51 protein-coding genes and 1 riboswitch (1 of these 52 cut by a window edge) are annotated in these 57671 nt (G+C 71.7%); of the genes, 29 read left to right on the forward strand and 22 right to left on the reverse strand.

Features of this window, described 5'->3' with window-relative positions; all coding sequences use genetic code 11:
• Positions 1 to 57: 57 nt before the first annotated feature.
• From AMIS_RS14350 to AMIS_RS14380, 7 genes are all read right to left on the reverse strand, one after another.
• Positions 58 to 564 carry a GAF domain-containing protein gene (locus AMIS_RS14350; protein WP_014443030.1) on the reverse strand — a complete coding sequence of 169 codons (507 nt, stop codon included), beginning with the start codon at positions 562 to 564 and terminating at the stop codon, positions 58 to 60.
• A complete protein-coding gene (locus tag AMIS_RS14355; RefSeq protein WP_014443031.1) occupies positions 561 to 875 on the reverse strand; it encodes a hypothetical protein in 315 nt (104 codons plus the stop codon). The genes AMIS_RS14350 and AMIS_RS14355 overlap by 4 nt, the downstream gene beginning before the upstream one ends.
• 64 nt (positions 876 to 939) lie before the next feature.
• Positions 940 to 1614, reverse strand: coding sequence for a PilZ domain-containing protein (locus AMIS_RS14360; RefSeq protein WP_014443032.1), 675 nt, complete (start codon positions 1612 to 1614; stop codon positions 940 to 942).
• Between the two features lie 148 nt (positions 1615 to 1762).
• Positions 1763 to 2290 carry a copper resistance CopC family protein gene (locus tag AMIS_RS14365; protein ID WP_014443033.1) on the reverse strand — a complete coding sequence of 176 codons (528 nt, stop codon included), beginning with the start codon at positions 2288 to 2290 and terminating at the stop codon, positions 1763 to 1765.
• 70 nt (positions 2291 to 2360) lie between these two features.
• Positions 2361 to 3503, reverse strand: a complete 1143-nt coding sequence (locus AMIS_RS14370; protein ID WP_041829780.1) for a Dyp-type peroxidase — start codon at positions 3501 to 3503, stop codon at positions 2361 to 2363.
• A gap of 17 nt (positions 3504 to 3520) precedes the next feature.
• Entirely contained in the window at positions 3521 to 4096 is a 576-nt protein-coding gene (locus AMIS_RS14375; RefSeq protein WP_014443035.1) for a copper chaperone PCu(A)C, read from the reverse strand.
• A 28-nt stretch (positions 4097 to 4124) separates the two neighbouring features.
• Positions 4125 to 6143 carry a cytochrome c oxidase assembly protein gene (locus AMIS_RS14380; RefSeq protein WP_014443036.1) on the reverse strand — a complete coding sequence of 673 codons (2019 nt, stop codon included), beginning with the start codon at positions 6141 to 6143 and terminating at the stop codon, positions 4125 to 4127.
• A 93-nt stretch (positions 6144 to 6236) separates the two neighbouring features.
• Positions 6237 to 6422: riboswitch (cobalamin riboswitch) on the forward strand.
• Positions 6423 to 6464: 42 nt separating this feature from the next.
• Here AMIS_RS14380 and AMIS_RS14385 point away from each other — a divergent pair.
• From AMIS_RS14385 to AMIS_RS14440, 12 genes are all read left to right on the forward strand, one after another.
• Positions 6465 to 7490 carry an ABC transporter substrate-binding protein gene (locus AMIS_RS14385; protein ID WP_014443037.1) on the forward strand — a complete coding sequence of 342 codons (1026 nt, stop codon included), beginning with the start codon at positions 6465 to 6467 and terminating at the stop codon, positions 7488 to 7490.
• Positions 7491 to 7525: 35 nt separating this feature from the next.
• Positions 7526 to 8479 (forward strand): FecCD family ABC transporter permease, encoded by a 954-nt coding sequence (locus tag AMIS_RS14390; RefSeq protein WP_014443038.1) that lies wholly within the window; start codon positions 7526 to 7528, stop codon positions 8477 to 8479.
• Entirely contained in the window at positions 8479 to 9486 is a 1008-nt protein-coding gene (locus AMIS_RS14395) for a FecCD family ABC transporter permease (RefSeq protein ID WP_041829782.1), read from the forward strand. The genes AMIS_RS14390 and AMIS_RS14395 overlap by 1 nt, the downstream gene beginning before the upstream one ends.
• Positions 9483 to 10289, forward strand: coding sequence for an ABC transporter ATP-binding protein (locus AMIS_RS14400; protein ID WP_014443040.1), 807 nt, complete (start codon positions 9483 to 9485; stop codon positions 10287 to 10289). Before AMIS_RS14395 ends, AMIS_RS14400 begins: the two co-directional genes overlap by 4 nt.
• Before the next feature lie 5 nt (positions 10290 to 10294).
• Complete coding sequence (locus tag AMIS_RS14405; RefSeq protein ID WP_014443041.1) at positions 10295 to 11350, forward strand: tartrate dehydrogenase; 1056 nt, start codon at positions 10295 to 10297, stop codon at positions 11348 to 11350.
• A 175-nt stretch (positions 11351 to 11525) separates the two neighbouring features.
• Positions 11526 to 13115, forward strand: coding sequence for a beta-1,3-glucanase family protein (locus tag AMIS_RS14410; protein ID WP_014443042.1), 1590 nt, complete (start codon positions 11526 to 11528; stop codon positions 13113 to 13115).
• Positions 13116 to 13250: 135 nt separating this feature from the next.
• Positions 13251 to 13994 (forward strand): ABC transporter ATP-binding protein, encoded by a 744-nt coding sequence (locus tag AMIS_RS14415; RefSeq protein ID WP_014443043.1) that lies wholly within the window; start codon positions 13251 to 13253, stop codon positions 13992 to 13994.
• A 1-nt stretch (position 13995) separates the two neighbouring features.
• A complete protein-coding gene (locus tag AMIS_RS14420) occupies positions 13996 to 15891 on the forward strand; it encodes an ABC transporter permease (RefSeq protein WP_014443044.1) in 1896 nt (631 codons plus the stop codon).
• 395 nt (positions 15892 to 16286) lie between these two features.
• Positions 16287 to 16913: an SUKH-4 family immunity protein gene (locus tag AMIS_RS14425; RefSeq protein ID WP_172666590.1), complete on the forward strand. Its 627-nt coding sequence runs from the start codon at positions 16287 to 16289 to the stop codon at positions 16911 to 16913.
• A gap of 60 nt (positions 16914 to 16973) precedes the next feature.
• Positions 16974 to 18248 (forward strand): serine hydrolase domain-containing protein, encoded by a 1275-nt coding sequence (locus AMIS_RS14430; protein WP_014443046.1) that lies wholly within the window; start codon positions 16974 to 16976, stop codon positions 18246 to 18248.
• Positions 18249 to 18450: 202 nt separating this feature from the next.
• Positions 18451 to 18675, forward strand: a complete 225-nt coding sequence (locus AMIS_RS14435) for a hypothetical protein (protein ID WP_014443047.1) — start codon at positions 18451 to 18453, stop codon at positions 18673 to 18675.
• Between the two features lie 2 nt (positions 18676 to 18677).
• Positions 18678 to 18971 (forward strand): hypothetical protein, encoded by a 294-nt coding sequence (locus tag AMIS_RS14440; protein ID WP_014443048.1) that lies wholly within the window; start codon positions 18678 to 18680, stop codon positions 18969 to 18971.
• Between the two features lie 165 nt (positions 18972 to 19136).
• On the opposite strand, the gene AMIS_RS14445 is transcribed toward AMIS_RS14440, so the two are convergent.
• Both AMIS_RS14445 and AMIS_RS14450 read right to left on the reverse strand, forming a co-directional pair.
• Positions 19137 to 20042, reverse strand: a complete 906-nt coding sequence (locus AMIS_RS14445; protein WP_014443049.1) for an NADP-dependent oxidoreductase — start codon at positions 20040 to 20042, stop codon at positions 19137 to 19139.
• A gap of 36 nt (positions 20043 to 20078) precedes the next feature.
• Positions 20079 to 21719, reverse strand: coding sequence for an alpha/beta fold hydrolase (locus tag AMIS_RS14450; RefSeq protein ID WP_157434865.1), 1641 nt, complete (start codon positions 21717 to 21719; stop codon positions 20079 to 20081).
• 110 nt (positions 21720 to 21829) lie between these two features.
• Between AMIS_RS14450 and AMIS_RS14455 the strand changes: the two genes are divergently transcribed.
• Both AMIS_RS14455 and AMIS_RS14460 read left to right on the forward strand, forming a co-directional pair.
• Entirely contained in the window at positions 21830 to 23077 is a 1248-nt protein-coding gene (locus AMIS_RS14455; RefSeq protein ID WP_014443051.1) for a sensor histidine kinase, read from the forward strand.
• A complete protein-coding gene (locus AMIS_RS14460) occupies positions 23074 to 23742 on the forward strand; it encodes a response regulator (protein WP_041829784.1) in 669 nt (222 codons plus the stop codon). Before AMIS_RS14455 ends, AMIS_RS14460 begins: the two co-directional genes overlap by 4 nt.
• Positions 23743 to 23794: 52 nt before the next feature.
• Here AMIS_RS14460 and AMIS_RS14465 read toward each other — a convergent pair whose 3' ends face one another.
• The gene (locus AMIS_RS14465; protein ID WP_014443053.1) at positions 23795 to 24580 is read right to left on the reverse strand and encodes a hypothetical protein; all 786 of its coding nucleotides are present in this window, start codon (positions 24578 to 24580) and stop codon (positions 23795 to 23797) included.
• Positions 24581 to 24807: 227 nt separating this feature from the next.
• Between AMIS_RS14465 and AMIS_RS14470 the strand changes: the two genes are divergently transcribed.
• The 3 genes from AMIS_RS14470 to AMIS_RS14480 are packed head-to-tail and all read left to right on the forward strand — an operon-like array spanning position 24808 to position 30930.
• Positions 24808 to 27825: a helix-turn-helix transcriptional regulator gene (locus AMIS_RS14470; protein WP_172666591.1), complete on the forward strand. Its 3018-nt coding sequence runs from the start codon at positions 24808 to 24810 to the stop codon at positions 27823 to 27825.
• A gap of 27 nt (positions 27826 to 27852) precedes the next feature.
• Complete coding sequence (locus AMIS_RS14475; protein WP_014443055.1) at positions 27853 to 30501, forward strand: helix-turn-helix transcriptional regulator; 2649 nt, start codon at positions 27853 to 27855, stop codon at positions 30499 to 30501.
• Between the two features lie 54 nt (positions 30502 to 30555).
• Positions 30556 to 30930: a hypothetical protein gene (locus tag AMIS_RS14480; RefSeq protein ID WP_014443056.1), complete on the forward strand. Its 375-nt coding sequence runs from the start codon at positions 30556 to 30558 to the stop codon at positions 30928 to 30930.
• A 34-nt stretch (positions 30931 to 30964) separates the two neighbouring features.
• On the opposite strand, the gene AMIS_RS14485 is transcribed toward AMIS_RS14480, so the two are convergent.
• The 3 genes from AMIS_RS14485 to AMIS_RS14495 are packed head-to-tail and all read right to left on the reverse strand — an operon-like array spanning position 30965 to position 32828.
• Positions 30965 to 31786 carry a nitroreductase family protein gene (locus AMIS_RS14485; RefSeq protein WP_014443057.1) on the reverse strand — a complete coding sequence of 274 codons (822 nt, stop codon included), beginning with the start codon at positions 31784 to 31786 and terminating at the stop codon, positions 30965 to 30967.
• The gene (locus AMIS_RS14490) at positions 31786 to 32112 is read right to left on the reverse strand and encodes a hypothetical protein (RefSeq protein ID WP_014443058.1); all 327 of its coding nucleotides are present in this window, start codon (positions 32110 to 32112) and stop codon (positions 31786 to 31788) included. Before AMIS_RS14490 ends, AMIS_RS14485 begins: the two co-directional genes overlap by 1 nt.
• Complete coding sequence (locus AMIS_RS14495; protein WP_014443059.1) at positions 32109 to 32828, reverse strand: class I SAM-dependent methyltransferase; 720 nt, start codon at positions 32826 to 32828, stop codon at positions 32109 to 32111. Before AMIS_RS14495 ends, AMIS_RS14490 begins: the two co-directional genes overlap by 4 nt.
• Before the next feature lie 184 nt (positions 32829 to 33012).
• Here AMIS_RS14495 and AMIS_RS14500 point away from each other — a divergent pair, with 184 nt between their 5' ends.
• From AMIS_RS14500 to AMIS_RS14515, 4 genes are read left to right on the forward strand one after another with little or no spacing between them, the layout of a single operon-like run.
• Complete coding sequence (locus tag AMIS_RS14500; RefSeq protein ID WP_014443060.1) at positions 33013 to 34296, forward strand: MFS transporter; 1284 nt, start codon at positions 33013 to 33015, stop codon at positions 34294 to 34296.
• A gap of 14 nt (positions 34297 to 34310) precedes the next feature.
• Positions 34311 to 36788: a glycoside hydrolase family 78 protein gene (locus AMIS_RS14505; RefSeq protein WP_197538018.1), complete on the forward strand. Its 2478-nt coding sequence runs from the start codon at positions 34311 to 34313 to the stop codon at positions 36786 to 36788.
• Positions 36785 to 38980, forward strand: a complete 2196-nt coding sequence (locus AMIS_RS14510; RefSeq protein ID WP_014443062.1) for a beta-glucosidase — start codon at positions 36785 to 36787, stop codon at positions 38978 to 38980. Before AMIS_RS14505 ends, AMIS_RS14510 begins: the two co-directional genes overlap by 4 nt.
• A complete protein-coding gene (locus AMIS_RS14515; RefSeq protein WP_014443063.1) occupies positions 38977 to 39924 on the forward strand; it encodes an NAD-dependent epimerase/dehydratase family protein in 948 nt (315 codons plus the stop codon). The genes AMIS_RS14510 and AMIS_RS14515 overlap by 4 nt, the downstream gene beginning before the upstream one ends.
• 12 nt (positions 39925 to 39936) lie before the next feature.
• Here the strand turns inward: AMIS_RS14515 and AMIS_RS14520 are convergent, their stop codons facing one another.
• Positions 39937 to 40935, reverse strand: a complete 999-nt coding sequence (locus tag AMIS_RS14520; RefSeq protein WP_014443064.1) for a LacI family DNA-binding transcriptional regulator — start codon at positions 40933 to 40935, stop codon at positions 39937 to 39939.
• Between the two features lie 45 nt (positions 40936 to 40980).
• Positions 40981 to 41955: a helix-turn-helix transcriptional regulator gene (locus tag AMIS_RS14525; protein ID WP_014443065.1), complete on the reverse strand. Its 975-nt coding sequence runs from the start codon at positions 41953 to 41955 to the stop codon at positions 40981 to 40983.
• Between the two features lie 90 nt (positions 41956 to 42045).
• Here AMIS_RS14525 and AMIS_RS14530 point away from each other — a divergent pair, with 90 nt between their 5' ends.
• Positions 42046 to 42507 carry a VOC family protein gene (locus AMIS_RS14530; protein ID WP_014443066.1) on the forward strand — a complete coding sequence of 154 codons (462 nt, stop codon included), beginning with the start codon at positions 42046 to 42048 and terminating at the stop codon, positions 42505 to 42507.
• A 41-nt stretch (positions 42508 to 42548) separates the two neighbouring features.
• On the opposite strand, the gene AMIS_RS14535 is transcribed toward AMIS_RS14530, so the two are convergent.
• From AMIS_RS14535 to AMIS_RS14545, 3 genes are all read right to left on the reverse strand, one after another.
• Entirely contained in the window at positions 42549 to 44162 is a 1614-nt protein-coding gene (locus AMIS_RS14535) for a methyl-accepting chemotaxis protein (protein WP_041829786.1), read from the reverse strand.
• 164 nt (positions 44163 to 44326) lie between these two features.
• Positions 44327 to 45172, reverse strand: a complete 846-nt coding sequence (locus AMIS_RS14540) for an SCO6745 family protein (protein WP_014443068.1) — start codon at positions 45170 to 45172, stop codon at positions 44327 to 44329.
• A 324-nt stretch (positions 45173 to 45496) separates the two neighbouring features.
• Positions 45497 to 46072, reverse strand: coding sequence for a hypothetical protein (locus AMIS_RS14545; RefSeq protein WP_014443069.1), 576 nt, complete (start codon positions 46070 to 46072; stop codon positions 45497 to 45499).
• A gap of 131 nt (positions 46073 to 46203) precedes the next feature.
• Between AMIS_RS14545 and AMIS_RS14555 the strand changes: the two genes are divergently transcribed.
• Positions 46204 to 47451, forward strand: a complete 1248-nt coding sequence (locus tag AMIS_RS14555; protein ID WP_014443070.1) for an IS701 family transposase — start codon at positions 46204 to 46206, stop codon at positions 47449 to 47451.
• A gap of 829 nt (positions 47452 to 48280) precedes the next feature.
• Here the strand turns inward: AMIS_RS14555 and AMIS_RS14560 are convergent.
• Complete coding sequence (locus AMIS_RS14560) at positions 48281 to 48793, reverse strand: hypothetical protein (protein WP_014443071.1); 513 nt, start codon at positions 48791 to 48793, stop codon at positions 48281 to 48283.
• Positions 48794 to 49939: 1146 nt separating this feature from the next.
• Between AMIS_RS14560 and AMIS_RS42665 the strand changes: the two genes are divergently transcribed.
• Positions 49940 to 50365 (forward strand): hypothetical protein, encoded by a 426-nt coding sequence (locus AMIS_RS42665; RefSeq protein WP_157434866.1) that lies wholly within the window; start codon positions 49940 to 49942, stop codon positions 50363 to 50365.
• A gap of 136 nt (positions 50366 to 50501) precedes the next feature.
• Here the strand turns inward: AMIS_RS42665 and AMIS_RS42670 are convergent, their stop codons facing one another.
• The gene (locus AMIS_RS42670) at positions 50502 to 50669 is read right to left on the reverse strand and encodes a hypothetical protein (protein WP_157434867.1); all 168 of its coding nucleotides are present in this window, start codon (positions 50667 to 50669) and stop codon (positions 50502 to 50504) included.
• A gap of 207 nt (positions 50670 to 50876) precedes the next feature.
• On the opposite strand from AMIS_RS42670, the gene AMIS_RS14565 reads away from it, so the two are divergent.
• Entirely contained in the window at positions 50877 to 52115 is a 1239-nt protein-coding gene (locus AMIS_RS14565) for an IS701 family transposase (protein ID WP_157434868.1), read from the forward strand.
• A 634-nt stretch (positions 52116 to 52749) separates the two neighbouring features.
• Here the strand turns inward: AMIS_RS14565 and AMIS_RS14570 are convergent.
• The gene (locus AMIS_RS14570) at positions 52750 to 53601 is read right to left on the reverse strand and encodes a DUF1707 domain-containing protein (RefSeq protein ID WP_014443074.1); all 852 of its coding nucleotides are present in this window, start codon (positions 53599 to 53601) and stop codon (positions 52750 to 52752) included.
• A gap of 40 nt (positions 53602 to 53641) precedes the next feature.
• Complete coding sequence (locus AMIS_RS14575) at positions 53642 to 54307, reverse strand: GntR family transcriptional regulator (protein WP_014443075.1); 666 nt, start codon at positions 54305 to 54307, stop codon at positions 53642 to 53644.
• 77 nt (positions 54308 to 54384) lie between these two features.
• On the opposite strand from AMIS_RS14575, the gene AMIS_RS14580 reads away from it, so the two are divergent.
• The 4 genes in view from AMIS_RS14580 to AMIS_RS14595 are tightly spaced (each overlapping or abutting the next) and all read left to right on the forward strand, a layout consistent with a single transcriptional unit that may run on beyond the window.
• A complete protein-coding gene (locus AMIS_RS14580; protein ID WP_014443076.1) occupies positions 54385 to 55470 on the forward strand; it encodes a mandelate racemase/muconate lactonizing enzyme family protein in 1086 nt (361 codons plus the stop codon).
• Positions 55467 to 56420 (forward strand): aldo/keto reductase, encoded by a 954-nt coding sequence (locus tag AMIS_RS14585; protein WP_014443077.1) that lies wholly within the window; start codon positions 55467 to 55469, stop codon positions 56418 to 56420. The genes AMIS_RS14580 and AMIS_RS14585 overlap by 4 nt, the downstream gene beginning before the upstream one ends.
• Positions 56417 to 57244, forward strand: a complete 828-nt coding sequence (locus AMIS_RS14590; protein WP_014443078.1) for an amidohydrolase family protein — start codon at positions 56417 to 56419, stop codon at positions 57242 to 57244. The genes AMIS_RS14585 and AMIS_RS14590 overlap by 4 nt, the downstream gene beginning before the upstream one ends.
• Positions 57241 to 57671 carry the 5' portion of a fumarylacetoacetate hydrolase family protein gene (locus AMIS_RS14595; RefSeq protein ID WP_014443079.1) on the forward strand. 397 nt of this gene lie beyond the right edge of the window, so 431 of the gene's 828 nt are visible here — the first part of the coding sequence; it begins with the start codon at positions 57241 to 57243; the stop codon falls past the right edge of the window. The genes AMIS_RS14590 and AMIS_RS14595 overlap by 4 nt, the downstream gene beginning before the upstream one ends.

Genomic DNA, 57671 nt, shown 5'->3' on the forward strand with positions numbered 1-57671 from the left:
GGTGGTGGGGAAACCCCTACCGGCGCTCACGCCCCTGACCGGGTGGCCGCCCGCTGCTCACGTCGATCGGTACGCGCGAAGCAGTTCGCTGACCTCCTCGGCGCCGCGGCGCAACTCGGCCAGGTCCGCGTCGGTGAACACGTGCGCGGCCGTCCCGAGGACGCAGTGCGTTCCCAGGACGGCGCCGTCGAGCACGACGGGAACCCCGGCATAGCTGCGGATGCCGTCGTTGGTCACCAGCGGGTTGGTCGACTGCAGGGCGTCATCGGTGGCATCCGGCACGACGTAGGACGTCCCGGAGTTGACGGCGTTGACGCAGAAGGACCACTCGATCGGGGTGCCGCCCATCTCGGCGAGCCAGCCCGTCAGCCCGTACGAGCCGGGGAAGACCTGTGCCGTGTCGAGCACCATGCTGACCAGGGCGATCGGCTGGCCGAGCCGTTCCGCGGTGCGCTCGGCGATCCGGTTCAGGCGGTCACGCAGCTCCGGGTCGTCGAGATCGATGTCCGCCAGGACGTCGTAGCGGTCCGAGCCCGCAGCGGTATCGTGCCGATCCGCGCTCACGTGGTCACCTCGGTCTCGGATCCCTTGGCCACGAGGCGTTCGTATACCGCGACCCGCACCGCGAGGCTTCGGGCGCACAGGCGCGCGATCGGGTGGGAGACCTGCATGGTCGCGATCAACCGGCTCACGGCGCGGAGACTGGTCTCGTCCCCGGTCAGACCGGCGTCGAACAACAGCGTGAGCCAGAGGTCTTCGGTATGTGGCCCGAAGTAGCCCTGCAGGGCGGCGCGAGCCGTCGCCAGCGACGGCTTCTCCAGCTCATAGGCCGCCGTCGGGGCGGAGGATCCGGGCCGCGCGTTTCGATCAGCCATCGGTTCCTCTCGTCGGTACGAGCCCCTCCTTCAGATCGGCCGCGCCGTCGCTCACCTGAGCCGTTCAATCCGGGTGCAGGGCTATGCGGTGCTGCTCGTCGTGCAGGAAGGTGCCGAGTTCGTCCATCGTGGCGATGTTCAGGTGCAGGAACCGGACCCGGATCTCGGCGGAGTGCTGGTCGGCGCCGGTGATCTGGCACCGCAGGTGGTGGATGCCGCTCGGGAGGGTCAGGTCGACCGTGGCCGAGGCGCCACCGGCTATCCCGGCTGCGGCGAGCGCCGCCCGCGCGTCGTCGTGCCCGGGCAGCTCCAGCAGGATGTTGGCGCCGCCGAGGGAGACGTCACGGGTCCAGCCGGAGACCGCCCGGTCGTTCACGGTGTGCAGGGTGGCGGGCACCCGGACCGGCACCCGCGTGCTCAGCCGCCGCTCGATGCCGGTGACCGACTGGTCCACCCGGATGTAGATGCCGGCCGGGGCGGAGGGCGGCGGGGCGATGACCGTGCCGGTGGCGAAGCTGCCCCGGCCGTCCTGGGTCCACTGCAGGTCGGCGGAGGTTCCCTCGGCGATGCCGACGCCCTCGTGCTCGACACGCAGCAGGTCGCCGGGCTGCCGGGTGACCCGGCAGACGATCGTGGGCCCGCTGCCGAACGAGATCATCACCTCCGGCGCCCGCCAGGGCAGTGGTTGCTCCTGGATCACATTCACTTCGATGCGCGGTACGCCCAGGGTGCGATTCATCGCAACCTCCCCTCGTGACGAGACGGCAGGTGTCGCTCTTCGACAGTCTGATCGGCAACTTGCGGCCAAACCTGCGGGAGTCGGTCACCAGGAACGCCGGGGCCGTTACGGACGACTCACGGTGTGAACCACGAACGCGGTGACGGTCTCATGACCCGGACCGCCGGCGACCGGTGCGGAGCCAGACGGCGGCGACGGCGACCACGAGGCCGGCGCCGCCGACACCGGCCAGCAGGCCGGTCCGCACACCACCGGATCCACCCTCGGTGGCCGGCGCGGCGGCCACCGAGGCGGCCACCGGCGCGGCCGGCAGGCCCGGGTCGGCGACGGTGAACGGGTACGACCCCTGCACGGTGTGCCCGTCGACCGACACCACCCGGTACGCCACGGTGTGCACGCCGTTGCCCAGCGCGCCGGTGAGGGTCAGCGTCCCGGACACGTCGTCGACGGTCACCTCGGACGCCGGCACCCGCTGCTTCGCCGGGTCGCTGACGACGATCGTGATGAAGTCCGGGTTGATCCGCTCGTTGAACCGCAGCGTGACGGCGGACGGTGCCGCGGCCAGGACGGCGTCCTTGGCCGGGTCCGCCGCGACGAGCTGGGCGTGCGCCCAGGCCGGAGCGCCCGGCGCCAGCACCCCCAGGACGACGGCCACGACGATGACCAGCCGCCTCACGCCGCCACCACAGTCACGGCCGTGACCAGCCGCCTCACGCCGGCACCGCCACGAGAGTCACGGCGAAGCCTCACGTCAGCACCTGCTCGCCGATCCAGCCGCCCTCGGCGCATCCTGGCGGCACCGCGAAGACCGCCGAGCCGATCGGCGTGATCCACTCGTTCAGCAGGTCCTTCTCGGCGAGACGGCGCTGGATCGGCACGTACTGCTCGGCGATGTCCCGCTGATAGGCGGCGAAGATCAGTCCGCTGTCCGGCACTCCGCGCGCGTCCGGCACGCCGTCGTAGTTGTACGGCCGGCGCAGGATCTTCAGTCGCGGATCCTCGACGCGGGCCCGGGTGACGTGCGAGAAGTCCGGCATCTTCGGCAGGCCGAACTCGTCGACGGCGGCGAAGTCGGGCCGGTCGTGCTCGGCGGCGCCGCTGAGCGGGGCGCCGGAGTCCATCCGCCGGCCGGACGCGTTCTCCTTGTCGGAGACCGACAGCTTGTCCCAGGCCTCCATCTCGGCCCGGATCCGGCGTACGACCAGGGTGCTGGACCCGTCCGGGTTCCACACCGCCGGGTCGATCTCGGCGCCGCGGGGGTTGGCGGTGCCGTCGAGCTGGCCCATCACGTTGCGCTGGGTGTGCTCCGGCGCGTGAACGCCCGGGCTGCGCCGGAAGCCGATCTGCACCCAGCGGACCGCCGCGAACGGCCGCGCGTCCTTGATGATCATGCGTTGGGCGTGCGCGACGGTCAGCGGGTCGTCGGCGCAGATCTGCACCAGCAGGTCGCCGCCGGACCAGCGGTCCTGTAGCCGGTCGATCGGGAACGCCGGCAGGTCGGCGATCGGGGCCGGCAGGCGGGCGGCGCGGTAGAGGCCGGGACCGAAGCCGAACGTGACGGTCAGCCGGGCCGGGAGCACGGCCAGCGTCGCGTCGGTGTCGCCGAGCGCGGGCTCGCCCCGGGTGAGGCGGGACGCGTCGTCGGTGAGCAGCCGCATCATCCGGCCCAGCGCCGACCGGTCGGTCCCGGCCTGGAGGGTGAAGGCCAGGAACGAGGCGTGCGCCGGTGGATCCTCGGCCACCCCGGACTGCCGGGGGCCGTGGAACGCGACGACGGCCGTACCGATGGAGGTGTCCGCGGCGGACGCGGCCGCAGGCCGCACGCCGGCCCCGGCAGCGACGCCGAGGCCGGTGACCGCACCGGCGGTGAGCAGGCGACGCCGGCTCACCGGGGGAGGCGGGATCGTCACGGCGCCGTGCTGCCCATCGGCATGCCGTGACCCGGGGCGTAGCTCTCCTCGGCCCCGGCGAACGGCTTGGCGACCGCGGTGAACGGCACCGATGAGCCGTCGGCGAGGGTGAGGGTGAACGTCACCTCGTCGCCGGCCTTGATCTCCTGCGCCGGCTTCATCAGCATCAGGTGGTCGCCGCCGGGCGCCAGCTCGTGGGTTCCGCCGGCCGCGACGACGAAGCCGCCCTCCTTCTCCCGCATGATCATCTTGCCGTCCTGCATGGCCATCTCGTGCAGCTCCGCCGGCGAGGCCGGGGTCTGCACCGAGGTCACGGTGATGTCCGCGCCGGTGCCGTTGACAAGCGTGCCGAACGCCGCCGTCATCTCGCCGGCCTTGGCCGCCTTGACCCACGGGTCCTTGACCGTCAGGGTGGCCGCCGCGGCCGCCGGCGCGCTGGGCGGCGTCGTCCCGGCGCCCGAGGTGGCCTCGGTGCCGCCACAGCCGGACAGGCCGCCCGCGGTCAGGACTCCGGCCAGCAGGACGGAGGCGGCGGCGCGGCGCCGGGGACCGGCGAAGAAGGTGAATCGCATGATGCCCGTTTCGTTAAGGGGTGTGTGCCTATTGGTCTGCGTCCGGCGCCGGAAAGTTCCCACCGGCTTGCTCCCGCGCGGCCGTGGCGGCGAGGAACGCGTTGTAGCGCGCGAGGTCGTCCGGCTCACCGGAGCTGTCGGCGCGGTCGGCGGCGCGGTCCAGACGGGCCTGCTCGCGCTCGTCCGACCGGATCCACTGGCGGACCAGCACCAGCATGATGACGACCGCCGGGATCTCGCCGAACGCCCAGGCCAGGCTCGCGCCGAGATGCTGGTCGGCAAGCAGCGACGACGCCCAGGGCGGATGCACGGCGGTGTACCAGTCGGCGGCGATCACCGTGGTGGACTGCAGCAGCACGAACCCGAAGAAGGCGTGCGCCACCATCGCCAGGAAGTGCACGACGGTCAGCATGGCCGGATGCACCCGGCGGCGTCCCGGATCGACGCCGATCAGCACCCAGAACAGCAGGTAGCCGGCGAGCACGAAGTGCACCAGCATCGCCAGGTGCCCGAGGTGGTACCGCATCAGCGTGCCGAGCAGGTCACTGAGGTAGAGGCCGTACAGGCTCACCACGTAGATGCCCAGGGCGACCAGCGGATGACTGAGGATCCGCGCGGGCCGGCTGTGCAGGATCAGCAGCAGCCACTCCCGGGCGCCGCGCACCTGCGGATCCGCCGGGCGGCGCAGCGCGCGCAGCGCCAGGGTGACCGGGGCGCCGCCGACCAGCAGGATCGGCACCGCCATCGACAGCACCATGTGCTGCACCATGTGGACGCTGAACAGCACGTAGGCGTACCGGGCGACGCCGAGCCCGGTGATCGCCGCCAGCAGCAGCATGCCGGAGACCCAGGAGACGGTACGGGTGATCGGCCACCCGTGCCCGGCCCGCCGCAGCCGCCACACGCCGACCAGGTAGGCGGCGATCCCGGCAGCGCAGACGGTCAGGAAGAACATGTCCGGCAGCGGGCCGGTGAGCATCCGCACGGCCGACGGCGGGCCGGGCTGGTCGAAGCCGAGCAACTCCACCAGGGGATCCGGCGCCACCGTCTCCTCCGGAACCGGGGTCGGGCTGCGCGACAGCGCCACCGCGAGACCGGCGGCCGCGCCGAGGACCACCAGCTCGCCGGCCGCCAGCCGCAGGAACGCCCACGGCGCTCCGGCTCGGAGCGCGGGCAGGGTCCGGCGGCGATGCGCCACCCCGATCAACCCGACGATCACCAGGGCGAAGACCTTCAGGAGCACCAGTACGCCGTACCGCGAGTCCCCGAGCGCCGCCGCCCCGCCCAGCCGGACCGCGGCGTTGGCCACCCCGCTGACCCCGGTCGCCACGAAACACGCGAGGGCCAGCCGGCTGTACCGGCCGGCGGTGTCGGCGAACCGCCGATGCCGGCGCACCAGCAGCAGGCCGGCCAGCCCGCCGATCCACAGTGACGCCGCCAGCACGTGCAGCGCCAGACTCGTCACCGCGATCTGATGGTCACCCGCGCCGGCCGCGTGCCCGGTGAAGGCCGGTGGCAGCAGGGCGATCATCGCCAGGCCGGCGGTGACGGCGGCCAGCCCGCGCGACACCCCGCCCCGGCTCAGCACCGCCACCGTCACGGCGAGTGCGGCCTGCAGCAGCAGCGCCTGCCCCTGCGAGATCGAGATCGCGAAGCTCAGCACGGCCTGGCCGCTCAGCCGGGTCACCGGCATACCGAGCACGTCGGAGACGGTGAGGACGATCAGAGCCGTGGACGCGAGCCCCCAGGACAGCGCCAGCCAGGTGACCCGGCGCAGCAGCAGCCAGCCGTGGGCCGCCACGCTGCGACCGTCGCCGGGCAGCAGGAACGCCGCCGTGACGGTCAGGCCGGCGGTCAGCACGCCGAGCAGATCCGCCAGCATCCGCACGATCGGCAGCAGCCACAGGGTGACCGGTCCGGGAGTCGGGATGCCCGGCAGCACGGTGTCGTCGACCGCCCCGCCGAACCGCAACGCCATGATCAGGACCAGTCCGGCCGTCGCCGCGACGGCCAGCACCACGGCAGGTGTTCTCAGCGAACTTCGCACGGCACATCAGTCGGCCCGTACGCCGTGATGGTTCCCGGGGTGATCCGAACCTCGCCCCGCGACCGCCCGGGTCGGGCCGCCGGACCGGGCGGCTACAGTGATCGCCGCCGTGGTGCTCGGGAAGCCGGTGTAAAGCCGGCGCGGCCCTCGCCACTGTGAACGGGACTGCCGTCGGCCCTCGTCGCGCGTCGAGGTCACTGGGTGCTTCTCGCCCGGGAAGGCCGGCCGCCGGCGCACCATCCCGTCAGCCAGGAGACCGGCCACGGCACGCTTCGACCCGTCCACGAGGTGCTGGAAGGCGGTCCCGCTGTGCGGTTCCCCATGCCCTGGCGTATCACCGCGCCACTGTCCGTTCTGCTGCTCGCGCTCGCCGGCTGTGCCGGTGACGGCGCCGGACCCGAGGCGGCCACCGCGAGCGGGGCGGTCACGGTCGCCAACTGCGGGGTCGCCGTGCCGGCCGGCGCGCCGCCCATCCGGATCTTCGCGGCGTTCCACAACGGCATCGAGGCGGTGTACGCGCTCGGCGCCGGCGATCGGCTCGTCGGCGCGGCCTACCTGGACAATCCGCTGCTGCCCGGGTACGCCGGGCAGTTCCACCCGGATCGGCAGAAGCCGGCCTACTACCCGGAGGAGTACCCGAGCCGGGAGGAGGTGCTGCGGCTCGACCCGGACTTCGTCGTCTCCGGTTTCACCGGCGCGTTCACCACCGAGGGCCTGGGCACCCGCGCCGAGCTGGACAGGATCGGCATCGGCTCGTACCTGTTCAGCCAGTACTGCCCGACCGCCGACGGCGAGGGACAGAAATCGCTCGGGGAGAACGACGTCTCGCTCGACGGCGTCTACCGCGACCTCACCGACCTGGGCCGGGTCCTCGGCGTCCCGGCGCGGGCCGAGGCGCTCGTCGCCACGATGCGGGAGACCGTCGCCGGGGTGGAGGGCAAGCTCGCCGGGGTCGAGCGGCCGACGGTCGCGATGCTGAACCGGCCGGGCGGCGGCGAACTGCGGGTCTTCGGCGCCGGTGACGTCGCCACCACGATCATCGAGAAGGCCGGCGGCACCCAGGTCTTCGACGACGTGCCCGGCCGGCTCACCCGGATCGGCACCGAGGAGCTGATCCGGCGCAAGCCTGAGGTGATCGTGGTGCCGGCCTGCTGCGGCGCCGAGGTCGGACCGGACGGCGCTCGCAGCGTCATCGACGGGCTCAAGGCCGACCCGGCGCTCGCCAATGTGCCCGCGATCCGTGACGGCCGGATCTATGCGGTCACGTTCGCCGAGGTCACGCCGGGTGTGCGCAACGCCGACGCGGTGGCGAACCTGGCCGCTCTGCTGCACCCGGAGCGGTTCTGAACGCTCGCGCAGCCGGGCTGACCGGGGCCGTCGTCGTGCTCATCGCGGCGGTCCTCGGTTCCCTGACGATCGGCAACGAGACCATCAGCATGGGTACGGTGGTCGGCACCTGGCTGCACCCGGACGGCTCCGACGCTCAGCGGATCGTGGAGTACCTGCGCTTACCCCGTACCCTCGTGGGGGTTGCGGCCGGCGCGGCCCTCGGGGTGGCCGGCGCTCTGCTGCAGGGCCTGACCCGCAACGCCCTGGCCGGGCCGGAGGTGCTCGGGGTCAACGCCGGCGCCGCGCTGAGCGTGGTGCTGGGGATCTCGGTGTTCGGCGTGCACACGTTCGGAGGCTGGGTGTGGTTCTCCTTCGCCGGAGCGGCCCTGGCCGGCGCCGGGGTGTACGCGCTGAGCTCGCTCGGCCGCGGCGGGGCGACCCCGGTGAAACTGGCGCTGGGCGGCGCCGCCGCGACAGCGCTGCTCGGCGGGCTGACCACGGCGCTGACCCTGCTCGACATCAACACGTTCAACGCGTACCGGTACTGGTCGGTGGGCGCGCTGACCGCGGCCGGCCTGCCGGTGATCGGCGCGGCGCTGCCGTTCCTGGCCGCCGGGACCGTCCTGGCGGCGATGTCGGTCCGGGCGCTGGACGCCATCGCGCTCGGCGACGACATGGCCCGATCGCTCGGGCGGCGTCTCGCCGCCGGTCGGGCGACCACCGCGCTCGCCGTGGTGCTGCTCGCCGGCACGGCGGTGGCGCTGGCCGGGCCGATCGCGTTCGTCGGACTCACCGTGCCGCACATGGCCCGCGCCCTGACCGGGCCCGCCCACCGGTGGCTGCTGCCCTATGCGGCGGTGCTGGCGCCCGTGGTGCTGCTCGCCGCCGACGTGCTCGGCCGGGTGGTCGCCAGGCCGCAGGAGCTGCAGGCCGGCATCGTCACGGCGATCGCCGGCGCGCCGTTCTTCATCGCCCTGGTACGCCGCCGAAGGCTGGCCGGACTGTGATGACGCGCGTCCACCCGCGCGCCGCCGTGGTGAGCCTCTCCGCCCTTCTCGTCGCCCTGGCCGCGACGATCGCCTCGCTGACCATGGGCGACTACCCGATGCCGCTCACCGACGTGGTCACGGTCCTGGCCGGCGGCGACGGCTCGACCCGCCGCAGCGCCTACGTGATCCTCGAGCTGCGGCTGCCCCGCGCGCTCGGCGCGCTCGCCGTCGGCGCCGCGTTCGGGCTCTCCGGCGCGATCGTCCAACGTGTCGTGCGCAACCCGCTCGCCAGCCCGGATATCATCGGCATCAACGCGGGCGCCGGCGCGGCGGCGGTGTTCCTCGTGGTGGTCGTGGCGGCCGGCCCGGTCGCCGTCGCGTCCGGCGCCCTCACCGGGGCGCTGGCGACCGCGGTGGCGATCTACCTGCTGTCGCGCCGTCGCGGAGTCACCGGGTACCGGCTCGTGCTCGTCGGCATCGGGATCACCGCGATGCTCACGTCGGTGACCGCGTACCTGCTCAACACCGCCGACGTCTACACCGCCGAGCAAGCCGCGATCTGGCTGTCCGGCAGTCTCGCCGGCCGGTCGTGGGGCCACGTGCTGCCCGTCCTGCTCGCCGTCGCGGCGCTGCTGCCGGTCGCCCTGCGGCTGGCCGCCTCGCTGCGGGCCCTGGAACTCGGTGACGACCTGGCCCTGGCCCTGGGCACCCGGGCCGAACCGGCGCGGGTCGGCCTGCTCGCCACGGCCGTGGCTCTCGCGGCCGTGGCCACCGCGGCGGCCGGCCCGATCGCGTTCGTCGCCCTCGCCGCGCCGCAGCTCGCCCGCCGCCTGGTCCGCGAACGCGGGCTCGCGCTGGTCACCTCCGCCGCGGTCGGCGCCGCGCTGCTGGCCTGCGCGGACCTGGCCGCCCGCCGGGTCCTCGCGCCCGCCGAACTGCCGGTCGGGGTGCTCACCACGGTGCTCGGAGCACCCCTGCTCATCTGGCTGCTCGCCAGAGCCAACCGGATCGGGAGGACAGGATGACCGACCTGCGCGCCACCGGCCTCGGCCTCGCCTACGACGGCCGAGCCGTGGTGACCGGCCTCGACCTGCGGATCGCTCCCGGGAAGATCACCGCCGTGGTCGGCCCCAACGCCTGCGGCAAGTCGACGCTGCTGCGCGGCCTGGCCCGGCTGATGCGCCCGGAGAGCGGCACGGTGCTGCTCGGCGGCGCCGACATCCACCGGCTGCCGACCCGCGAGGTCGCCACCCGCATCGGCGTGCTGCCCCAGCAGCCGGTCGCCCCGGACGGCATCACCGTCGCCGACCTGGTCGCCCGGGGACGCCAGCCGCACCAGAAATGGCTGCGGCAGTGGACGCCCGCGGACGAGCAGGCGGTGACCGCCGCCCTGGCCGCGACAGGCATCACCGCCCTGGCCGACCGGCCCGTCGACGAGCTCTCCGGCGGGCAGCGGCAGCGGGTCTGGATCGCCCTGGTCCTCGCCCAGGACACCGACCTGCTGCTGCTCGACGAACCGACCACGTTCCTCGACCTCGCCCACCAGCTCGAGGTCCTCGACCTGCTCACCGACCTCAACGCGGACGGCCGCACGGTCGTCGCCGTGCTGCACGACCTCAACATGGCCTGCCGCTACGCCCATGAGATCGTCGCGATGCGGGACGGCGCGGTGGTCGCGCAGGGCCCACCCGCCGAGATCGTCGACGCCGGGCTGGTCGAGACGGTCTTCGGCGTCCGGGCCCGGGTCATCACCGACCCGACGACCGGCACTCCGCTCGTCCTGCCCGAACCGACGCATGGACGGCCCCGGCATCCGGTTGTCTACTGAGACCCATGACCGGTTACCGCATCGCGCTCATCCCCGGCGACGGCATCGGCGCCGAAGTGCTTCCCCCGGCCCGTGCGCTGCTCGACGCGGCCGGCCGCCGGCACGGCGTCACCTTCGCCTACGACACGTTCGACTGGTCCTGCCGGCGCTACCTCGCCGAGGGCGCGATGATGCCGGACGACGGGCTGCGGCAGATCCGCGGGCACGACGCCGTCCTGCTGGGGGCCGTGGGCTGGCCCGGCGTGCCCGACCACGTCTCGCTGTGGGGTCTGCTCATCCCGATCCGGCGGGCGTTCCGGCAGTACGTCAACCTGCGCCCGATCAAGGTGCTCGACGGCGTGCCGAGCCCGCTGCGTGACGCCACCGGCGTGGACCTGGTCGTCGTCCGGGAGAACGTGGAGGGGGAGTACTCCGAGATCGGCGGCCGGCTCGGCCGCGGCACCGAGGACGAGCTCGCGGTCCAGGAGGCGGTCTTCACCCGCCGGGGCGTCACCCGCGTCGTCGAGTACGCCTACACGCTCGCCGAGAGCCGCGGCAACCACGTGACGTCGGCGACCAAGAGCAACGGGATCGTGCACACCATGCCGTTCTGGGACGAGCTGGTGGCGGAGGTCGCCGAGCGTCATCCGGGGGTCCGGTCGGACAAGGAGCACATCGACGCGCTCGCCGCCAAGCTGGTCCTCGCGCCGGAGCGGTTCGACGTGATCGTCGGCTCCAACCTGTTCGGCGACATCCTCAGCGACCTGGCCGCGGCCGTGGCCGGCAGCATCGGCGTCGCGCCCGCGGCCAACCTGGATCCGTCCCGGGAGTTCCCGTCCATGTTCGAGCCGGTGCACGGCTCGGCGCCGGACATCGCCGGGCGGGGCACGGCGAACCCGGTGGGCGCGATGTGGTCGGCGGCGATGATGCTCGATCACCTCGGCCACCCGGAAGCCGCTGCGGATCTGCTCGCCGCCGTCTTCGGCGTCCTGGCCGACGGCGTCAGCACCGCCGACCTGGGCGGCACGGCCGACACCGCCGCTTTTACCCGCGCGGCGCTGGACCGGCTCGGCGCCGCCTGAAACATTTATGAAATCCACTGTTGACATCAGTTAACAACCCTGACGATGCTGTGAGAGCGCTCTCACGGCTGCTGGCCGTGGGACGGCGCCGGCGAACGTCCCCTTCGCCGCCACCAGCCACGCGGCCGCTTCCCCGAGCCTGCCGGGTGTGCCTGGACAGAGCTGAGGAGTTGGCTTGCGTACCAGACTGAGATGGCTGACCGCCGTCGCCGCGCTCGCGCTGGCGTCCCCGATCGTGGCCGTGACCACGCCCGCGTCGGCGGCGTCGCCCGCCGTGCTCCCCCTGACCGTCACCAACAACACCGGCCGCGGCGACGCCGTGTTCCTCTACGTCATCGGCACCATGAACGGGCGCTGGGGTTACGTCAACAGCGGCGGCGCGTTCACGCCCTGGCCGGCCGGTGGCCTCCCGCCCGTGCCCGCCCCGGACGTGTCGATGGCCGGGCCCGGCAACGGCGGGACCACGACGATCCGTATCCCCAAGGGCCTGTCCGGCCGCGTCTACATGGCGATGGGCGACAAGATCAAATTCTTCATCACCCCGGACGGCTTCGTCCAGCCCGCGCCGTGGGCGTCCGGCGACCCGAACTACAACGTCCTCTTCGACACCAGCGAATTCACCTTCAACGACGCCGGGCTGTGGCTGAACAGCTCACAGGTCGACTTCTTCGGCATCCCGCACGCTGTCACCGTGACCAACGGCGCCGGGCAGACCAAACGCACCGGCGACGTGGTCAGCGACGGCCGCAACAAGGTCATCAACGCGATCAAGGCGCAGCCGGGCTGGCAGGACTCGGTGATCACCCGCGTCGACGGCACCGTGCTGCGGGTGCTCGCGCCCGGCAAGGCCACCGACGCCGGGAAGTTCCCCGCGAACTACCTCGACTCCTACATCACCGCGGCGTGGAGCGCGTACACCAGCAAGACGCTGACCGTCGTACCGCGCCAGAACGAGCCGAACCGCCGGTTCTTCGGCCGGACCGTCGGCAACACCATGCGCTTCACCGACAGCAGCGGCGCCGAGGTCGCGACCGTCGACAAGCCCAGCACCGCCAACGTCTGGGGCTGCGACGGCGTCTTCAACGCCCCCAACGTGGCGCCGTTCATCCAGAGCGAGGTGCGACGGACCATCTGCACGGCATTGGTACGGGGGACGCTCGGCCCGTCCACCCAGGAGCCGGTGTACGACGCCAACGCGTTCTACAAGAACAGCGCGCCGAACCACTACTCCCGGATCATCCACGCGAACATGGTCGACGGTAAGGCCTACGGCTTCGCCTACGACGACGTCGGCGGGTTCGAGTCACTGGTCCACGACGGCGACCCGCAGCAGGCCGGCATCGTGATGAGCCCGTTCGGCGCGGGCGGGAACCCGCCGGCCACCGGCAACCGGATCCTCAGCAACTGGAACAACAAGTGCGTCGACGTGAACAACGCGAACTTCTCCGACGGGGTGCCGCTGCAGGTCTGGACCTGCAACAACACCGCCGCGCAGGCGTGGACGTTCAGCGGTGGCACGATCAGCACGCAGAGCAACAAGTGCATGGACGTCGCCTGGGGCTCACGGGACAACGGCGCGGTCATCCAGATCGCCACCTGCAGCGGGAACCCGGCACAGCAGTTCGTGCTCAGCGCGGCCGGTGACCTGGTCAACCCGCAGGCCAACAAGTGCGTCGACATCGCGGAGTGGAACCCGAACGACGGCGCCCGCCTGCACCTCTGGGACTGCGTCGGCGGCGCGAACCAGAAGTGGCGCCGGGGCTGATCTCGAGTTGATCCCGGACGGGTTGTCGCGCTCAGCGTGACCCGTCCGGGCCGGCCCGGTGGTAGGGGAGGCCCTACCCTGAACCCGGGGGACGGCTTCATGGTCGTCCCTGAGCAGTATAAATAGGCTGCTCTCATGATCAACTCCTTGGTGGGCGCGGCTCCGGCGATCTCGGTGCACGGGCTGAGCCGCACCTACGGCACCGGCCCGGCGGCGGTCCGCGCCGCCGACGGCATCGACATCGACTTCCCCCGGGGCACATGGACCGCGGTGATGGGACCCTCCGGCTCGGGCAAATCGACACTGCTGCACTGCGCGGCGGGACTGGAACGGCCCGACAGCGGCCGGATCGTGCTCGACGACACGGACATCGCGACCCTCGATGACGACGCGCTGGCCGCACTGCGGCGTACCCGGATCGGTTTCGTCTTTCAGAGCTTCAACCTGGTCGGCTCGCTGACCGCGGAACAGAACGTGGCGCTGCCGTTGCGCCTGGCGGGCCGCCGGCCCGAAGCCGGCCTGATCCGCGACGCGCTCGCGGCGGTGGGGCTGGCCGAGCGGCGCCGCAGCAAACCGCGCGAGCTCTCCGGCGGCCAGCAACAGCGGGTCGCCGTCGCACGTGCGCTGGTCACCCGGCCCGATGTGCTCTTCGCCGACGAGCCCACCGGCGCGCTCGACACCGGCTCGGCCCGTGCGGTCCTGGACCTGCTCCGTCGTGCCGCCGACGCCGGGCAGACGATCGTGATGGTGACCCATGATCCGGTCGCGGCGGCCCGCGCCGACCTCGTCGTGTTCCTGCGGGACGGTCGCATCGTGGACCGGATCGCCGGCCCCGATGTCCGTGAGGTCACCGACCGGCTCGTCGGCCTGGAGGCCTGACATGATGCGACTGAGCTGGGCCGGGTTCCGCGACCGTTGGACCCTCTTCGCCGGCGCCACGCTGACCGTCTGCCTCGGTGTCGCGCTGGTGCAGTCCTCGCTGCTGCTGCTCGTGACGGCGGCGACCCGTACCCCGCCCGCCGGCGCCTCGCCGAACGCGCGGATGCGATTCGCCGAGAGCAACGAGGCCCTGGTGGCGCTGCTGGCCGTCAGCCTGGGATTCGCCGCGCTGCTGGCGGTGTTCATCATCGCCTCCACCTTCGCGTTCGCCGTCGAGCAGCGTCGCCGTGAACTGGCGCTGCTGCGGGTCGCTGGTGCCACCCGCCGGCACCTGCGGCGGCTGCTGCTCGGCGAGGCTCTGCTGCTGGGTGGCCTCGGCACGCTGGCCGGGATCCCCGCCGGCGTCGCCGCGACGGCCGTGCAGACCGGCCTGCTGCACCGGCTGAATCTCGCGCCTGACGGGTTCACCGGCCACTGGCAGGGCTGGATCGTCGCCGTCTCGGCGGCGACCGGCCCGCTGCTTGCCGTCACCGGTGTGCTGCTCGCGGCTCGCCGAGCAGGCCGCATCCGGCCCTTGGCCGCACTGCGTGACGCCGAGGACGTCGTCAGCGCCGTGCCCGTGGGGAGATGGGCGCTCGGGCTGGTCCTCGCCGTGGGCGCGCTCGTGCTGGCCGGGCTGGCGCCCGTCGGTGGCGCGACCGGCGGCCAGGCGATGGCCACCAGCGTCAGCGTCTGTGCGGTGATCGCGCTGAGTCTGCTCGGCCCGGCTCTGGTGCGCGCAATGGCGCGGCTCGTGCCGGGCCGTGGCGCCGGCGTCGCCGGGCTGCTCGCGGTCGCGAACCTGCGGGACGACGCCCGCCGGGCCGCCTCGGTCGCGGCGCCACTGCTCGTGCTGACCGGTCTGCTGCTCGGGCAGGCCGGCGCCGCGTCGTCGTTCGCTGCGGCAGGCCGCGCGGAGCAGCACCGCGACACGCGCGCCGATCTGGTGGTCGAGGGCGCCGCCGGCCTGCCGGCCACGCCGGGCGTCGCCGCCACCGCCGCCGAGGCGCAGCTGCCCGTCGCCCTGACCACGGGCAGAGGTGAGCTCGCCTACACCAGGATCACCTCCGCCCTGGTGGTCGACGCGAGCGCGTACGCCCGGGTGCATCCGCTCGCCGGCGATCTGAGCGCGTTGCGCGGCGCCGCCGTGGCGGCCGGCCCCGGCGCGGACGGCTTCGCGCCGGGTGACACCGTCGGCATCCGGGTCGGCGACACCGACCTGGGCCCGCTGCCCGTCGTGGCAGCGGTGCCGCAGCAGATCGGCGGCGGCGCCACCGTGCTCCTGCCGGTCGGGCTGCTGACTGCCGACCAGCTCAGCGACGCGAACTGGCGAAGCTTCGTCACGCTCGACCCGGCCGCCGACGTGCGGGCGGTCGCCGACGCCCTGCGCACCATCGGCCCGGTCCGCACCACCGACGACTGGCTGCGGCAGGACGGCACGGCGCGTTCCGCGGCGAGCACCGGCGTGCTGATCGCCGTGATGGGCCTCGGGGTGGTGTACGCCCTGGTCGGCGTGGTCAACGCGATCGTCATCACGGTGGCGGCCCGGCGGCGTGAGTTCGCGGCCGTTCGCGCTGCCGGGTTCACCCGTGCCCAGGTGATCCGCATCGCCATCACCGAATCCGCGCTGACCACGGCGATCGGCCTGACGCTCGGCGCGGTGGCGGCGGGCGGCACTCTGCTCGCCGTGCTGCTCACCACCGGCGCGGTGTCCGGGGCGGCCACCCTCGACTTGCCGTGGTCGCTGATCGCGGTGGTGGTCGTCGGTGGTTTCATGATCACTGGGGCCACCAGCGCCGTGGCGTCGTTCGCGGCGACCCGGGACCGACCGGTGGCGGTGCTGGCGGCTCGCGAGTGAGGCGTCGGCCGCGGTGGTCAGCCGTGGCCGTGGGCGGCCGTCTTCCGTTGCCGGAGACGGCCGGTTACCCGCTCGGTCGCCCGGTTCAGGTGACGCCGGGCGCAGAGCATCGAGAACCCGATGCGGTTCACCGGCCAGTACCGGGACCCGGCATCCGGTGACGGCAACTACTATCTGCGGGCGCGAACTACTATCTGCGGGCGCGCACTACGGCCCGGGCGCGGGCCGGTTCGCCTGCCGGGATCCGATGCCCACGACCGGCCCCCACCGCGCGGCGCGGATGCCGCGGTACACGAGTGCGAGACTGTCGTGGAGCTTCGCGCGTGGACAACGCGCTCTCGGCGATTCGTCGAGCGGTCTCCGGTGGGCTTTCGCGGCAGATCCAGGGAGTCCTCGTGGATGTGAGCACGACGTGGAACGCGGTGGACCGCATCCTCGAGGGCGCCCTCGGCGAGTTGACCGGGCCGGGCGGCCCGCCGGTGCTTCCGGCCTCAGCGCTGGAGGACTGGCGGCTGCCCGCCCCGGCGAAATCCGCCCTGCTCTCCTACGGGCTCCCGCCGCAGCGCACCGACGGCCTGATGGGCGTCGCCGGCGGGTTCCACGACGCCGCGCCCGCCTATCACGTCCTGGGCTCGTACGGCTCGGCGATCATCGCCGCCGTCCCGGGCTCGGACGCGGTCCTGGCCGTTCCGCGCTCCTCCGCCGTACATCCGGATCTGGCCCGTCTGTATCCCTCGGGGATCACGCCGACGCCGGTGAACTCGTCGATCCCGGCGTTCGTCGAGTGCGCCTGGCGCTGGCACTGGATCGTCCCGCTGCTCGCCGACGCGCAGAACGCCGCCGGGGAGGCCGAGATCCAGGCGTGGAAGGACGGCCGCGGTACGGAGATCGACGATCCCTATCGCGGCTGTCAGCAGTTGTGTGACCACGTTTTGGAACGTTTCCGGGCGATCGATCCGGCGATCGGCCCGGACACCGGATTCTGGCCGGACGTGATCGCCGACCTCGCCCCGGACCGATGAGTTCGCGTCACCCCGATGGTCTCCACTGGTATGAGTCGACGAGACGGACGGAGATCGGTGATGCGAAGGCGAACACTGCTGGCGGGCGCGGGCGCCGCTGCGACAGGTGTCGTGACGGGTGGACCGGCGTCGGCGTCGCCCGGCGGGCCGTGGCACACCGGTCTGGCCGCGCTGCACGCGGCGATGGCGGCCCGCGTCGGGCGCGGTGAGCTGACCGGCATCGTGTACCTGGTCGCGCACCGCGGGCGGGTGCACGTCGACACCATCGGGACCCTGACGCCCGGCGGAACACCATCGATGCGCCGGGGTACGCCGTTCCGGCTGGCCTCGCTGACCAAGCCGGTGATCGCGACGGCCGCGATGATGCTTGTCGAGGACGGCAGGCTCGCGCTGGACGAGCCGGTCGACCGGCTGCTGCCCGAGCTGGCCGGCCGGCGGGTGCTGACCCGCCTCGACGGGCCGCTCGACCAGACCGTCCCGGCGGTCCGGCCGATCACCGTCGAGGACGTGCTGACCTTCCGGATGGGGCACGGCATCCTCTTCGAGCCCAGCGTCCAACCGCCGTACCCGATCATCGCCGCGGCCGACGAGCTGCAGCTGGCGATGGCGCAGCCGGACCCGCGGACGCCGCTGGACATGGACGAGTGGATCCGCCGGTTCGGCACCCTGCCGCTGATGTACCAGCCGGGAGAACGCTGGCAGTACAACACCGGGGCGCTGGTGCTCGGCGTGCTGGTCGAGCGCGCCGCCGGCCGGCCGCTGGGGGAGTTCCTGCGCCGCCGGCTGTTCGGGCCGCTCGGCATGCGGCACACCGGTTTCTCCCTGCCGCGCGCCGAGGCCGCCCGGCTGCCGGGCCTGTACGCGACGAACCCGCAGACCGGCCGGCTGGAACCGCAACCCGGGTCGACGCCCCAGGAGTGGAGCCGGCCGCCCGCGTTCCCGTCCGGTGCCGCCGGTCTGGCCTCGACCGTCGACGACTACTTCGCGTTCAGTCGGCTCCTGCTCAACGGTGGCGTGCACCGCGGCCGGCGCCTGCTGTCCGCCGCGTCGGCCCGGCGGCTGACGACGAACCATCTCACCCCGCAGCAGATCGCCGACGCGGGTGAGTTCCCGCTCTCCGGGCACGGCTGGGGGTACGGCATGGCGGTCAGCGTCACCCCGGACGAGGTCTCCGGGCCGGGCCGGTACGGCTGGGACGGCGGTTACGGCACGACCTGGTTCACCGACCCGGAGCGGGGGCTGACCGCGATCGCGCTGACCCAGACCGTCGACTTCCTGTTCAACGGCGCCCGCGAGGAGTTCCAGCGTCTCGCGGCGGCAACGGTCCGCAGTTAGCCGCGCGGTCGGCCGGAGCTGAGGGGCCCGGCGCACGCCGAACGCGGCTTTGTGATCGCCCGGACAGCGACCAGGGTAGCGACCTGGGCACCATCGCACAGAAGGCACGGTTGGACTTCGTATACGTGGCGTTTACAGTAGGGTGGTGGAGTAGAACTACGAGTTCAACGATGACAGCTACACCGCTCTGAGTGCCGCCCGTGTGGCATGGCAGGACGCGGTGTTTGTGCTGCGTCAGAGCCGGCCGGTCGTGCGCAGGCACATCGGGGCGGTCCTCAACGTTGCGGGCCGGGACCGGCAAGGGCGCTGGCTGGCCGTAGCGTTGATCGAACTGGATCCACAGCGCGACGACCAGTACACCGTCGCAGGGGCGCGGTATCTCGATGATGTCGAGGTTGCCTCGATCGAGCGGATGCTGAAGGGATAGCCATGACGGAGAACAGCGATATCCGAGCTGCACTCGAGGACCGCGACTGGGCCGGCGCCGAGGTTGTCACCGACCGGCCACGCGCGAAGATTGTGCATTCTGTGCGTCTGCCCGCCGAGTGGTCGGAGGCATTGGAGGCCGAGGCTGATCGGCGTGGAACAACCCCGTCGCGGCTCATGCAGGACTACATCGTCGCGGGCCTTCAGCATGATGCGGCGGCGCCGGAGGGAACCGTCACGATCAGCAGGGCGGCGTTGCACCGTGCCATCGACGCGGCACTGACGAATGCTGCCTGACCGGCGATTCCGATAGCCGCTGTCCCGTCGAGGCGGGAAGGCGATGAGACGGGCCCTGGGTGGGCCCGTCTCATGGGGGCAGAGGCAGGGGCCGAGTCCGGCCGGGCTCGCCGGTCGGCCTGCCCGGCCCGGCGGGTGATGGACACCTGCCAATGACGGGAATGATCAGATGGTGACGATGACTTTGCCCTGGGTGCGGCCCCGTTCGGCGTACCGGTGGGCCTCGGCGATCTTCTCCAGGGGGAAGGTCTCGGCGACGAACGGGGTGTAGGCGCCCGTCGCGCCGTAGCCGGCGCCCTCGGCCAGCACCGCCGAGTCGTTCTGGGCGGTGTAGTGCCGGACGCCCAGGCCGCCGGCGAGCATGTGGTCGGCGACCGTCACCACCCGGGCCGGGTCGCCGGCGATGGCCACCAGGTCGGGCAGGGAGCCCGAGCCGACGGCGTCCAGGACCGCGTCCACACCGGTGGGGGCGAGGGCGGCGACCCGGTCGGCCAGGCCGGGGCCGTACGTGGTGGGCAGCGCTCCGATCGAGCGCAGGTAGTCGTGCTTGGCCTCGCTCGCGGTGCCGATGACGGTGGCGCCGCGGGCCACGCCGATGGCCACGGCCGCGCTGCCCACGCCGCCGGCCGCGCCCTCGACGAGCAGGGTCTTGCCGGACAGGTCGCCGAGCAGGTTGAGGGCGCCGCCCGCGGTGGCGACGGCGAGCCCGGCGCCGGCGGCCTGCTCCAGGGTCCAGGTGTCCGGGACCGGCGCCCACGCGGTCAGCACGACGTGCTCGGCGCTGGCCCCGAAGATGCCGCCGAGCCCGAACACCCGGTCGCCGGCCGCCACGCCGGTGACACCGTCGCCGACCTCGTCGACGGCGCCGGCGGCGTCGCGGCCGGGGATGGCCGGGAGCTCGGCCGGGTAGTAGTCGCGCAGCACGCCGGCGCGGATCTTGAAGTCGATCGGGTTGACGCTGGCGGCGGCGGCCCGGATGCGGATCTCGCCGGGGCCGGCGTGCGGTTCGGGAGCGTCGTCGACGACGAGGATCTCGGCCGGGCCGTACTCGTGGAAGCGTGCTGCGCGCATCGGAACTCCTCGGGAATTGTTGCTGTGACAACTAACTTAGAGTGATAACTTACTCGCGGCAAGCGTTCGGAACGTCACTTTCCCCGGACTGGCACCCGGGAATGCGGCAATGCCCGCCGCCTTCTCGGCGGCGTCCGCGGGTACCGGCACGCCGGCGCAACCCCGGTCGATCCGGCCCGTCCCGAAATACCGGACCACATCGGCGGCGCAGTCCGGTTGCTGCAGCACCGACCCGTGCACGTCGTCGTCGACGGTGTAGACCGTGCCGCCGACCGCAGCCCTCGTCTGCCAGGTCCATTCGTACGGCGACGGCGTCTCCCAGCGGTGCCCGGACAGCACCAGCGACCCGCCGCCGCGCCGCAGGTCCACGGTCTGCACCGGCAGCGGCCATCCCGCGCATCCGGCGGAGAAGCCGAGCGACCGCCCGGTGAGCGGATTGTCCGCGAGACGCCGCTGGTAGGCGGCCCACGCCGCCTCGAAGCCGAGCCGGCTGGGGTCCTCGTTGCAGAACGCGGCCCGGTTCATCGTGCGGTTGCCCTGCTCGGGGAGATCCGCCGGCGGTTCCGGTTCGGAGGTCGACGGCACCCGGATGACCTCCTTGACCGTGGGCGGCGCGGCCGGGCCGGTCGCCTCCCGCAGTTCCGTGAGCACCTGTCCGGCGAGCGGCCAGACCGGCGCGTCCTGGCTCGCGGCGACCGCGACGAACGAGCCGTCCAGCGCGATCGGCAGGTCGGTGAACGCGCGCGGGTTCGTGTCGTAGTCCGCGCGCAGGGCGGCGATCGTCGCGCTGACCTGACGCGCGGTGGAGCCGAGGTGGTAGCGCTCGTCGCGTTCGGCCAGCCAGGCCGTCATCCGCCGGGCGTTGCGCTCGGCCGCGGCGGCGCGGCCGTCGGAGAACGCGACCAGGCTGAAGTCCGGGATCGCGACGCTGTCCAGGAACATCCGGCTCACCGAGGCGGGGAAGAGACTGCGGTAGACCACGCCGAGCCAGGTGCCCCAGGAGACGCCGAGGAAACCGAGCTTCCGCTCACCCAGCCCGGCCCGGATCAGGTCGAGGTCACGGGCCACGTCGGCGGTGGTGAGCCGGGCCAGGAAGGCGGGGTCGGATCGCCCGCAGGCGGCGTTGGCCTCGGCCTCCGCCCGGTAGCGCGTGCGGGCCTGCGCCTTCGTCAGCGGGCCGATCGAGTCCGGGCCCTCGTCGGCGTCGGGGCAGTCGGTCGTGGTGCTGTAGCCGACGCCCCGCGGGTCGAAGCCGATCAGGTCGTAGCGGTCGTTCAGGCCGTCGGCCGCGCCCTGCGTCAGCAGCTGGACGGGCATGAGGTAACCGCTGCCGCCCGGACCGCCGGGATTGAGCGCGATGCTGCCCAGCCGGTGCGCCCGGTCGGTGGCGGGCAGCCGGGTGAGCGCGACGGTGATCTTCCGGCCGCGCGGCCTCGTGTGGTCGAGCGGGACGCTGATCGTGCCGCATTCGAGGCGGCCGAGCAGCTGTTCGAAACGGTACCGCAGGTCCGGCGGGACCATCATGTCGAGCGCCTCGTCGGAGTAGGCGGGGCACGGCTGCCAGGTGATCGTCGGTCGCGGGTGGGCCGCTGCCGCCGCCGCTCCGGTTTCCGGAGGCGAGGCGGCGACCAGCGCCGCCGTCACCGCTGCCATGCTCAGAGCCATAGATCGATTCATGCCGGTCATCGTGTGGTACCCGCGGCGATAGCGGCGTCCGCCTGGGGAGGTATCCGGGAATACCTCTCGCGGCGGATTCGGGCGCGGGGTGGCGGCCGTAGGGTCGCACTGTGCATCGGCCGACCATTGCGGACACTGCCCTCGCGGTCACCCTGCTGCTCACCTGCGTCGTGGTGAACAGCAGCGACGAGACCGCGAGTGAGCCCGGCGTGCTCTGGTGGGCCGCGGCCGTCCTGGCGACCGCGGCTGTCGCGCTGCGCCGCCGATGGCCGGTGGTGTTGCTTGCGGTCTGCTGCGCCGCCGCCGTGATTCCTCTGGCCGGCGGCATGCCGCTCACGATCATCAACCTGAGCGTGCCGATCCTGCTCTACACGGTCGCCGTCCGGCACGGCTGGGCGAGATCCTTGGCGGTGCTGGCGGCGTTGCTGGTGCTGGCCGTCGGTTCCAGCACGTTCGCGGTGCGCGAGGCTCGTCCGGCGCCGGAGCTGCAGCGGCCGCCGTTCCCCGTGCCCGAGCCCCGGCCGTTCCCGGAGGACCCCGCGCCCCGCCCCCTCCCGGACGACCCCGTGGAGCCCAGCCTGACCATCGCCTGGAACGATCTGCCCGGCCTGATCCTGATCCTCGTCGCCGCCTGGGCGATCGGTTCAGGCACGCGCAGCCGCCGGGCCTACCTCGCCGAGCTGCGCGCCCGGGCGGTCGACCGGGAGCGTGAGCGCGGTCAGCAGGCTGTCCTCGCGGTCGCCGCCGAGCGGGGCCGGATCAGCCGGGAGCTGCACGACGTCGTCGCCCACGGCCTGTCCGTCATGGTGATCCAGGCGCAGGGCGGGGCCGCCGCCCTGGACAACCGGCCGGCCGACACCCGCGCGGCCCTGGAGGCGATCATCAAGACCGGCCGGGACTCGCTCGCCGACATGCGCCGCGTGCTGTCCACGGTGGGCGAGGTCGACGACGCCTGGCACCCGCAGCCCGGCCTGGCGATGCTGCCCGCGCTGGTCGACCAGGTCCGCGAGACGACCGGCACACCGGTGGGGCTGCGGGTCGAGGGCACGGCGGTCCCGGTGCCGTCCGCGGTAGACCTTTCGGCGTACCGGATCGTGCAGGAGGCTCTGACGAACACGATGAAGCACGCCGGCGCGGGAGCGGGCGCCGACGTGGTCGTCGCCTACGCGACCGGGTCGGTGGAGATCACCGTCAGCGACGACGGGTCCGTGCCCGCCCACCACGACGGCATGGGTACGGGACTGCGCGGCATGCGGGAACGCGTGAGACTCCTGGGTGGCCGGTTCGACGCCGGCCCCGGCCCGCAGGGCGGTTTCGTGGTGCGGGCCGTCCTGCCCGTCGAGGAGCGACCGACGTGATAAGTGTGCTGCTGGCAGACGACCAGGCCCTGGTCCGCACCGGCTTCCGGATGATCCTGGAGAACGCGCCGGACATGCGGGTCGTCGGCGAGGCGTCCGACGGCGCCGAGGCAGCCCGGTCGGTCCGCGCCGCGCGCCCCGACATCGTCCTGATGGACGTCCGGATGCCCGGCGTCGACGGCGTCGAGGCCACCCGGCGCATCTGCGCGGACGACACCGAGGGCCGCACCCGGGTGCTGATCCTGACCACGTTCGACCTGGACGAATATGTGTATGCCGCGCTGCGGGCCGGCGCGAGCGGCTTCCTGCTCAAGGACACCCTCGCCCCCGACCTGCTCTCGGCGATCCGGGTGGTGACGCGCGGCGAGTCGGTGGTCGCCCCGAGCGTCACCCGCCGCCTCCTGGACCGCTATGTCACGGCGGGCGAGGGCCCGGTCGTGGCGCCGACGGCCCTGGAGTCGCTGACCGAGCGGGAGCGCGAGGTGCTCGGCCTGATCGCCCGCGGCCTGTCCAACGCCGAGATCGCCGGGCGCCTCTTCCTCTCCGAGGGCACGATCAAAACCCACGTCAGCCGGGTGCTGACCAAACTGGCCCTCCGCGACCGGGTCCAGGCCGTCGTCTTCGCCTACGAGTGCGGCCTGGTCCGCGCCGGCTCGGGTTCTTGACTTCCGGTCGCCGCGCTGGGCAGTCGTCCGAGCGCGCTGTTCGGGCCGATCGTCAGGCCTTGCCCGCGCGGGCGGATCTCATCACCGTGAGCATGTCGGTCACCCGGTCGGCCGCCGGCTTCTCGATCGGCGGGTAGGTGGCGCCGATTCCGGTCAGCTCCACATCGTCGCCCGCCCAGGTGTCCCACCGGAGCGGATAGGGCTCACCGGTCGTGGCCACGCGGGCGTTCATGCCACCGATTTCCGCTGACCCCATCGTCAGGACCGGCACACCGTCGACCTCGGACGGCGCTCCCTTGGCGACGGTTCCGGCCGGGACGTCGAAGTCCGCGACAAGCCGGTCCCTGGCGAAGATGGCGCCGAAGGTCCTCGCCGAAGCGGGTACCCGGATCCATTTGTCCCGGGAGGCCGCGATGGCCGCCTCAGGGTCGTAGCCGTCGGCGAGGGTCCTCCAATAATCCTCGCTGGGCTTGATGTACTGCACGCCGCCGGCCAGGAGAATCTCCATGGTCACGTTCTTCAAGTCGGGTTCGGAGGCAAGCCGCATCATGCCGACGAGATCGTCGCCTACCGCGGTGAACTCAGCGAACGGCCGAGCCTCGCCGTGCATCTGGTAGCCCGAGAAGCGGAACGACGGCGCATCGGCGAGCGCTTGTCGGGCCCTGTCCATGATCTGTTCCGCGGTGAGCGCCTCGATACCGTTGGGAGCCGGCGCGGCGGACGCCGGCGCCGCCGCTGTGGCCGGGCCGGCCGGATCGACCGGGTCAGCCGTCCGGCAGCCTGTGAACAGAAGACTGACGGCGGCGAGGCCGGCGACGCTTGCCCGGAATCCGGTCACTGAATCCCCCCATGATCAAGATGAAGCGGCCGCACTTTAGCAGTCGTCGATGAACCAGGGGTCGATGTCGTTGCCGGCACGAGGGTCACGACTTTGCGTTCGAATCGCGCATATGTCGCGTTCCGGTGTCGTGAGGGTGGCGGGTGTCTCAGGGCGGTCGGCTAGGTTCCGCCGTGCCGGGCCGCTTAGATCGACGCTCGGGGGAGCGTTGTGCGGGGGAGGCGGGCGTGCGAGCAGCGGTGACAGGCGTCGGCGTGGAGCCGGAGACGGGTGATGGCTGCCCGGCCGGCAGGGGTGCTGAGCAGGGGTGGATCAGGCGGGCGCTACGGGAGGCGGCCGGTGGCACTCGGGTGCTGGTCCTGCATGGGGAGCCCGGTGTGGGCAAGAGCGCGCTGATCACGGGCGCGGTCGCGGTCGCACGACACGAGGGCTTCCGAACGATGGAGACAGCGGGCACCCCGGACGCGGCGGTGTCGGCGCTGCTCGCCGCAGCCGGTCAGGCGCCGGCCGAGCTGCGGGAGCCGCTCGAACGCTGGCTGGCCCGCGAACGAGTGCCACCCGGCTCCGCGCCGCCCGGCCCAGCGGTACCCGGGTCGGCAACGCCCCAGTCGGCAATGCCCCAGTCAGCAACGCCCCAGTCGGCAACGCCCGGGTCGGTGGCGCTGCGGCTTGCTGTGCTGGCGGTGGTGGCGGCGTTGTGCCGTACCGGTCCGCTGCTGATCGCGGTGGATGACGTGCCCGAGCAGGATCCGGCGGTCGTCGGGCTGCTGGCGTTCGTGGTGCGGCGGCTGCGCGGTGAGCGTCTGCTGGTGATGTTCACCGGGCGGGGGCCGGGCGTGTTCGAGCCGGTCGCCGGGGACGCGACGGTTCACGCGGTGGCCCCGCTGAGCCCGGTTGCCGCGGCCGGGCTGCTCGACGGGCTGCCGTCGGTGCCGGTCGGTCCGGTCCGCGCGGCGATTCTGCGGTACGGCGGCGGCAACCCCCTGGGCCTGACCACGCTCGCCGGAGCAGCGGTGAACGAGGGCCGGCGACCGGACTTCCGGATCGAGGGGAGCGGCCTGCTGGCCCGTACCTTTGCTCCTGAGTTTGCCGGGCTCCCGGCGCGCACCCGCACGGTGCTGCTGTTCGCCGCCGCCGCGCAGGACGACGCGGCGGCGAGCGTGCTGCGGGCGGCCGGGGCCGGGCTCGCCGACTTCCGGCCCGCCGAGGACGCCGGGTTGGTGTCGGTCATCGCGGGCCGGTTCACGTTCCGGCATCCGCTGGCCGAGGCGGTCTGCTACTTCACCGCCCCGATGCACGAACGCGACACCGCGCATGCCCGGCTGGCGGCACTGCTGCCGCTGGACAGCCCGGCACGGGACTGGCACCTGGCCCAGCTCTCCACCGGCGCGATCACCGCGGGGGCGCTGGAGCGGGCCGCCGGCGTGGCCACGGCCGCCGGTCGCGGTCTGGAGGCAGCCGCACTGCTGCAACGCGCAGCCGACGCCGGCGCGAGCGGAGTCGTGGTGCCCCGGCGCGCGGGCGAGGCCGGCGCGAGCGGCGTCGTGGTGCCCCGACGCGCGGCTGAGGCCGGCGCGAGCGGCGTCGTGGTGCCCCGACGCACGGGCGACGCCGGGGCCGACGGTTCCGCGACGCTGCGGAGTGCGGGTGGCGCCGCTGCGCGGGAGGCGGCTCGGCTCTACGGGCGGGCCGCGGCTGAAGCCGACCGGTGCGGCGATCTGCGCTGGTCGCACGAGTTGTGGAACCGGGTCACCGACCTGACCGACGACCCGGCAGTGCTGGCGGCCGCCCTCACCGGGATCGGGAACCGGCTGATGTGGCAGCCCGCCGCCCCGACCGTCACCCTCGTCGAAGGGCTGCTCGCCGCGGGCCTCGACGACCGTCACCTGGTCCGGGCGATGCTGGCGGTGGCGGCGCGGGCCGTGTTCACCGACGGCGACCCGGCCATCGTCGCCCGCCTGCGGAATCTCGTCGCCCGTGCCACCCCGATCGCTGCCGCGCCAGATCCGGGCGGGCTGCCCGCCGAGGCTGCCGATCCGGGCGCGCCGCCCGCCGCCGGCGACACCGTCGACGTGCACCTGGCGCTGGCCCTGGCCGTCGCCGACCCGGCCGGGTGGGCCGCCCAGCACGGGCCTCTCCGCCTCTCCCCGCTGCTGCAGCCGCTGTCCGGCCCCGCCGAACGGGTCCGGCTGCTGTCGATCGCCGGGGCGGCCTGGGTGTCCGACGACATCGAGATCGCGATCGACCACTACCGCCGGGCGCTGGCGGTGGTCCGGGCCGACGGCTCGATCGGCGTGCACGGCACCGCGGTCGTGGCGACCAGCGAGGTGCTGTTCGACATGGGTCTGTTCGAGGAGGCGGCGACGCTGCTCGACGCCGCCGAGGACACGGTGGGCGGTGACCCGGCCGGCCCGGTGCGGCGGGCGATCCTGGCGCAGCGGGCATCGTCACTGATCCGCCGCGGTGACGCGGGACGGGCCCGCCCTCTGCTGGCGGCGGCGGGCGATCCGGGCGCCGCGGGCAACCGGTTCGTCAGGTACCTGCTGTTGCGGGCGTCGGCCCAGCTCGCCGCGTCGGAGGGGGACGCGCTCACGGCGTACACCAATCTGGTCGGTGTTTTTCAGCATGACCACTATCTGCTCTCGCAGCGCTCGGTGATCGAGCTGGCCGGGTTGGCGATCGATGCGGGAACCGGCGAGCAGGCGCTGGCGTTGCTGCTCGCCGCGCGGGAACGGGCCGGGCATCCGACCGCGCGGCGGCGGTGGTCCTGGGACGTGGCGATCGACCTGCTGCGGCTGCACACCGGTGACCCGTCGGCGGAATCCCGGTTGCGGGAGGCGCTGGCCGCAGCCGGGGCGCAGTGGCCCTACGAGTACGCCGTGACCGAGTTGCGTCTGGCGCAGGCGTTGAGTGCCCAGCGCCGGCGGTCCGAGGCGCGACCGTTTCTGATCTCAGCGCTCGACGTGTTCGTGCGGATCGGCGCGGCACGCGAGGCCGCGCTGGCCAGGGAGCGGCTGCGGGCCACCGGGGTTCGCGCGCAGGCCGCCGGCGCCGCTGCCTTCGAGACTCTGACCCCGCAGCACCAGCTGATCGCCAGGCTGGCCGCCGAGGGGCTGTCGAACCGCGCCATCGCGCAGCGGTTCGGTCTGTCGCCGCGGACGATCGGCTGCTATCTGTATCAGATCTACCCGAAGCTGGGCATCGCTCGCCGGGGTCAGCTGCGCGACGTGATCACGCCGTTGTAACCTTCCCGCCGTTCACAGGGAGGCGACGTGCCGCAACACGGTCTGCTCGGCCGGGTCGAGCAGCGACGACAGCTGGCGGCTGCCCTCGATCCGGCTCGGCGCGCTCCCGCGGCGGTCGCGGTGGTGGCGCCGCGCGGCCGCGGAACGACGACGCTGCTCACCGAGGCCGCCGCGCTCGGCGCGGACCGCGGGTTCCGGGTGCTGATCGCCGCCGGCCACCTCGACGAACGTGACCTGCCCGGCGCCGGCCTGCACCAGCTGCTGCGGCCGTTGCGGGGCCTGCTCGCCCGGCTGCCCGAACGGGACCGGCCCGCCGCCACCGCCGCGGTGACCCTGCAGACCGAGGATCCCGGTACGTTGCGTGACGGCGCCCGTGCGCTGCTGCTCGCCGCCGCCCCGGTCCTGGCGGTCGTCGACGATCTGCACCTCGCCGATGATCTCTCCGCCGCGGTGCTCCGTGCCCTGATGACCGAACCGCGGATGCCCGTGACGCTCCTGGCGGGCGCGCGCTCAGGGTCGTCGCTGCCGCCCGGCACGACGCTCATCAGCCTTCCCCCGCTGACCGATTCTGACGCCGCGACCCTGCTCGCCCGCCAACCCGCCGTGCCGCGGGGCCGCGCCCGCCTGGAGATCCTGCGGCGGGCCGCCGGCAACCCGCGCGCCATCGTCCAACTGGCCGCCGCGTTCCCCGGCGAGAGCGACATCCTCCGGATGGCGTCCACCAGGACCTTCACGATCAGGCAACGGTACGGGGGAAAGCTCGCCGCCCTGCCCGAGCCGGCTCTGCGGCTGGCCCGTCAGGTCAGCGCCCGCCTCGGCGACGAGGACACGGTCACGGTGCTGACCGCGGCCGGCGCCGGCCCGGGTGACGTGGCCGCCACCGTCGACTCGGGACTGCTCGAACAGCACGGCGCTGACCTGCGCTTCGCCGATCCGCTCGCGGCCATCGCCACGTACACCTCCTGTCCCGCCGCCGACCGCGCCGACCTGCACCGCCGCTTCGCCGCCGCGCTGCCACCCGGCTCTGCGTCACACGCCCTTCACCTGGCCGCCGCGGCCACCGAGCCCAGCGAGCCCCTCGCCGCGATGCTCGACCAGGTCGCTGACCAGGCCCGCAAGGCCGGCCGTCACCACGAGCAGGCCGGCGCGCTGCAACGCGCCGCGGAACTGTCACGGACCCCCGCCGACGCCGCCCGCCGCTACGCCGCCGCCCTGGCCGCCGCGAACCTGACCGGCCAGACCAGCTGGGTCCACGAGCTCTACACAGCTCTGCTCGCCCAGCAGCCCGCTGCGCCGCCGCCGTCCGCGGTGTGCTCGGCAGCGCTCGCCATCTCCCGCACCGGCAGCCAGCGCGAGGCCATGGACCTGCTTCTGGACGGGGTACGCCGCCTGCCCGCGGCCGCCGTGGACACCCTGCTGATCGTCTCGACGGCCGCGCAGATCGCCCAGATCTCCGCGCTTCCCGAGCACCGGGCCACACTGGCGGACCTGATGCGGCGGCTCGACCCGCCGGCGACCGCCGCCGGCGTGCTGGTGCGCCGGGCCATCGCGGTCACCCTCGACCCGTACCGTCCCTGGCCGGCCGCTCCCGTCCCGGAGCCGGAACCGGGGGAGGACCCGACCGGGCGGGCGCTGACACTCGCGTACCTGGCCGACGCCGCCGGTGACGCCCGTGCCGCCGTGCGGCTACGCGAGCAGGCACTCGCCGCGATGCGGGAGCGCGGCACCATCGTCAGCTTCCCGGAGATGTGGCTGCCACTGCTGATGGGGCTCGGTGACCAGGGACGCTATCCCGAGGCGCTCGCGTTGATCGCCGAGGTACGGCAGGTCTGCGCGACCTGTGACCTGCCGCTGCTGGAACTCGAGATCGATGCCGTCGGCTCGCTGATCGCCGCGTTGCGTGACGACGTCACCCGGGCCACCGCCCTCACCGAGCCGCCGTGGGCCCGGGCCTACCTGCACGAGAACCGTCGCCTGCACTACTACCTGTCGATGACGGTCGGGGTGGCGGCGTTCACCGAGGGCGACTACGCGGCCGCGTACCAGCACTATCGGCGACTGTTCGGACCGGACGGCCGCACCCTGTACCCCGACAGCGGCGGCCATGCCCTGCTCGGGCTCACCGTGATCGCGCCCCGCGCCGACCGGAGCGCCGACGCCGCGCGGGTGCTTCCCGCGTACGACGTTCCGCCCACCGTACGGATGCGGCTGCTCATCGACCACGTGCGCGCCGAGCTGATCGGCGGCGATCAGGCCGAGGAGCACTTCCGGCGGTCCCTCGACGATCCGGCCGGCGAGACCTGGGCCCTCGACCGCGCGCTGGCGAGGCTGCACTACGGCGGCTGGCTGCGCCGGCAACGCCGGCCGGTCGACGCCCGCGAGCAGCTGACCGTCGCGTTGCACGCGCTGGAGCAGTTCGGCGCCACGGCGCTGGCCGACATCGCCCGCGCCGAGTTGCAGGCCTCCGGCGGGCCGATCGACGCGCCCGAAGGCCTGAGCCGCCTCAGCCCGCAGCAGCGGACGATCGTCGAGCTGGCCGCGCGAGGCCTGCGCAACAGCGAGATCGCCGCACAGCTGCAGGTCTCGCCGCGGACGGTCGGGTCGCACCTGTCCCACGCGTACCAGAAACTCGGGGTCCGAAGTCGCCGCGAGCTGAGCGGCCTGCTGAAGGGATGACGCACCATCACCGAGCACGAATCGCCCTGGTTCTCCGTCAGTTTCGGGTACGAGATGGGCGGCCCGCCCCCGGACGCCGTGGAGGAAGCGCTCGACGCGGTCTCCGAGATCCTCAACAGCGACCGCGGGTGGCGTGATTGGTGGCAGACGAGCGGTTCGCCGGATCTGGTCGCCCTGCTGCGCTATGGCGCCGTGGGCGACGCCACGGGCGAGGCGTGGGTCCGTGACGGCACCGTCGAGGTCGAGCTGGTGCTGAACGGCTCGACCATCAAGCGCCTGACGACCACCGGGCTGCATGAGGAGGCGCGCAGCGCTGTCGGGCGGATCGTCGCTGTGGCGCAGCAGAACATGAGAATGCGCCCGCATCCCGCGTTGCCGACCATCGCGGCGATCGAGCAGGAGATCCGCGAGATCTACGACGACGAGTAGCCGGCTCCGAGGGGGGTCACCGCACGCGATCGGCTTACGACCCCGGGGCGGTTCTGTGCCCGTACCCCTGATCCCAGCCTTTCTGCGGGGTGGCGCAGGTGCCTCGGAAAACGTATTGGGAGGGCAGTTTGCGCTGCTCGCTCGTCCAGTCGATGGGCGGCCGGCGCTGTTCCTGGGGCAGGTATCCGAGGCGGTAGACGGCCATCAACTCCAGGTCGTCGGGGACCTCCAGCAGGCGCACGATCTCGTCCCAGCGTCCGGGGACCTCCATCGGGAAGGAGACGAACTGGATGCCCATGCCGAGTTCGACGGTGGTGAGCCAGAGGTTCTCCATGGCCGCGCCCATGCTGAACACGGAGTAGAAGGACGACAATTCGCCGGGCCGGTATTCGGAGCGGTCGAGCATGACGCCGAGCAGCAGCGGGGAACCGGCCACCAGTTTGCGGTTCTCCTCGCCGAGGCTCTGCGGGACGCGCATGGCGTTCATCAGCTTCTGACCCCGGGCGGTGAACACCTGACTGGTGAACGGGCGCAGCGGCGCGGGCAGCCGGTCGAAGAGCATGCCGTCGCGGCGGCGTTCCATCTCCTCCTTGCTGAACCGGAAATAGGGCTTGTAGCGCTCGAAGAACGTGCCGTTGGACATCGCCTCGGTCATGCTCTCGCCGCTGATCCGCGCGATCGCCTCGATGGTCGGGCGTTCCTCGACGATCACGAATCGCCACGGTTGGCTGTTGAGCTGCGACGGCGCGCGGCCGGCGACCTCCATGAGGAGTCGCTGGTGCTCCTCGGAGACCGGGTCGGGCAGGAACGCGCCGTTGGTGGTCCGGCGGCGGCGCACCACATCGAGAAACTCCATCAGCGATTCCTCCAAGCAAGAACAAGGGCGATGGCGTACGCCGGTGCGGCCGACCCGGCGACGGAAGCGTGCCGGCGGATCCGGCCGCCGGCGTAGGGCAGGGCGGCGAGCGGGACGGTCACGGGCAGCAGCGCGAGGCAGGCCGGCCGGCGTTCGGCGGCGCTCGCCACGAGCGCCGCGGTGGTCAGGGAGGAGGTCACCACGTACAGGGCATGGTGAACCCAGCGCAAGCGGCGGTTGTCGACTGCGCCCACCGCGACGGCGGCGCCGAAGGCGGCGTTGCACAGATAACTCACGGTGGCGGCGGTGGTCAGGGTCCGGGTCATCGGCGGGGGCTTTCGTGGGTGAGCAGGAGACGCTGCGGGACCATCGTCCGGACCTGCCAGCCGGGCGGGACCACCGCCTGCAACTCGGACCGCCGGTAGCTGCGGCGGATGGAGAGCAGGCCGTCCTGGTGGATGAAGGACCGCCGGGCGAACGGCAGGGTGACGGCGGCGTAGAAGCCGTAGCCGGCGCGGCCCCGCGACAGGTCGTTGTGGACGACCAACTGCCGGGACAGCGCCCGGCTGTCGGCCAGCAGGGCGGCGAGCGCGTCCGGGTCCAGGTGGTGCAGCAGGTGGTTGGAGATCACCAGGTCGTAGCGGTCGCCGCGGGCCACCAGGTCCGCGCTGGACGCCTGCTCGAAGCGGACCCCGGCCGCCGGGCGCCGGTGGACGTGCCGCAGCGCGCGCTCGTCGGGGTCGATGGCGGTGATCCGCAGCGCGAGCCCGTCGCGGGCGGCCCACGCGGTGAGGGCGCGGGAGATGTCCCCGCCGCCGAAGCCGATGTCCAGCAGCGTGGCGGGGCGGTCCGGGTCCAGGCGCGGGCGGATCCACTGCCGGTAGACGCGCCGCCAGCCCGAGACGAGCCGGTTCACGGTGCTGAACTGCCGATAGGTGCGTTCCAGCCGGTCGAGGTCGCAGCCGGGGTCGTCCATGAACTCCTGGGACGTGGTGTCGCGCCGGGTGAGGCTCGGGCGGCGGGCGGTGCCGGTGCTGCTCAAGGTCGTTGGCCCTCCGGTCGGGATGTGGACGGTCAACAGGTCGCGACGGACGGCATACCCGAATTGATCAGCGTGCTAACGCTCGCTGGTCGCAAGACCTTGCGCGCGCTAGTAGTCGGTGTTTAACATCCTCGAAACTAGTGCGCGCTAGTGACCTCTTCTTCCCGTCTGCGACGGAGGCCCCATGACGCTCACCGCCGGCGATCAGCCGCCGCTACCCGCACCCGGCCCGGCCGGACAGAAAGTGAGCAACACCTACATCTCGCTGATCGTCGCCGCTCAGTTCGGCGTCTTCGTCGCCTTCATCACGCCGCTCGCCATCTCGCTGGCGATCCGGGTCGGCGAGCTCGCCCCGGGCCGTGAGGAATACCTGGGCTACATCACCGGCAGCGGGGCTCTGGCCGTCATGGTCACCGCCCCGTTCCTCGGGGTTCTCAGCGACCGGACGCGTACCCGGCTCGGCCGGCGCCGGCCCTGGATGATCGGCGGCACCGTCCTCGGGCTGATCTCGCTGGTGGTGATGGCGCTCGCGCCCAGCGTCCTGGTGCTCGGCTTCGGGTGGATCCTCGCCCAGCTCGGCTGGGGCCAGGTGCTGGGCAATCTGCTGAACTCGACAGCGGACCGGCTGCCCGAGGAGCAGCGTGGCAAGGTCGCCGGGCTCGGCGGTTTCGCCCAGCAGATCGGCCCGGTTTTCGGTGTGGTCCTGGCCGGTGGGCTGGCCGGTCAGAACCTGCTCCTCTTCCTGGTCCCCGGCCTGATCGGCGCGGTGCTGGTGGCGATCTTCGTGATCGTCGTGGGGGAGCGCGACAGCCGCGGCCTGGAGCTCGGTGACCGCCTCACCCTCAAAACCCTCGGCGCCAAATTCCTGTACGACCCGCGCGTCCACCCGGACTACTCGTGGAACTGGCTCGGCCGGTTCCTGTTCTACTTCGGCCTCGCCCTGAACACCACGTTCACCGCCTTCTTCTTCGCCGCCCGTCTCGGCGTCACGGTCGAGGAGGTGGCCGGGTTGATCGCGGCCCTCGGCGGCGCCGGCGTGCTGGCGACCGCGGCCGGGGCGATCGGCGGCGGCTTCCTGTCCGACCGGTTGCATCGGCGGCGGCCGTTCGTCCTCGCCTCCGGTGTCGTCTTCGGCCTCGGCGCGGTGCTGATGGCCGTCGCCCCCAGCACGCCGCTGCTCTTCGCCGGCTCGCTGATCTGTTCGCTGGGCATCGGCGGGTTCGCCGCCGTCGACCAGGCGCTGCTGCTCGACGTGTTGCCGGAACGGGACACCGACGCCGGGCGGTTCCTGGCCATCACCGGGTTCGCCACCTCCATCCCGCAGGCCGCCGGTCCGTTCGTCGCCCCGATCTTCCTGGCGATCGGCACGGGCGACGGCGAGAAGAACTACACCCTGCTGTACGTGGTCGCCGCCGTCTGCACCGTTCTCGGTGGCCTGGTGGTCCTGCGCATCAAGTCCGTCAAATGAGGAAAGGCTCCACCGTGTCGTTCATCAGCGCCGCCACCCCGGCGGACGCGGGAGACCCCGCTGTCTACTTCCGCAGGGAGTTCGCGGTGGCCCGCGGGCTGCGCCGCGCCACCCTGCACGTCACCGCGCTCGGCATCGTCGAGCCGTACCTCAACGGGGTCCGCGTCGGCGACGACGTGCTCAGCCCCGGCTGGACCTCCTACCGGCACCACCTCGACGTCCGCGCCCACGACGTCACCGACCTGGTCGCCACCGGCGGCAACGCGCTCGGTGCGATCGTCGGCGAGGGGTGGGCGGTCGGCCGGCTGGGCTGGGAGAACAAGCGCGCCCACTACAGCGACCGGCCCGCCCTGTACCTGCGGCTCGAACTCGACTACGGCGACCGGTGCGAGACGATCGGCACGGACCCGGCTTTCCGGGTCGGTTCCGGCGCGGTGCGGGCCAACAGCCTGTACGACGGCGAGACGTACGACGCCCGGCTCGACCCGGCCGGCTGGAACCGGTACGGGTTCGACGACAGCGACTGGACGCCCGCGCACCCGTTCGCCTGGAACCTCGACGCCCTCCGCGAGCCGATCGCGCCGCCGATCGCCCGGATCGAGGAACTGGCCCCGGTGGAGATCCGCACCAGCGCCTCCGGCGCGGCGATCGTCGACTTCGGGCAGAACATCTCCGGCTGGGTGCGGATCACGGTCAGCGGCGCCGCCGGCGACACCGTCGTGATCCGGCACGCCGAGATGCTCACCCCGGCCGGGGAACTGGAGACCGAGACCAACCGGACGGCGCGGGCCACCGACACCTACATCCTGCGCGGCGACGGCGAACCGGAGACGTGGGAGCCGCGGTTCACCTTCCACGGTTTCCGGTACGCCGAGATCACCGGCTGGCCCGGCGAGCCCGCCGCCGACGCGATCCGCGCCGTGGTGGTGCACAGCGCGATGACCCGTACCGGCTGGTTCGACTGCTCGCACGAGCTGGTCACCAAGCTGCACGCCAACACCGTGTGGTCGATGCGTGACAACTTCGTCGGCGTGCCCACCGACTGCCCGCAACGCGACGAACGACTCGGCTGGACCGGCGACCTCAACGCGTTCGCCCCCACCGCCGCCTACCTCTACGACGTCCGCGGCGTGCTCGGGTCCTGGCTCGCCGACCTCGCCGCCGAGCAGACCGCCACCGGCAACGTGCCGTGGGTGGTGCCGGACGTGCTGCCGAACCCGTCCCCGCCGACCGCGCTGTGGAGCGACGCCGCGGTCAGCGTGCCGTGGCTTCTCTACCAGGAGTACGGCGACGAGCGGATCCTCGCGGCGAGCTACGACTCGATGGCCGCGTTCATCCGCCAGGTGGAGGCGCTGCTCGACGACCACGGCCTGTGGAGCACCGGCTTCCAGTACGGCGACTGGCTCGACCCGGACGCTCCCGCCGACAACCCGGCCGGCGGCAAGACCGATCGGCATCTGGTCGCCGCGGCGTACCTGTGCCGGACCACCCGCGAGATGGCGCAGGCCGCCGCCGTGCTCGGGCGGGACGCCGACGCGGCGCACTTCTCCGCGCTGGCCGACCGGGTCCGTGCCGCGTTCCGCCGGGAGTACGTCACCGATGCGGGCCGGATCGTCAACGAGTCCGCCACCGCGTACGCCCTCGCCGTCACGTTCGGGATCCTCGACGACGACCAGCTGGCGAAGGCGGGGAATCGGCTGGCCGAACTGGTCGCGCAGAGCGGATACCGGATCTCCACCGGGTTCGCCGGCACCCCGCTGCTCACCGACGCGCTGTCGGCCACCGGGCATCTCGACGAGGCGTACCTGGTGCTCACCGAGACCGCGTGCCCGTCGTTCCTCTACCCGGTCACCCGGGGAGCCACCACGATCTGGGAGCGGTGGGACGCGGTCCTGCCCGACGGGACCCTCAACGCCACCGGCATGACGTCGCTCAACCACTACGCGCTCGGCGCCGTCGCCGACTGGCTGCACCGGGTGGTCGGCGGACTGCAGCGCACCGCGCCCGGCTGGCAGCGGATCCGGATCGCCCCGCAGCCCGGCGGCGGCATCACCCACGCCTCGGCGGCGCACGACACCGTTCGCGGGCGGGTCGCGGTCTCCTGGCGGATCGACGGCGGCGAGATGGCCGTCGAGGTGACCGTCCCCGCCGGGGCCGAGGCGACGGTGGTGCTGCCACTTCACCCGGCTGCTGCCGTCGAGCAGGCCGGCCCCGGCGACCACGCCTGGCGCTACCCGCTGCCGGAGGGCCACGGCGCCCGCCCGGAATACACCATGGACACGCCGCTGAAGACCCTCGCCGGCGACCCGGTGGTCTGGCCGGCCGTCACCGCGGTCTTCGCCAAGCACCTGCCCGGCATCCCGATCGACGGCAACGCCCCCGAGGCGGCCGCCATGTCGCTGGCCGTCGTCCTGCAGTACATCCCCGGCGTGATGACCGGGCTCGAGGACGACCTGCGCGCCACGCTCACCCCGGAAGGATCCACCCGATGATCGACGTCACCGCGCTCACCCTGGAGCAGAAGGCCTCTTTGCTGTCCGGCCGCGACTTCTGGTCGACCACGCCGATCGAGGACGCCGGGATCCCCGGGATCGTGCTGACCGACGGTCCGCACGGCGTGCGCCGCCAGGCCGGCGCCGCCGACCATCTCGGGCTGCACCGGGCCGAGCCCGCCACCTGCTTCCCGCCGGCCGTCGCGGTGGGTTCCTCCTGGGATCCCGGCGTCGCGGCCCGCGTCGGGCAGGCGATCGGCCGTGAGGCCCGGGCGCTGGGTGTCGCGGTGCTGCTCGGGCCGGGCGTCAACATCAAACGGTCGCCGCTGTGCGGCCGCAACTTCGAGTACTACTCCGAGGACCCGTACCTGTCCGGGGTCCTGGGGGTCGCGCAGGTGCGCGCCCAGCAGGCCGAGGGCGTGGGCGCGTCGGTCAAGCACTTCGCGGCCAACAACCAGGAGACCGACCGGATGCGCGTCAGCGCCGACGTGGACGAGCGGACACTGCGCGAGATCTACCTGCCCGCGTTCGAGAAGGTGGTGACCGAAGCGCAGCCGGCCACCGTGATGGCGTCCTACAACAAGATCAACGGGGTGTACGCGTCCCAGAACCGATGGCTGCTCACCGACCTGCTGCGCGACGAGTGGCGTTTCACCGGGGCCGTCGTCTCGGACTGGGGTGCGGTCAGCGACCGGGTCGCCGCGCTGGTCGCCGGCCTGGACCTGGAGATGCCCGGCACCGACGGCGGCACCGACGCGCAGATCGTCGAGGCGGTCCGCTCGGGCGTCCTCGAGGAGGCGGTGCTCGACGACGCCGTACGCCGGATCCTCGCTCTGATCGAGCAGCACCCGGCGGCCGGCGCCGCGTTCGATCCGGACGCCCATCACGCCCTGGCCCGCGACCTCGCCGCCGAATGCGCCGTGCTCCTGAGGAACGAGAACGAGGTGCTGCCACTGGATGCGGCGGCAAGCGTGGCGGTCATCGGCACGTTCGCCGCCGAGCCCCGCTACCAGGGCAGCGGCAGCTCCCGGATCACGCCGACCCGGGTCGACACGCCCCTCGGCGCGATCGCCGCGGTTGCCCGCACGGTGCGGCACGTGCCCGGATTCGCTGTCGAGGACGCCGTCGCGGCGGCCGCCGCCACCGATGTCGCCGTCATCTTCGCCGGGCTGCCGGACAGCGCGGAATCGGAGGGCTTCGACCGGGAGCATCTGGAGCTGCCCGCCGAGCAGGTCGACGTGATCCGCGCGGTCGCCGCCGCGGCCCGCCGCACCGTCGTGGTCCTCGCCAACGGCGGCGTCGTCAGCCTGGAGGGCTGGCACGATCAGGTCGACGCCGTTCTGGAGGGTTTCCTGCTCGGCCAGGCCGGCGGCGGCGCGATCGCCGACCTGCTCTACGGCGCCGCCAACCCGTCCGGGCACCTCGCCGAGACCATCCCGGTACGCCTGCAGGACACCCCGGCCTTCCACAACTTCCCCGGCGAGCAGGGTCACGTCCGCTACGGCGAAGGCGTCATGGTCGGCTACCGGCATCACACGACCGCGCAGGCGCCGGTGCGGTACCCGTTCGGCCACGGCCTGTCGTACACCACGTTCGAGACCCGTGACCTGTCCGTCGACGTCACCGGCGATGACACCGCCACGGTGAGCGTCACCGTCGCCAACACGGGCGTCCGGGCCGGCCGGCACGTGGTCCAGGTCTACGTCGCCACCGGCGCGGGCCCGGTCCGCCGGCCGGTCCGGGAGCTGCGCGCCTTCACCAAGATCCGCCTGGAACCGGGGGAGCAGCGCACGGTGGAGCTCGCCCTGGACCGTCGCTCCTTCGCCTACTGGGACATCGAGTACGGCCGGTGGGTGGTCGCGCCGGGCGAGTACCACGTCCAGGTCGGGGAGAACGCCGCGAGCGTCGTCGCGGAGCAGAGCATCACGCTGACCGGCGATGTGATCGTCCCGGACCTGTCGATGGACTCCACGGTCAAGGAGTGGTTCGAGCACCCCGTCGCCGGGCCCGCTCTCCTGCAGGGGATCGCCGCCGGGATGACTCCCGGCCAGCAGGCCCAGGCCGAGCAGCAGCAGGATCAGCTGCGGATGGTGGAGTCGATGCCGATGCGCCAGTTCGCCGGCTTCCTCGGCGGCGCCATGCCTCAGGCTGCCCTCGACCAGCTCATCGAAGCCACCCGGGCGGCCCGATGAAGCGGGTGCTCCTGACCGGCGCGACAGGCAACTGGGGACGCCGCATCCTGGCCGAGTTCGCCGCCCGCGCCGACCGGTTCCGGGTGGTCGCGCTGGTGCTGCCCGGCGACCGCGCGGCCGCCGCCGAACTCGCCGGGATGCCCAACCTGGAGGTCGTTCACGGCGACCTCACCGACTATCCGACAGTGGAGAGGTGCGTGCGCGGCGCCGACTATGTGCTGCACGTCGGCGCGGTCGTGTCCCCGTACGCCGACGACCACCCCGAGCTGGCGCACCAGGTCAACGTCGGGAGCGCGCGCAACATCATCGACGCCGTGCGGGCGCAGCCCGACCCGGGCGCCACCGCGGTGGTCATGGTCGGCTCGGTCGCCGAGACCGGTGACCGCAATCCGCCGGTGCACTGGGGCCGCGTCGGCGACCCGCTGCGCGTCTCGCATTTCGACGAGTACGGCCAGACGAAGATCATCGCCGAACGGCTGCTCGTCGACTCCGGTCTGCCGAGGTGGGCGTGGGTACGCCAGACCGGCATCTTCCACCCCGGCATGCTGCGGATCCGTGACGCGATCATGACCCACTCGCCGTTCGCCGGCGTGATGGAGTGGGTGTCGGCCGAGGACGCCGCCCGGCTGATGGCCGGCATCTGCGAGGAGGGCGTCCCCGACGAGTTCTGGGGCGGCGTCTACAACATCGGCGGAGGGGAGGGCTGGCAGCTGACGAACTGGCAGCTGCAGACCGCCATCAGCGCCGCGCTCGGCGTGAAGGACGTCCGCACCTGGTACGACCGCAACTGGTTCGCCACCCGCAACTTCCACGGCCAGTGGTACACCGACTCGGACCGCCTGGATGATCTGGTGCCGTTCCGCCGCGACACCTTCGCGCAGGCCCTGGAGCGTGCGGTGACTGCCGTGAACCGTCACCTGGCGCAGGTGGTCCACCCGGCATGACGACCGCCCGCGTCAGCCGGCCGGCGCCTCGGTCGACTCGCGGGCGACAAGCGTGACCTCGACGTCCGCGCCCTCGGTGGGGCGCGGACGCCCGTCCGCCAGGTGCAGCGCCTCGAGCGCGACGTAGCGGCCGAGCCCGGCGGTGTTCATCCGGACGCTGGTCAGCGACGGCACGAACAGCGCGGCCATCGGGCTGTCGTCGTGGCCGGCGACGGCGAGGTCACCGGGCACGGACAGCCCGGCCCGGATCGCGGCGGCGGCCACCGTCGCGGCGATGTCGTCGTTGTAGGCCACGACCGCGGTGATGCCGGCGTCGCGCCACTCGCGGACCGCCTGCGCCGCGGTGCCGTCCCGATGATCGACGGCACGGGCCGGGATGTCGGCGATCCCGAGCCGCCGGGCGGCCTGCCGGGCGGTGGTGAGCCGGTCGTGGTTGAGCGCCGCCAGCCGGAGGTCGGCGACGCCGGCGAACGCGAGCCGGCGGTGCCCGGCGTCGTGCAGGTGCCGCACCTGCAGGGCCGTTCCCGCGGTGACGCCGAGCGGCTCGGGGGATCCGTCCGGATCGGGGAAGATCTTGGTGATGCCGCTGGCCCGCAGCGAGGCCACGGTCTCCTCGTCGAACGCGGTGAAACCGACGACCACATCCGGGTCGAGCGACTCCCAGAGCGGACGGCTGCGGTCACCGAGATGCCGGGTGTAGGCCACGAGCGAGAACCCGGCCTCGTCGAGGACGTGGGCCGCCTCGTCGAGGTACCGCCGCATGTTGTGCTGCAGCGGCCAGTCCGGCAGGACGAACAGCACGATCCGGCTGCGCCCGCGGGCCAGCGTCTGTGCCGCGCGGTGCGGACGGTAGCCGAGCCGGGCCGCCTCGGCCAGGACCCGGGCCTTCGTGCCCTCGGAGATCGTCTGACCGGGAGTGTTGTTCAGCACGAACCCCACGGTCGCGCGCGACACCCCGGCCGCCTGGGCGATGTCGGCAGCGGTGACCCGGCGCCGCACGGTCTCGCTCATCGACTCTTGTCTCCCTTCCGCCGGCCTCACTATAGCTTGCGCGTGCTAGTTGCCACCGGTGCCCTGCGCGGCCATCCGGTTGAAGCGGCGGGCCAGGCGTACGAAGGCCGCGCTGAGCTCCTCGGGCCCGACCACCTCGATGTCGGCGTCGTAGCGGGCGATCGTCGCGGCAAGGCTCGGCCACGACCAGGACCCGAGCGTGAGCCGGCAGCGACCGGGGGAGATCTGCTCGACGACGCCGTCCCGGGTGTACCGGGCCACGGTGGACGCCGGCAGGTCGAGGATCACCGTCCCCTGACAGGGCCAGCTTCCCGCGACGTCGGTGGCACCCCGGAAAACCCCGATCAGGTACGCGGCCACGTCGCCCCCCGGCACCGTACGCCTGATGAATCGTGGCCCGTTGGGGGTGCGCAGACTCATCCGGTCGACGCGGAAGGTCCGCCAGCCGGCGCGGTCGAGATCCCAGGCGACGAGGTACCACCGTCCTCCCCTGGTGGCGACGTGGTGCGGTTCGGCACGTCGGGTGTCACCGGTGCCGTAGTCGAAGCGCAGGATCTCGCGGGCACGCACGGCCGCGCTGACGGCCAGCAGCACGTCGCCGTCGACGGGATCGGCGGGCCGGGCGCCGGGACGCTCGACGGCGGTGACGTCGAGGGCCTCGACCCGGTGCCGGAGCCGGGAGGGCAGCACCTGGCGCAGCGTGGTCAGCGCCCTCCCGGCGGCCTCGGCGAGACCGCTGTCCGGCGTGGACGCGGCGATCTGCAGGGCGACCGTGAGCGCGACGGCCTGCTCGTCGTCGAAGAGCAGCGGCGGCAGTTCGGTCCCGGCGCCGAGCCGGTAACCGCCCTCCGGACCTTTGACCGCGTCGATGGGATAGCCGAGCTCACGCAGCCGATCGACGTCGCGCCGCACGGTCCGCAGGCTGACGCCGAGGCGGTCGGCGAGCACGGCGCCGGACCAGTCCCGGCGGGTCTGCAGCAGCGACAGCAGCGCCAGGAGCCGCGCGGAGGTTTTCGGCATGAACCCGATTCTGCCTGGAGTAGGTGCCACATGCTGTCACCTACCGCTGCGAGTCTGGCTCCGTTGTCAACCGTCATCAAGGAGCACACCATGGCCATCATGACCACCACCCACCTGAACTTCCGGGGCGACGCCCGGGCGGCGCTGGAGTTCTACCAGTCGGTGTTCGGCGGTCACCTCACCGTCGTCGCCTACGGTGACTTCGGCATGCCGAAGGACCTGCCCGGCGCGGACAGGGTCGTCTTCGGCCAGGTCACGGCCGACAACGGATTCCGGATCATGGCGTACGACGTGCCCGATCAGGCTCCCGCCGCGCCCGAGGCGGCCGCCACCACCCGCGAGCACGGCATGACGCTGACCGGCGAACGGTTCTTCGTCTCGGTCCGCGGCGAGACGGCCGAGGAGATCGGCGTGCTCTGGGACCGGCTCGCCGACGGCGCCGAGATCATCGAGAAGTACGGCCCGTCGGCGTGGGCGCCCGGCTTCGGGATGCTCACCGACCGGTTCGGCGTGACCTGGATCCTGGACGTCGCCGTGGCGTACGCCGGCTGACACCGGCGTCCGCCCATGGCCGCGGGCCGGGCCGGGCCGGTTCAGAGCGTGAACTTCGCGACGAGCTCGCGCAGCTCGGTGCTGGTCCGGGCCAGGCCGTCGGCGTTCTCCCGGGCCCGGCCGGCGATCGCCGTGGTGGCGCCCACGGCGGTGGCCACGCCGGCGATGTTGGTGGCGATGTCGGCGCTGCTGTCGGCCACCTCGGTGACGTTGCGGCCCATCTCGCTGGTGGTCGCGGTCTGCTCCTCGACCGCCGCCGCGATCAGCGTCTGGAAGTCGCTGATCCGGGCCACCACCTCGCCGATCTCGTTGATCGCACCCGCCGCGTGGGAGGAGTCGGTCTGGATCGCCTTGACCAGCCGGGCGATCTCGTCGGTCGCCCGGGCCGTCTCCTGGGACAGCTCCTTGACCTCGCCGGCCACCACGGCGAAGCCCTTGCCGAGCTCGCCGGCGCGGGCGGCCTCGATGGTGGCGTTGAGCGCCAGCAGGTTGGTCTGTTCGGCGATCGCGGTGATCATGGCGACCGCGTTGCCGATCTCGGCGGAGGAGTCGCTGAGCTTGCTCACCGTGCGGTTGGTCTGATCGACCACGCTGACCGCCTCGCCGGCGACCCGGGCGGCCTCGCCGGCGTTGCGGGCGATCTCGTCGATCGCCTGGGTCATCTCCGAGCTGCCCGCCTGCAGCGTGTGCACATTGCCGGAGACGTTGCCGGCCGAGGACGCCACCGCGGCGGCCTGGGCGTCCATGTCCTCGCTGGCCCGCGCGATCTGCGCGGACACCTGGGACAGCTCCTGCGACGCCGACGAGACCGTCCCGGCGTGCCCGGCGATCGCGGAGACCGTCTGGCGCAGCGACTCGGCGGTCTCGTTGAGGGCGTCCCCGAGCCGGCCGAGCTCGTCGCGCCGGTTGACGTCCGCCCGCGCGGTGAGATCCCGGTCGGCGAGCCGCCGCAGCGCCGTCATCACCGTGGCGAGCGGCCCCACCACGGAACGGGTCACCCAGGCACCCATCAGCACCGCCAGGACGACGGCCAGCGCGAGAGCGGCGGCGAGCACGGTCACCGCGGTGTCGTGCACGTCGTCGATCTCGGTCCGCAGCGTCTCGACCCGGGCTTCCACCGAGGTCGCCAGGTTGCCGGCGATGTCCAGGACATTGCTGTACGAGGCCGACGCCTCCCCGCCGTTGATGCTGGTCATCGCCTGGGCGAGCCCGGCCTGGTTGTCGGCGGAGAGCCACTTCATCACGGTGGCGTCCCAGGTGAAGAAGTCGTCCCAGGCCGGCTTGAGCTTGGCGAACTCGGTCTGCTCGGCGGCGGTCATGTCGGCCGTGTGCGCGGCGTCCAGGTCCGCGTAGATGGTGTCCTTGGACTTCAGCTCGCCCTGCCGGTTGAAGCCCTTGGGCCCGGTGGCGTAGGCGTATCCGAACGCCCCCACGTCGGCGACCACCAGCCCCTGCCAGCCGGTGACGTCCGCGGCGTTGTACTGGACGGTCTGGATGTCGTCGCGGACCCGTTCCAGCGCGGCGAGATCCTGCTCGGCGGCAGCCTGCTGCTGCAGGCCCCACCAGCCGGTTCCCGCGCAGACGAAGAGGAGCACGGTGAGGACCAGATACGACGCGCCGAGGCGCTTGCCGACGCTCACATCCCCGAGTCGCATGCCACTCCCGACGTCCCGATGAGCGTTTGTCATCCTCACAATCGGCGCAAAACACCATTCGCTGAGGACGAAGATGCCTCCGAGGAGCAGGGCTTACTGAGAGCTTTCCGACCGGGTCTGGGTAAATCTCGCCGGGGCATCCTCGGCCAGCTGCCGGAACCGGCTCAGCGCCGAGGCAGGCCCATCGGATTGGGGTACGGGACGACCGCGTCGGCGGCCGCGGCCAACGGCGCCAGCACGCCCGCCAGCCGTTCCTGCTCGGCGACGCTCAACGCCGCCCAGGGCTGCGCGGCGAGCCGGTCGGTTCGGGTCTCGACGCCCCGGTGCACCTCCAACCCTTCACCGGTGGCCCGGCCCGACCCGTCCACCAGCCCACGGGCGGCCAGGTCCCCGACCGCAGCGTCCCACTCGCCGTCACTCCAGCCCCGGTTGGGCTGTAGCTGGTCCCGGCCACCGTGCACGCCGTGCCGCAGGACGAGCGCCTGACAGCCGGTCAGCTCGGCATTGACCAGTGAGGCGATGTGCCCATCGCCCCGGTGCTCCCGCAACACCGTGGCCGCCTGCCAAAGCCGGGCGAGCGCACCGGTGGGACGCGGCAACCCGGCGTTGGCGGCGCCCAGCGCCCGGCCCTCCGTCCCGGCCGCCCCGGCGGCAACCTCCAGCAGATCTGCGGCCTCCGCCCACCGCGCGGGCTCGTCCGGCATGATCGCCCGCAACGCCGCGACCGCGCCGTCGAGGCGGGCCGCCAGTGCCTGTTCCGGCGTCGCCCGTTGCCACACATCCGGCAGGGCACGGGCCACCATGCCCGGCGCGAAAGAGAAGAACAACGCGGCGACCGGCGCCGCCGTCACCGCGCCCAGCGGGGCTGCGCGCCCAGCGAAGTACCCACGCCAGTATCCGTGCAGCCCGGCGTTCTCGAATGCGACCCGCGCCTGGGGTGCAAAGTACGTGACCGCATGCACCGGCTCGTACAGCTGCCACAGGTTTCGAGCCGCGCTCGCAAGGGTCATGCCGCCGATCCAAGCGCACACCCGGCCGTCGGGGAACAGCCAATCGCCACATCGCGGCTTCGTGGCGACGAAACCGGCGCAGTCAGGTGCAGCTGATCAAGCAACTCGACCCGCACGGCTGAGACCAACAAGTCATCTGCCGATTGATGCCACCCAAAGTCGGAGGCGCCGCGCGAACGCACTCACTTCGGCACGATCGCGCGTTGGCTCATGGCTACGTTCCGGAGGCCATGAAGGCGGCGAGGATGTAGTGGGGGTGGCGGTCGAGGTTCGGTCGCCCTGCCGGGGGCGCGACCGACTTTTCGGAAGTGGAACGGCCAGCGTTCAGGTGTCCAGGCCCGGGGCCGTCGCGGTGGTGACCGCCGTGCCGTCCGCGGCGCGGGCGGTCAGCCGGGCGCCCTCGACCGCGGTGCCCGGCCCCCAGATCAGGAACAGGTCGCCGTCGGTCGAGCCGGTGAGCGTGGCGCCGGACGGCAGCGACGCCGTGATCGTGGTCGCCTTGGCGGGCAGGCGTCCGATCAGCAGGTGGGCCTTGAGTACCGCGTCCGCGCCGCCGTAAAAGGTGATCCGGTCACGCGGCCCGTCGCTCATCACCGAGCCGAACGTCTCCTCATGCCCGGAGGGACCGAGTCGGCAGGTGCTGATCCACTTGTCGGGTTCGGAGACGTAGACGCGGATCTGCCTGTCACCATCGCGGGCCACGAACCGCTGCATGAGCCGGTCGGCGTTCTCGCCGTTGAGATCGGTGAGGCTGCGCCGGCATGCCGCGGCGGCTTGATCGTCGGTCAGCGGCTGCGGCGTCTCCTCGGCGATCGGCGCGGCGCTGCACCCCGTGGCAGTGGCCAGGACGGCCAGGACAGCGGCCACCGCGCATGCCCGTCGGCGGTCCGAACTCGGCATCGTGCTCCTCCAGGCTTCGTGCCACCGGCATCCGATCATGATCGGCTCCGCACTGTACGTCACTAGTAGTGCTTTGTCACTTTCGAGTGGCTGATGGTGACTTGTTGACGGTGGGTTGCTGTCGTTGAGGTATGGACGTTGCTGAGGCTGACCGGTTGCGTGACGACTTGGCCGAGTTCGCGTCGGACGTGTTCGCCTCGCTGACCAGGGCCGGCTGGCAGGATCGTGCGGCCGCGTATCTGCAAGGGCTGATGATCGACGGACGGCGTAAGTCGATCCAGCCGATGGCCGCTCGGCTGCAGGGCGTGCATGAGCAGGCGTTGAACCACTTCGTGACCAACAGTCCGTGGCAGGTCGAGCCGGTCCGGCGACGGATCGCCGCGCTGGCCGACCAGGCGATCGTCCCGACGGCATGGGCCATCGACGACACCGGCCTGCTCAAATGCGGCACCGCTTCGCCGTGTGTGGCCCGGCAGTACACCGGCACCGCGGGCAAGGTCACCAACTGCCAGATCGCCGTAAGCGTCAGCATGGTCACCGACACCGCATCCTGCCCCGTGGACTGGCGACTGTTTCTGCCGGAGTCCTGGGATCCCGCCTCACCAAAGGCCACCAGCGATGTCCACAACCGTCGCCGCCGCGCCGGGATCAGCGACGACGTGACCCATCGGGAGAAGTGGCGCCTCGCCCTGGACATGATCGACGAACTGCTGCGATGGGGACATCGCCCGCCGCTGATCGTGGCCGACTGCGGCTACGGCGACGCCGCAGAGTTCCGCCTCGCCCTGACCGAACGCGGGCTGCCCCACCTGGTGCAGGTCAGCGGCAGGCTCACCGCTTACCCGGCCTCGACGATCCGCACGGCCGGGGACTACGCCGGCGTCGGCTCCTATCCCACGCCCCGCTACCAGCAGCCGGCGCCGACCCTCACCGAACTGATCACCACCGGCACCGGCAAAGCCCGGAGAGTGACCTGGCGACCCGGCTCCCGCAGCCGCGGCGGCCGCCCGCTCCTGATGTCCTCGCACTTCGTGTTCACCCGGGTCCGTCCGGCCGGGCGAACCCTGCTGTCCGCGCACCGCGGCGAGGACCTACCTGAGGCCTGGCTCATCGCCGAATGGCCGCCCGGCAACCCGGAGCCGATCAAGTACTGGCTCTCTGACCTACCCGCCCGGACCGCGAGACGCACCCTGATCCGCTGGGCGAAACTGCGCTGGCGCATCGAACACGACTACCGCGAAGTCAAGACCGGTCTCGGCCTCGACCACTACGAAGGCCGCACCTGGCAGGGATGGCACCACCACGTCACCCTCGTCTCCGCGGCACACATCTTCCTCACCCTGCAACGCCTCGACCCAAAAACCCATGCGCCGGAATGACCCTCTACGCCGTACTCCGACGCCTGCAACTCCTGCTCGTCTACCTCATCGGCGCATGCCCGACCTGCCGAACCCCGTTCCCGCAACGGAAACGAGCCCGCCGACGCGGATCATGACAAAGCACTACTAGTCCTAGTGAGCCAGATGCGCTAACGCGGTCGTCACAGGCGCGCGACGATCGAGGCCGGGGTTCTCGACCCCGACATCGACGCCGCTCCAGTCGTTCCACTTCCAAGCCGTCGTTTGACCTTCGACCCCACCCGGCGCTCCAGCGGAACGCCCGCTGCGTCGCCGACGGCGACTACAGCGAGTGCCGGCCGACGCGCTGGACGCGGGTAGAGACCGAGCCAAGCGCGCTTTCTCGGCGGCATGAGAGAACGTTGCGTCGGCGAGATCCCGACTAGCGCTCATGGTGGTGATGCGGCCTCTGACACCATCATGAGCGCCAGCCGAGAGCTCGCGCCGCAGCGCTGGCCAGGCCACGGGTAACCCTGCGCGTCCGGCTGACATTGACGGCTATTTCAGGACGTGACGCCCTCGCCTCGGCATGCCCGCGCAATGGCACCAGGGCTTTCGTGCCCGCACCGAAGACATCACCGATCACCCCGACAACCGCGGCCGCGGCATCGTCGACACCGCCACCCGTATCGCTCGTGAGGGGCATCCTGGACGCCCGCATCATCGGTGCGGCAGTCCGCGAAAGGCTTTTCGACAGGCAGACCCTCAAGCATGTCTGGCACTGCACCGCCCGCTACGGGCGCCCCGACACCCGTCCCTGACGACCGTACGCTCACGCCGGCAAGCGGCATCGCGGAGGTTAACGGCAAGCTCAGGAACTCGACGGGCCCGGTGCCGGCCTCGAAAAACAGGCCGAGTAGACCGTGACTCGTAATGCCTTCGGGAAGTTGGTCTGCAGGTCGACGGTGTAGCCATCGGGAGTCAGCGCCCGCATGGTCCGCCTGCTGCCGACGGTCTTGTCGATCGGCACCTGATAGTCCAACTCTTTCCAGAACATCTTGATCACCTCGAGGGTTCCGACGGGGTCCGAGACCCGCTCCAGGCCGAGCTGATAGACGCCCTGGACGCTGTACCCGAGTTCGGTCGTCTTCCCGGCCTCGGGTCGGCAGGAGATCGGGCGCACCTGCGGCTTCTCGAGGGGCGTCTCGATGATGTCGGCGATGTCGTCGGCGTGTCTCTGCACTTCCGCCGTGGCGTCGCTCTCGGCCCGTACCTCCAGGTTGCTGACCGGCCGCGCGGGCTCCGCCTTCTCCGGCGCCGAGCAGCCAGCGAGGCCGAGCGAAACAGCGGCGGCGAGCAGAACCGCACGCGACAGGGTCTTCATCGGCGTTGTTCTCCGTCTGGATCATAGAAGCGGTGGACATCATCGATGATCGCCCCGGCCTCTCGCAAGGACCACGCGAGCGGCCGGATCACTCAATCCGCCGAGGCGAGCCCGGGGCCTCGCCGGCCTCCTCGGAGACGGGCGAGGGCTTCGTTAGGGTTTAGGAGGCCCGCGGAATCTCCATGCGAGAGCTATCCTGACCGGCCACGCCGGCCCGGTCGGGCAAGGGACGGCCGTCAAGCCCCAGGACCCGCAGACGATCTAAAGTGACCTACAGGCTGCCGCTCGGGACTCGCCCACCAGCGTCGGATTGCCAGCCGGGCCAGCGCAGGGTTTCGTAGAACCGATCGAGCGAGCCGCATCGGCCGGCAGGACCTGCACCGGGTAGGGCGCGGCGGCGACGGCCGCTGACACCTCCGGCCATGGTGATTGATCCACACGATCAGGCTGCCGCAGCCGATCCGTGTCCGACAGGCACCAAGCACGGCGGTAATGCCTGATCTGCGGCAGGACAGTGAGCCCGCGAAGCCACTCGCGCGACGGCAGCTACGGCGGTTACTCTCCTGCTCGTGCGCCGGGCAAAAGCAGATGGGAAAGTGCGCCACGCTGACGCTGAGCACCCGAGCAGTCTGGGATGAGCCGGTTCGAGTCCGGTAGCCCGGCGCACCCTGTCGGCGGCATGAGAATGATGGGACTAGGGCCTAGCCAAAGCATTTTCCTAGTAATAATCGGCGGGGTCCTCTGCGCGATATATGCGTTCCCCTATCAGCGTGGACACTTGCTGACTGCTCGAAGGATTGCTGTTTCAGGAGCTATTCTGGCCATGCCATCTGTGGTTCCAGCGGCACTGGCCCTAACCGCTTACCTCATGATCAAGCGTGAAGGATCGGATCGGCTACGCTGAGGGCCGCGCGGCTCTCGGTAAGAGCGGACGTGCGGCGCTCGATCACTCATGCCAGGCTATCGTGGACCGGACGAGTGCCTAGACGGATTAGTGGCCGCCGTGAGTACTCGACCGCTGATCAGAGCTTTAATGTGACCCTCGCGGGTTGGCGTATGTTGCGTGTAGCTGTCACGCTGATCGGCATGACTGGTGGACAAGACTCACCGACTGTCGACTCGCATCCCGCCCCGCAAGATATCGCTATGTACACGGCGGTTGCCGCCCGACGGCAACAATGGGACAACATGCTCTGGCAGGTGCCGACTCTGAGCTTAACCGCCCAGGCCTTTCTTTTCACGATCGCATTGGGCCATGAAAGCAGCCGGACCGCCAGAGTCATCGCGTGCATATTGTCGATCGTTATGACCGTACTTTCGATGCACCTTATGTCTCGCCACCGCCAAGCCGAACATACAGATGCTCACTGGCTAGAGGCATATGAAAAGACGAATTTTGGTCGATCATGGCATGGCCGCGCCTGGGCGGAGGCGCGCAACCGAGAGCCGGGTAGTGGCTTCTTGACCCGATTTAAGGGATTTGAAGTTTGGATGGGTGGACTGTCGGTATTCGGTGTCGCCGCAGTGGTAGTCCTCGTATTGACCCTCGCGCAAACTGACGCCCTGAAGTAGGGGTGTCTGGCACACTCAACTCGGCAGTTCAGCACGTCAGCTGCGGCGGGCAGGCGATCATCGATGGTTACGGGCTGTGGCAGGTCGGGGTGCACGATCGGCGGCATGTGAGTGCATCAACGGTTCAGTTGGAGTGTCAGCCCTCTGACGGCGCGAGGTCAATCATGAGGTCGCCATTGCCGAGCGGTTCGATATTATTTACCAGCCAATTTGTTCGCGACTCGGTTAATTGGAACCCATCGAATTCGTAGTCGGCGATGATTTCGAGGCGTCCGCTGGCGAAGACCCGTGAACCGGTCGCCACGTCTCTTGCCCAGCCCTTTGTCTGTACTTGGTACCGCTTAGTACTCCAGCAGGAGATCCGTTCTGACGTGCTGTGACGGTGTGGTTTTGTCCGTGGACACCAAGCAGCCACCGCTGAGTCTCGATGGTTGTGTGGACCCCGAAAACGGCGGTGGCTGCCGCCTACAGAGTAGACGCTCAACGATGGTCTGAGCTGTTCGAAGAGTTGATGAACCCGATCGAGGCACGGTTTGCCCGGCCGGAACCGCGGCATCGGGTCCGAGGCTTCGTGCGAGGGCTGCTGGCCCCGTTGCCGACGAAGAACTGCTGGACGATCGCGGAACACGCCGGTGACGAGGAGCCGGGTGGGATGCAGGACCTGATCGGCCGAGCCAGCTGGGACGACGCTCTCGTGCGTGCTGACGTCCGGGACTTCGTCGCCCGCCGGCTCGGGCATCCGGACGCGATTCTGGTCATCGACGAGACCGGCGACCTGAAGAAGGGCCGGCACACCGTCGGTGTCCAGCGGCAGTACTCCGGCACCGCCGGGAAGATCGAGAACTGCCAGCTCGCGGTGCACCTGTCCTACGCCTCCCCACACGGGCACGCTCTGCTCGACACCGCCCTCTACCTGCCGAAATCCTGGACCAGCGATCCTGAACGGCTGGCTGAGGCCGGTGTTCCCGACGAGGTCGGATTCGCCACCAAACCGCAGCTGGCCCGCCGGCTGATCGAGACCGCCCAGGCCGGCGGACTGCCCTGCCGCTGGGTCAGCGGCGACGAAGCCTACGGCGGTGACCCAGCGCTGGCCGCCGCGCTACGCGGCCAGCGCCTCGGCTACGTCCTGGCCGTCGCCTGCTCCCACCGCCTGCCCACCGGCCTCGGCATTCAACGCGCTGACCAGATCGCCACCGGTCTGCCCGACCACGCCTGGCAGCGGCTATCCGCCGGCGAAGGCGCCAAAGGTCACCGCTACTACGACTGGGCGTTCATCGCCCTGCCCCTAGCCGCCGACCAGCACGCCGGATACCACTGGCTACTGATCCGCCGCAACCGCAGCACCGGTGAACTGGCGTTCTACCGCTGCTGGTCACCCGAACCGGTCGCACTGCGCCACCTGGTCACCGTCGCCGGCCGACGATGGACCATCGAAGAGTCGTTCCAGGCCGCCAAGACCGAACTCGGCCTCGATCAACACCAGCATCGCCGCTGGACGGCCTGGCACCGCTGGACCACCCTGGTCATCGCCGCCCACGCTTTCCTCGCCGCCGCAACCACCCTCTGCACCGCCAACGCTGAGGGCCTGATCCCGATCACCGTCAATGAGCTCCGGCGGCTCTTCCATGACCTGGTCATCAAACCCGCAGCAAGCATCGCCGCCGTGATCACATGGTCCATCTTCCGCCGCCGCCATCAAGACGCCGCCAGGACCAGCCATTACGAAAGACAGGCCCTCACTGAACCCTGAAACGGATCTCCTGCTGGAGTATTAGCTCCGATAGCCACGGCGAACTCGACGCCTAAATGACGGCTACCTGTGTCAACGTCTCGGGGTGCACCGACGATCGGGCCCGTAAGCCCGTAGACGACCTCGTGCGGGCGGCCAGTCCGAACCGTCGCCATCTCGTTCGGAGCGTCGGGTCGAGCGGGCGTAACGACGCCACGCATTCGCACACCGATCTCACGGATCGGAGAGCCCGCCTTCAGGTTGGGGATCTCACGAATCATCCACTCCGCAAGGCGAACCCACATCGGATCATCTTCGCAGGAGTCCTGCCTACGGAAGGTCGAATACTGTCGACGCAGTCTCATCGGCTACGACAGGACGCCGGTCAGCGGCAGCGGTCACTGGCCTTGATGCGCGGCTGGCCCGAGCGCGGACAGCGGCTACTTGTTTCATAGAAGTACGACCGCGGCCCGGCCAGGCTTGGTCGAGGTGACCGGTGGGATCGCTCGCTCGCGGCTGTCCATCGCGGGTATTGGTGTGACTCTCATCTGGCACGCGCCTGCCGGTCACCGCGGAAGGTGACGGCTCCCGTCGTCAGCTTCGTCACTTGGCGTCCAGCTACGGCTGCCGCTGCGGCTTCGCGGTCGTTTCGCTCTCAGCCGGAACGCTGGTGGGGGCCAGGTGGGGCCTGCGGGGGCGGCAGTTGTCCGGCCGACGACGGGTCGCCGCGCCATCGGTCCACCATCCGGCGCCAGGGGGAGTCCGAGCTCCCCGGAGCGGCGCTGCGAACGCGCAGGTCTCCGAACAACGTCATCCCGTGCACGCGCACCACGGGCGTGTTCGGCAGGCGTGGCACCGCAGCCAGCTCAAGCCGTCGGTCGCCGAAGATGGTGAATCCCGTCAGATCCGCCTCGACGCCCTCTGGCACGATCACCTCGATATCGCCGAAAACAGTCCGACCTTCGATCCGGACCTCCGCTTCGCTGCAGGCGCTGTCCCTCAAGTCGAACGTCACGTCACCGAAGACCGTGATCCCGCGATTGCGCGCGCGGAGCTGCCAACGGCCTCGTGTTCGGACGTCGCCGAAAACACTGAACGCCGGCGGCGACGCGGTGGTGGCTCCGACGATCGGTGACTCCGCAGGGAGTCCCTGCAGGGCCGCCTGCATCTGCGCGCGGGATCCGGCTGCGAGGGCGGCATCGACCCGGTCCGTGAACTCCGCCAACGTCAGAAGGCCCGCGCCGACGGCGCGTTGCAGGGCATCCACGACTTGCTCTCGTTCGTCGTCAGTCGGCATGCCGTCGTCGCGGTGAACGGGCTCGCGCTCAGGTACCGGCAGAATCTCCACACCCGCACCATAGCCATGATGGACAAGGGCACTGCGGTCGATCAACAGGCGGCCGGTCCTGGGGCGGAAGCGATCCCCGGCGGGTCCGTCGACGGCATCCCCTCGCCCTTCGAACGGGCTAGGGTCGAGCATGGTGGTGACGAACGTGTGGCGCAGCATGTGCGGGTTCTTCGCCCCGCATCTCGGCTGAGCGGCTCGGTCAGGAATCGGCGAAGGCGGCGAGGTGGCGGTCGCGGGCCTGGGTGAGGTGCTGCCGCATCGCCGCCTCGGAGCGGTCCGGGTCGTGGCCGGCGATCGCCTCGGCGAGCGCGCGGTGCTCTCGCTGGGTGACCGCGGTCTGCGCGTACGGGAAGTAGCGTCGGTGCAGATGCAGGTGGGCGTGCAGCCGGGTGAACGCGTCGAGCAGCAGCGGGCTGGCTGACGCCTGCGCGACGAGGCGGTGCAGTTCGGCGTCCTGGGCGGTGAAGGCGGCGTGCCACGCGCGTTCGTCGCCGCTCTCGGTGATCGTCTGGGTGGCCTGCTCGACGAGCTCACGCCGCAGGTCGTCGGTGGCGTGGGTGGCGGCGCGACGGGCGGCGGCGCACTCCAGCAGCAGGCGCATGTCGAACAGGTCGGCGAACTCGTCGCGGGTGAGCAGCGGGCTGACCGTGTAGCCGGCGAGCGCGCGTTTGCGGACCAGCCCCTCGGACTCCAGCCGGGCCAGCGCCTCGCGCACCGGCGTGGGGGAGACCTCCAGCTCGCGGGCCAAGGCGTCGATGTTCACCCGGTCGCCGGGGGCGAGGTTGTGCTCCAGGACGGCCGAGCGCAGCGTCGCGTAGACGTCCTCACCGAGGGTGGAGCGCTTCACGCTGCGAAAAGACGTCATGGCTTGACTCCTGTGGAAGACACCGGGTAATCATCTACGAAAGATCCTATAGGATCCACGAAACCCGAGGGAGGGCCGTGCCCGTCATCACCCACGCCGAGGCGTACCTGGTCGATCTTGAGGTGGAGACCGTGCGCACCGACGCTCTCCAGACCTTCGTCAAGCAGGAAACGATCTTCGTACGGATCAGCACCGACGACGGCGGTGAGGGGCTCGGGTACGGCTACACGATCGGCACCGGTGGCACCGCCGTGCTCGCCCTGCTCCGCGACAACCTGCTGGCCCGGCTGACAGGGCAGGACCCGCGGCGGGTCGAGGCGATCTGGCGTGACCTGTTCCTGACCACGAAGGCCACCACCGTCGGCGTGATCACCTCGCTGGCCCTCGCCGCGATCGACACCGCCCTCTGGGACTGGCGCTGCCGTGACGCCGGCCAACCGCTGTGGGTGCTCGCCGGCGGCGCGAAGGACCGGATCCCGCTCTACGACACCGAGGGCGGCTGGTTGCATTTGTCCACCGAGGACCTGGTGGCCGGCGCGCTCACCAGCCAGGCCGTCGGCTGGCCCGGCATCAAGATGAAGGTGGGCCGCTCCCCGGCGCAGGACGCCGAACGGCTCGGCGCGGTGCGCGCCGCGGTCGGGCCGGACTTCGACGTCATGCTCGACGCCAACCAGTCGCTGACCGCCGCGGACGCGATCCGCCGGGCCCGGTTGCTGGAGCCCTACGACCCGTACTGGTTCGAGGAGCCGCTGCCGGCCGAGGACGTGGCGGGGCACGAACGCCTCGCGCAGGCGACGTCGATTCCGGTCGCGGTCGGCGAGTCGATGTACGCGCCGGGCCAGTTCGCCGAGTACCTGCGGCGCGGCGCGGCCGGGGTGATCCAGGTGGACGTGGCCCGGATCGGCGGCATCACGCCGTGGCTCAAGGTCGCCCACCTGGCCGAGGCGGCGAACGTGCCGGTCTGCCCGCACTTCCTGATGGAACTGCACGTCAGCCTTTGTTGCGCGGTCCCGAACAGCCGCTATCTCGAGCACATCCCGCAGCTGCGCGCGATCACCCGCAGCGACATCGCGATCGTCGGCGGCCACGCCCTCGCCCCGGCGACACCCGGTCTCGGGATCGACTGGGACCATGACGCCATCGACGACCGGAGGATCGCGTGAATCCGACGGAGAAGGTCAAAATCGGTCAGGGGTACGTCACCCGGCTCGGACTCGGACTGGCGCCGCTGGGTGGACTGTTCGAACCGGTCGGTGACGATCAGGCCCGGCGGACCGTGGACCGGGCGTGGGAGCTGGGACTGCGCTTCTTCGACGTGGCGCCGCTCTACGGCAACGGGCTGGCCGAGCGCAGGGGCGGCGCGGCGCTGGCGGACCGGCCGCGTGACGCGTTCACGCTCTCCACCAAGGTGGGCCGGCTGCTGCGCCGGGGCGGCACGGACGTCCAGGACATCTGGGCCGAGTCGAGCGACCTCACCCCGGTCTTCGACTTCAGCAGTGACGGCGTGCGCCGATCGTACGCGGAAAGCCTGTCCCGCCTGCGGACCGACCGCGTCGACATCCTGCACCTGCACGACCCGGACGACCATCTCGACCAGGCCGTCGCGGAGGCGCTGCCGGCCCTCGCCGAGCTGCGCGACCAGGGCCGGATCGGCGCGGTGTCGGCCGGGATGAACCAGGCCGAGGCGCTGGTCCGGCTGGTCCGCACCGGGTTGCTGGACGCGGTGCTGCTGGCCGGCCGGTACACGCTGCTTGACCAGTCCGGCGCGGCCGAGCTGCTGCCGCTCTGCGCCGAGCGGGGGGTCGCGGTGATCGCCGCCGGGGTGTTCAACTCCGGGCTGCTCGCCGATCCCCGTCCGGGTGCCCGCTACGACTACCTGCCGGCCGACGCCGCGCTGGTCGGGCGCGCGCTCGCCATCCAGGCCGTGTGCGAACGTCACGAGGTGCCGCTGCGCGCTGCCGCGATCCAGTTTCCGGCGGCACATCCCACGGTGACGAGCGTGCTCGTCGGCGCCCGCAACCCCGGCGAGATCGAGGACGCGGTACGGATGGCAGCCGTGCCGATCCCCGCCGAACTGTGGAGTGATCTCCGCCGGGAAGGGCTGATCGAGTGATCATCGACGCGCACCATCACCTGTGGACCGCCGACTACCCGTGGTTGCGGGATCCCTCGCTGGAGCGGATCCGCCGCGATTACACGGTCACTGACCTGCGCGCCGTCATTCGGGGTACGGGCGTCGACCGTACCGTGCTGATCGAAGCCGGACGGTGCGACGCTGCCGAGACCACCGCGTTTCTGCGCCTCGCGCAGCAGACGCCGGAGATCGCCGGCGTCGTCGGCTGGGCTGGCCTGACCGATCCGGATCTCGCCGCCACCATCGAGCGGCATCGTGGGAGTCCCAGCGGGCACCTGCTCGTGGGCATCCGCGACCAGGTTCAGGCCGAAGCCGACGATCACCTGGACCGGCCCGACGTGCGCGCCGGACTCTCCACGATCGCGGCCGCCGGACTGGTCAACGAGCTCGTGGTGCGCACCGCGCAGCTGCCGTCGGTGGCCCGGGCCGCCGTGGCGCTGCCGGAGTCCACGTTCGTCCTCGACCACCTCGGCAAGCCGGCGATCGCTGCGGCCGGACTCGCCGCGTGGCGGGAACTGATCACCCCGGTCGCCGCCCTCCCGAACGTCGTGGCCAAGCTGTCCGGCCTGGTCACCGAGGCGGGCTGGACCTCCTGGACACGCGGCGACCTGCGGCCGTACGTCGAGACCGCGGTCGAGCTGTTCGGCACGAGCCGGCTGATGTTCGGCTCGGACTGGCCCGTGCTCGAGGTCGCGGCCACCTACACCCAGGTCAAGGATGCCCTGGCCGACCTGCTCGGCGGCCTGCCCGCGGACGTCTTCGGCGGCACCGCCATCGACACCTACCACTTGGAGTTGACGTGAGGTATCTGCGAGTCGGACCGGCCGGCCAGGAGCGCCCGGTCGCCGGGAGCGGCGGCCGGTTCTACGACCTGTCCGCGGTGACGGCCGACATCACCGGCGCGTTCCTGGCCGCGGGCGGCATCACCACCGTCGACGGGCTGCCCGAAATCGACATCAGCGGCGAGCGCCTCGGCGCCCCGATCGCCCGGCCCGGGGTGGTGCTCTGCGTCGGACAGAACTACGCCGCGCACGCCGCCGAGTCCGGCGCCGAACCGCCGCGGGTGCCGATCATGTTCTACAAGGCGCCCAACACGGTCGTCGGCCCGCAGGACGACATCCTCATCCCGCGCGGATCCCGGCGTACCGACTGGGAGGTCGAGCTGGGCGTCGTGATCGGGCGTACCGCGCGCTACCTGGACTCGCCCGCGGACGCCGCAGGGCACGTCGC

It is taken from the genome of Actinoplanes missouriensis 431 (genome assembly GCF_000284295.1).
GTDB classification, from domain to species: domain Bacteria; phylum Actinomycetota; class Actinomycetes; order Mycobacteriales; family Micromonosporaceae; genus Actinoplanes; species Actinoplanes missouriensis.

Excerpts from the sequence above, each read along its gene's own strand:
- AMIS_RS14555 (WP_014443070.1), top strand. The coding sequence starts at position 46,204 with ATGGACGTTGCTGAGGCTGACCGGTTGCGTGACGACTTGGCCGAGTTC.
- AMIS_RS14560 (WP_014443071.1), bottom strand. The coding sequence starts at position 48,793 with ATGAAGACCCTGTCGCGTGCGGTTCTGCTCGCCGCCGCTGTTTCGCTC.
- AMIS_RS14490 (WP_014443058.1), bottom strand. The coding sequence starts at position 32,112 with ATGACCCGGACCCTGACCACCGCCGCCACCGTGAGTTATCTGTGCAAC.
- AMIS_RS14540 (WP_014443068.1), bottom strand. The coding sequence starts at position 45,172 with ATGACCCTTGCGAGCGCGGCTCGAAACCTGTGGCAGCTGTACGAGCCG.
- AMIS_RS14400 (WP_014443040.1), top strand. The coding sequence starts at position 9,483 with ATGACCGACCTGCGCGCCACCGGCCTCGGCCTCGCCTACGACGGCCGA.
- AMIS_RS14530 (WP_014443066.1), top strand. The coding sequence starts at position 42,046 with ATGGCCATCATGACCACCACCCACCTGAACTTCCGGGGCGACGCCCGG.
- AMIS_RS14570 (WP_014443074.1), bottom strand. The coding sequence starts at position 53,601 with ATGCTGCGCCACACGTTCGTCACCACCATGCTCGACCCTAGCCCGTTC.
- AMIS_RS14575 (WP_014443075.1), bottom strand. The coding sequence starts at position 54,307 with ATGACGTCTTTTCGCAGCGTGAAGCGCTCCACCCTCGGTGAGGACGTC.
- AMIS_RS14545 (WP_014443069.1), bottom strand. The coding sequence starts at position 46,072 with ATGCCGAGTTCGGACCGCCGACGGGCATGCGCGGTGGCCGCTGTCCTG.
- AMIS_RS14535 (WP_041829786.1), bottom strand. The coding sequence starts at position 44,162 with ATGCGACTCGGGGATGTGAGCGTCGGCAAGCGCCTCGGCGCGTCGTAT.
- AMIS_RS14565 (WP_157434868.1), top strand. The coding sequence starts at position 50,877 with ATGAACCCGATCGAGGCACGGTTTGCCCGGCCGGAACCGCGGCATCGG.
- AMIS_RS14360 (WP_014443032.1), bottom strand. The coding sequence starts at position 1,614 with ATGAATCGCACCCTGGGCGTACCGCGCATCGAAGTGAATGTGATCCAG.
- AMIS_RS14420 (WP_014443044.1), top strand. The coding sequence starts at position 13,996 with ATGATGCGACTGAGCTGGGCCGGGTTCCGCGACCGTTGGACCCTCTTC.
- AMIS_RS14520 (WP_014443064.1), bottom strand. The coding sequence starts at position 40,935 with ATGAGCGAGACCGTGCGGCGCCGGGTCACCGCTGCCGACATCGCCCAG.
- AMIS_RS14525 (WP_014443065.1), bottom strand. The coding sequence starts at position 41,955 with ATGCCGAAAACCTCCGCGCGGCTCCTGGCGCTGCTGTCGCTGCTGCAG.
- AMIS_RS14440 (WP_014443048.1), top strand. The coding sequence starts at position 18,678 with ATGACGGAGAACAGCGATATCCGAGCTGCACTCGAGGACCGCGACTGG.
- AMIS_RS14450 (WP_157434865.1), bottom strand. The coding sequence starts at position 21,719 with ATGAATCGATCTATGGCTCTGAGCATGGCAGCGGTGACGGCGGCGCTG.
- AMIS_RS14430 (WP_014443046.1), top strand. The coding sequence starts at position 16,974 with ATGCGAAGGCGAACACTGCTGGCGGGCGCGGGCGCCGCTGCGACAGGT.
- AMIS_RS42665 (WP_157434866.1), top strand. The coding sequence starts at position 49,940 with ATGTACACGGCGGTTGCCGCCCGACGGCAACAATGGGACAACATGCTC.
- AMIS_RS14510 (WP_014443062.1), top strand. The coding sequence starts at position 36,785 with ATGATCGACGTCACCGCGCTCACCCTGGAGCAGAAGGCCTCTTTGCTG.
- AMIS_RS14355 (WP_014443031.1), bottom strand. The coding sequence starts at position 875 with ATGGCTGATCGAAACGCGCGGCCCGGATCCTCCGCCCCGACGGCGGCC.
- AMIS_RS14500 (WP_014443060.1), top strand. The coding sequence starts at position 33,013 with ATGACGCTCACCGCCGGCGATCAGCCGCCGCTACCCGCACCCGGCCCG.
- AMIS_RS14445 (WP_014443049.1), bottom strand. The coding sequence starts at position 20,042 with ATGCGCGCAGCACGCTTCCACGAGTACGGCCCGGCCGAGATCCTCGTC.
- AMIS_RS14515 (WP_014443063.1), top strand. The coding sequence starts at position 38,977 with ATGAAGCGGGTGCTCCTGACCGGCGCGACAGGCAACTGGGGACGCCGC.
- AMIS_RS14480 (WP_014443056.1), top strand. The coding sequence starts at position 30,556 with ATGGGCGGCCCGCCCCCGGACGCCGTGGAGGAAGCGCTCGACGCGGTC.
- AMIS_RS14375 (WP_014443035.1), bottom strand. The coding sequence starts at position 4,096 with ATGCGATTCACCTTCTTCGCCGGTCCCCGGCGCCGCGCCGCCGCCTCC.
- AMIS_RS14405 (WP_014443041.1), top strand. The coding sequence starts at position 10,295 with ATGACCGGTTACCGCATCGCGCTCATCCCCGGCGACGGCATCGGCGCC.
- AMIS_RS14395 (WP_041829782.1), top strand. The coding sequence starts at position 8,479 with ATGACGCGCGTCCACCCGCGCGCCGCCGTGGTGAGCCTCTCCGCCCTT.
- AMIS_RS14415 (WP_014443043.1), top strand. The coding sequence starts at position 13,251 with ATGATCAACTCCTTGGTGGGCGCGGCTCCGGCGATCTCGGTGCACGGG.
- AMIS_RS14485 (WP_014443057.1), bottom strand. The coding sequence starts at position 31,786 with ATGGAGTTTCTCGATGTGGTGCGCCGCCGCCGGACCACCAACGGCGCG.
- AMIS_RS14385 (WP_014443037.1), top strand. The coding sequence starts at position 6,465 with ATGCCCTGGCGTATCACCGCGCCACTGTCCGTTCTGCTGCTCGCGCTC.